The sequence below is a fragment of the Novosphingobium sediminicola genome (assembly GCF_014196525.1).
Taxonomy (GTDB): Bacteria; Pseudomonadota; Alphaproteobacteria; order Sphingomonadales; family Sphingomonadaceae; genus Novosphingobium; species Novosphingobium sediminicola.
Window position 1 is genome coordinate 1 of sequence record NZ_JACIDX010000008.1, and the last position, 57,671, is coordinate 57,671.

At 63.3% G+C, this 57,671-nt stretch carries 46 protein-coding genes (1 of these 46 running past the window's edge); 25 read left to right on the forward strand and 21 right to left on the reverse strand.

The genetic code is table 11. From position 1 onward, the window contains the following. Positions 1–405 (forward strand): IS3 family transposase (locus GGR38_RS11115; RefSeq protein WP_183625499.1); only part of this gene is annotated, 405 nt, incomplete at its 5' end. Here GGR38_RS11115 and GGR38_RS11120 read toward each other — a convergent pair. The 7 genes from GGR38_RS11120 to GGR38_RS11150 form a co-directional block, all read right to left on the reverse strand. Then, entirely contained in the window at positions 402–1,139 is a 738-nt protein-coding gene (locus GGR38_RS11120; protein ID WP_183625502.1) for an Abi family protein, read from the reverse strand. The two genes, GGR38_RS11115 and GGR38_RS11120, sit on opposite strands and share 4 nt — an antisense overlap. A 199-nt stretch (positions 1,140–1,338) precedes the next feature. Next, positions 1,339–1,800 carry a hypothetical protein gene (locus GGR38_RS11125; RefSeq protein WP_183625504.1) on the reverse strand — a complete coding sequence of 154 codons (462 nt, stop codon included), beginning with the start codon at positions 1,798–1,800 and terminating at the stop codon, positions 1,339–1,341. A 17-nt stretch (positions 1,801–1,817) separates the two neighbouring features. Then, positions 1,818–2,129: a hypothetical protein gene (locus tag GGR38_RS11130; protein WP_183625507.1), complete on the reverse strand. Its 312-nt coding sequence runs from the start codon at positions 2,127–2,129 to the stop codon at positions 1,818–1,820. A gap of 566 nt (positions 2,130–2,695) precedes the next feature. After that, positions 2,696–4,621, reverse strand: a complete 1,926-nt coding sequence (locus tag GGR38_RS11135; RefSeq protein ID WP_183625509.1) for a methyl-accepting chemotaxis protein — start codon at positions 4,619–4,621, stop codon at positions 2,696–2,698. A gap of 288 nt (positions 4,622–4,909) precedes the next feature. Continuing rightward, complete coding sequence (locus tag GGR38_RS11140; protein WP_183625512.1) at positions 4,910–5,884, reverse strand: hypothetical protein; 975 nt, start codon at positions 5,882–5,884, stop codon at positions 4,910–4,912. A 172-nt stretch (positions 5,885–6,056) separates the two neighbouring features. Next, positions 6,057–6,839, reverse strand: a complete 783-nt coding sequence (locus tag GGR38_RS11145; RefSeq protein ID WP_183625514.1) for an OmpA family protein — start codon at positions 6,837–6,839, stop codon at positions 6,057–6,059. A gap of 110 nt (positions 6,840–6,949) precedes the next feature. After that, a complete protein-coding gene (locus GGR38_RS11150; RefSeq protein ID WP_183625517.1) occupies positions 6,950–8,179 on the reverse strand; it encodes a S8 family serine peptidase in 1,230 nt (409 codons plus the stop codon). A 134-nt stretch (positions 8,180–8,313) separates the two neighbouring features. On the opposite strand from GGR38_RS11150, the gene GGR38_RS11155 reads away from it, so the two are divergent. From GGR38_RS11155 to GGR38_RS11175, 5 genes are all read left to right on the forward strand, one after another. Then, entirely contained in the window at positions 8,314–8,763 is a 450-nt protein-coding gene (locus GGR38_RS11155) for an RNA polymerase sigma factor (protein WP_246404509.1), read from the forward strand. Then, positions 8,760–9,524 carry an anti-sigma factor gene (locus GGR38_RS11160; protein WP_183625519.1) on the forward strand — a complete coding sequence of 255 codons (765 nt, stop codon included), beginning with the start codon at positions 8,760–8,762 and terminating at the stop codon, positions 9,522–9,524. Before GGR38_RS11155 ends, GGR38_RS11160 begins: the two co-directional genes overlap by 4 nt. Before the next feature lie 156 nt (positions 9,525–9,680). Next, positions 9,681–10,673 (forward strand): substrate-binding domain-containing protein, encoded by a 993-nt coding sequence (locus GGR38_RS11165; RefSeq protein ID WP_183625521.1) that lies wholly within the window; start codon positions 9,681–9,683, stop codon positions 10,671–10,673. Between the two features lie 188 nt (positions 10,674–10,861). Then, entirely contained in the window at positions 10,862–11,170 is a 309-nt protein-coding gene (locus GGR38_RS11170) for a cystatin domain-containing protein (RefSeq protein WP_183625523.1), read from the forward strand. Then, positions 11,167–11,697, forward strand: a complete 531-nt coding sequence (locus tag GGR38_RS11175) for a DUF2478 domain-containing protein (RefSeq protein WP_183625525.1) — start codon at positions 11,167–11,169, stop codon at positions 11,695–11,697. The genes GGR38_RS11170 and GGR38_RS11175 overlap by 4 nt, the downstream gene beginning before the upstream one ends. Here GGR38_RS11175 and GGR38_RS11180 read toward each other — a convergent pair. Continuing rightward, positions 11,666–12,655 carry an LLM class flavin-dependent oxidoreductase gene (locus GGR38_RS11180; protein ID WP_183625527.1) on the reverse strand — a complete coding sequence of 330 codons (990 nt, stop codon included), beginning with the start codon at positions 12,653–12,655 and terminating at the stop codon, positions 11,666–11,668. The genes GGR38_RS11175 and GGR38_RS11180 overlap by 32 nt on opposite strands. A gap of 62 nt (positions 12,656–12,717) precedes the next feature. Then, the gene (gene trhO, locus GGR38_RS11185; RefSeq protein WP_183625529.1) at positions 12,718–13,539 is read right to left on the reverse strand and encodes an oxygen-dependent tRNA uridine(34) hydroxylase TrhO; all 822 of its coding nucleotides are present in this window, start codon (positions 13,537–13,539) and stop codon (positions 12,718–12,720) included. A gap of 100 nt (positions 13,540–13,639) precedes the next feature. Here trhO and GGR38_RS11190 point away from each other — a divergent pair, with 100 nt between their 5' ends. Further along, entirely contained in the window at positions 13,640–15,508 is a 1,869-nt protein-coding gene (locus GGR38_RS11190; RefSeq protein ID WP_183625531.1) for an ABC-F family ATP-binding cassette domain-containing protein, read from the forward strand. 132 nt (positions 15,509–15,640) lie between these two features. Here the strand turns inward: GGR38_RS11190 and GGR38_RS11195 are convergent, their stop codons facing one another. The 3 genes from GGR38_RS11195 to GGR38_RS11205 all read right to left on the reverse strand — a co-directional run bounded on the left by GGR38_RS11195 (position 15,641) and on the right by GGR38_RS11205 (position 18,291). Next, a complete protein-coding gene (locus GGR38_RS11195) occupies positions 15,641–16,024 on the reverse strand; it encodes a hypothetical protein (protein ID WP_183625533.1) in 384 nt (127 codons plus the stop codon). Between the two features lie 234 nt (positions 16,025–16,258). Further along, on the reverse strand, positions 16,259–16,717 hold the full coding sequence (locus GGR38_RS11200; protein ID WP_183625535.1) for a c-type cytochrome: 459 nt from the start codon (positions 16,715–16,717) through the stop codon (positions 16,259–16,261). Between the two features lie 5 nt (positions 16,718–16,722). Then, positions 16,723–18,291 (reverse strand): flavin monoamine oxidase family protein, encoded by a 1,569-nt coding sequence (locus GGR38_RS11205; RefSeq protein ID WP_183625537.1) that lies wholly within the window; start codon positions 18,289–18,291, stop codon positions 16,723–16,725. 540 nt (positions 18,292–18,831) lie between these two features. Here GGR38_RS11205 and GGR38_RS11210 point away from each other — a divergent pair. Together GGR38_RS11210 and GGR38_RS11215 are read left to right on the forward strand one after the other, a co-directional pair. Next, positions 18,832–21,369 (forward strand): TonB-dependent receptor plug domain-containing protein, encoded by a 2,538-nt coding sequence (locus GGR38_RS11210; RefSeq protein ID WP_183625539.1) that lies wholly within the window; start codon positions 18,832–18,834, stop codon positions 21,367–21,369. 160 nt (positions 21,370–21,529) lie between these two features. After that, positions 21,530–23,479 (forward strand): tetratricopeptide repeat-containing sulfotransferase family protein, encoded by a 1,950-nt coding sequence (locus GGR38_RS11215; RefSeq protein WP_183625541.1) that lies wholly within the window; start codon positions 21,530–21,532, stop codon positions 23,477–23,479. A 233-nt stretch (positions 23,480–23,712) separates the two neighbouring features. Here GGR38_RS11215 and GGR38_RS11220 read toward each other — a convergent pair whose 3' ends face one another. From GGR38_RS11220 to GGR38_RS11230, 3 genes are all read right to left on the reverse strand, one after another. Continuing rightward, positions 23,713–24,777: a ribonucleotide-diphosphate reductase subunit beta gene (locus tag GGR38_RS11220; RefSeq protein WP_183625543.1), complete on the reverse strand. Its 1,065-nt coding sequence runs from the start codon at positions 24,775–24,777 to the stop codon at positions 23,713–23,715. A gap of 464 nt (positions 24,778–25,241) precedes the next feature. Next, positions 25,242–25,631 carry a PepSY-associated TM helix domain-containing protein gene (locus GGR38_RS11225; RefSeq protein ID WP_183625545.1) on the reverse strand — a complete coding sequence of 130 codons (390 nt, stop codon included), beginning with the start codon at positions 25,629–25,631 and terminating at the stop codon, positions 25,242–25,244. 389 nt (positions 25,632–26,020) lie between these two features. After that, a complete protein-coding gene (locus tag GGR38_RS11230; RefSeq protein WP_425497056.1) occupies positions 26,021–28,123 on the reverse strand; it encodes a ribonucleoside-diphosphate reductase subunit alpha in 2,103 nt (700 codons plus the stop codon). Between the two features lie 353 nt (positions 28,124–28,476). Here GGR38_RS11230 and GGR38_RS11235 point away from each other — a divergent pair, with 353 nt between their 5' ends. The 7 genes from GGR38_RS11235 to GGR38_RS11265 all read left to right on the forward strand — a co-directional run bounded on the left by GGR38_RS11235 (position 28,477) and on the right by GGR38_RS11265 (position 38,552). After that, the gene (locus GGR38_RS11235) at positions 28,477–28,725 is read left to right on the forward strand and encodes a GlsB/YeaQ/YmgE family stress response membrane protein (protein WP_183625547.1); all 249 of its coding nucleotides are present in this window, start codon (positions 28,477–28,479) and stop codon (positions 28,723–28,725) included. Positions 28,726–28,852: 127 nt separating this feature from the next. Beyond that, the gene (locus GGR38_RS11240; protein WP_183625549.1) at positions 28,853–31,126 is read left to right on the forward strand and encodes a TonB-dependent receptor; all 2,274 of its coding nucleotides are present in this window, start codon (positions 28,853–28,855) and stop codon (positions 31,124–31,126) included. After that, the gene (locus tag GGR38_RS11245; protein ID WP_183625551.1) at positions 31,126–32,514 is read left to right on the forward strand and encodes an alkaline phosphatase family protein; all 1,389 of its coding nucleotides are present in this window, start codon (positions 31,126–31,128) and stop codon (positions 32,512–32,514) included. The genes GGR38_RS11240 and GGR38_RS11245 overlap by 1 nt, the downstream gene beginning before the upstream one ends. A 186-nt stretch (positions 32,515–32,700) precedes the next feature. Continuing rightward, positions 32,701–33,930: a TolC family protein gene (locus tag GGR38_RS11250; protein ID WP_183625553.1), complete on the forward strand. Its 1,230-nt coding sequence runs from the start codon at positions 32,701–32,703 to the stop codon at positions 33,928–33,930. Positions 33,931–33,934: 4 nt separating this feature from the next. Continuing rightward, on the forward strand, positions 33,935–35,071 hold the full coding sequence (locus GGR38_RS11255) for an efflux RND transporter periplasmic adaptor subunit (protein WP_183625555.1): 1,137 nt from the start codon (positions 33,935–33,937) through the stop codon (positions 35,069–35,071). Next, positions 35,068–38,199, forward strand: a complete 3,132-nt coding sequence (locus GGR38_RS11260) for an efflux RND transporter permease subunit (protein WP_183625557.1) — start codon at positions 35,068–35,070, stop codon at positions 38,197–38,199. The genes GGR38_RS11255 and GGR38_RS11260 overlap by 4 nt, the downstream gene beginning before the upstream one ends. Positions 38,200–38,213: 14 nt before the next feature. Then, on the forward strand, positions 38,214–38,552 hold the full coding sequence (locus GGR38_RS11265) for a P-II family nitrogen regulator (protein ID WP_183625559.1): 339 nt from the start codon (positions 38,214–38,216) through the stop codon (positions 38,550–38,552). A gap of 36 nt (positions 38,553–38,588) precedes the next feature. Here the strand turns inward: GGR38_RS11265 and GGR38_RS11270 are convergent, their stop codons facing one another. Further along, complete coding sequence (locus GGR38_RS11270) at positions 38,589–39,572, reverse strand: MlaA family lipoprotein (RefSeq protein ID WP_183625561.1); 984 nt, start codon at positions 39,570–39,572, stop codon at positions 38,589–38,591. A gap of 130 nt (positions 39,573–39,702) precedes the next feature. Further along, a complete protein-coding gene (locus GGR38_RS11275; protein ID WP_183625894.1) occupies positions 39,703–40,587 on the reverse strand; it encodes a LysR family transcriptional regulator in 885 nt (294 codons plus the stop codon). Positions 40,588–40,734: 147 nt separating this feature from the next. Between GGR38_RS11275 and GGR38_RS11280 the strand changes: the two genes are divergently transcribed. The 4 genes from GGR38_RS11280 to GGR38_RS11295 are packed head-to-tail and all read left to right on the forward strand — an operon-like array spanning position 40,735 to position 45,228. Next, complete coding sequence (locus tag GGR38_RS11280) at positions 40,735–42,630, forward strand: FUSC family protein (RefSeq protein WP_183625563.1); 1,896 nt, start codon at positions 40,735–40,737, stop codon at positions 42,628–42,630. After that, positions 42,627–42,857: a DUF1656 domain-containing protein gene (locus GGR38_RS11285; protein ID WP_183625565.1), complete on the forward strand. Its 231-nt coding sequence runs from the start codon at positions 42,627–42,629 to the stop codon at positions 42,855–42,857. The genes GGR38_RS11280 and GGR38_RS11285 overlap by 4 nt, the downstream gene beginning before the upstream one ends. 11 nt (positions 42,858–42,868) lie before the next feature. Then, a complete protein-coding gene (locus GGR38_RS11290; RefSeq protein WP_183625567.1) occupies positions 42,869–43,840 on the forward strand; it encodes an HlyD family secretion protein in 972 nt (323 codons plus the stop codon). Between the two features lie 8 nt (positions 43,841–43,848). Then, positions 43,849–45,228 carry an efflux transporter outer membrane subunit gene (locus GGR38_RS11295; protein ID WP_183625569.1) on the forward strand — a complete coding sequence of 460 codons (1,380 nt, stop codon included), beginning with the start codon at positions 43,849–43,851 and terminating at the stop codon, positions 45,226–45,228. Positions 45,229–45,280: 52 nt separating this feature from the next. On the opposite strand, the gene GGR38_RS24430 is transcribed toward GGR38_RS11295, so the two are convergent. Then, complete coding sequence (locus GGR38_RS24430) at positions 45,281–45,415, reverse strand: hypothetical protein (protein ID WP_281379398.1); 135 nt, start codon at positions 45,413–45,415, stop codon at positions 45,281–45,283. Positions 45,416–45,473: 58 nt separating this feature from the next. Then, the gene (locus tag GGR38_RS11300) at positions 45,474–45,959 is read right to left on the reverse strand and encodes a DNA-deoxyinosine glycosylase (RefSeq protein WP_183625571.1); all 486 of its coding nucleotides are present in this window, start codon (positions 45,957–45,959) and stop codon (positions 45,474–45,476) included. A gap of 109 nt (positions 45,960–46,068) precedes the next feature. On the opposite strand from GGR38_RS11300, the gene GGR38_RS11305 reads away from it, so the two are divergent. Genes GGR38_RS11305 through GGR38_RS11325 form a run of 5 tightly spaced genes read left to right on the forward strand, consistent with a single transcriptional unit; the run spans position 46,069 to position 56,114 of the window. Further along, positions 46,069–47,325: an efflux RND transporter periplasmic adaptor subunit gene (locus GGR38_RS11305; RefSeq protein ID WP_246404512.1), complete on the forward strand. Its 1,257-nt coding sequence runs from the start codon at positions 46,069–46,071 to the stop codon at positions 47,323–47,325. Continuing rightward, positions 47,322–50,462 (forward strand): efflux RND transporter permease subunit, encoded by a 3,141-nt coding sequence (locus GGR38_RS11310; RefSeq protein ID WP_183625573.1) that lies wholly within the window; start codon positions 47,322–47,324, stop codon positions 50,460–50,462. Before GGR38_RS11305 ends, GGR38_RS11310 begins: the two co-directional genes overlap by 4 nt. Then, positions 50,459–53,662: an efflux RND transporter permease subunit gene (locus GGR38_RS11315; protein ID WP_183625575.1), complete on the forward strand. Its 3,204-nt coding sequence runs from the start codon at positions 50,459–50,461 to the stop codon at positions 53,660–53,662. The genes GGR38_RS11310 and GGR38_RS11315 overlap by 4 nt, the downstream gene beginning before the upstream one ends. 1 nt (position 53,663) lies before the next feature. Beyond that, the gene (locus GGR38_RS11320) at positions 53,664–55,112 is read left to right on the forward strand and encodes an efflux transporter outer membrane subunit (protein ID WP_246404515.1); all 1,449 of its coding nucleotides are present in this window, start codon (positions 53,664–53,666) and stop codon (positions 55,110–55,112) included. Positions 55,113–55,133: 21 nt separating this feature from the next. Beyond that, positions 55,134–56,114, forward strand: a complete 981-nt coding sequence (locus GGR38_RS11325; RefSeq protein ID WP_183625580.1) for a polysaccharide deacetylase family protein — start codon at positions 55,134–55,136, stop codon at positions 56,112–56,114. Positions 56,115–56,153: 39 nt separating this feature from the next. Here GGR38_RS11325 and GGR38_RS11330 read toward each other — a convergent pair whose 3' ends face one another. Then, positions 56,154–56,453 (reverse strand): polyhydroxyalkanoic acid system family protein, encoded by a 300-nt coding sequence (locus GGR38_RS11330; protein WP_183625582.1) that lies wholly within the window; start codon positions 56,451–56,453, stop codon positions 56,154–56,156. Continuing rightward, a protein-coding gene (locus tag GGR38_RS11335) for an acyl-CoA dehydrogenase C-terminal domain-containing protein (RefSeq protein ID WP_183625584.1) crosses the window boundary here: on the reverse strand, positions 56,453–57,671 show its 3' portion. It continues 572 nt past the right edge of the window; only the last 1,219 of its 1,791 coding nucleotides appear in the window; the start codon falls outside the window, past its right edge; it ends in the stop codon at positions 56,453–56,455. The genes GGR38_RS11330 and GGR38_RS11335 overlap by 1 nt, the downstream gene beginning before the upstream one ends.

Sequence of the window (57,671 nt, forward strand, 5' to 3'; positions counted from 1 at the left end):
TCCCGCCGCGTCGTGGGCTGGTCAATGAGTGCCACCATGACCGCCCAGTTGGTGGCAGATGCTATGATGATGGCAATCTGGCGCCGGGGCAAGCCCGATGCCCTGCTCCATCATTCGGATCAGGGCAGTCAATACACGAGCGAGCAGTTCCAGCGCTTGATGCAGGATAACGGCGTGACTTGTTCCATGAGCCGCTCGGGCAATTGCTGGGACAATGCGGCGATGGAAAGCTTCTTCTCTTCCCTCAAGATCGAACGGGTCCGCAGGAAGGTCTACCGATCACGCGACCAGGCCAGAGCCGACGTGTTCGATTATATCGAACGTTTCTACAATCCCACCCGCAGGCACTCGACGTTGGGCTATGTCAGTCCTATCGACTTCGAACGTCAGGCTGGGGTAGCCTAAGGAAGCTTATCTCGGTGTCCATCAAACCGGCAGCACCTCATTTGGGCAAGCTTAGGAGGATGCCGGAATCCTCGATTCCAAAGGCGTCCGTGATGAGCGCATATATTCCGAATGTCTGTGACGTGACGCACAAGCGGCACCAGCACGGTTTCGGGCAACCCCAGTGGTTGAGCTATCCGGTTCCGTAGGGCTCGCTCCCCAAGGTTGGAATACCATTTGGACAACTGCCCGAAGGACATCATTTCTGCGACCATCCAAACGGGGGGCAGTGCGGGGGAATCATAATTTTCGCGGTAATGCTTCACGTAAGTCTCTCGTGACCAACCAACCTCCCCCGCCAGCTTCGACAGGTTTTTGTGCAACTCTTCCCGGTCGCCATAAAGAGCAGCGTCAAGATAGGTGTGCCCGTCGCCTAATTGGCCAAGTTCGTAAGCCCAACTGCCCCGCAATGCGACCTCAACATGCTCTGTCCCGCGCATCACCACCCGGCGAAGATTGCGGTCAAAGTCATAAAGGTTGGTCACTCGCGCAAAGGTCGTGCCGGGCTTGAAGCGGTCTCCCGGATGATCCTTTGGATGCTCAAAATAAAGCCAATAGGCACTAAGTCGGTAATAGCTAACGTGGCGCAACCAGTAACGCGCAACGTCGTCATCAGGAATCGCCATGCCGTGCGATTTCAAGTGAGCAATTTGCTGTTCCAAATTCAGGGCGGGCTTGGTGTAGGTGCGAGTCATGCGGCACCATACTTGCACCTATGTGCCCCAAAATAAAAGACCCGCCCAGTGTGCATATCCTTGTGGATAGAGGCCGGGCGGGTGCGATTGCCCCGAGATACGCATCAAATACCAACAAAGCAATAACGGATTTGAACGAACGCGACGAATGGAAATCTCTGTTGCGTGTGGGTATCCATCAGGCATGGAGCGGTGGGCGCTACGCCCACCCATCACCCATCACCTCGGCTGGCCACGCAGCCATAGGGATGGAGGCAAGGTCCAGCGTGCGCTCGGAGATAACCCACCCCTCTGCAATCTCTACCAGCGTTTCACGCTCGTGCGCGTTCATAAAGCCGCCTTCCAACCATTCTTGGCAATGCCCCTCAGAAATCCGCAGGCTGCCTGTGAACCAGGAGGCGAGCACCCGGCGCCCTTGCCCCGGAAAGACGGTCCCCAGCGTCAGCTTGGGGCCGTCTGCCATCCCTGGCCGCAGGTAAACCAGAAATAGCCGCCCCTCCACCAACCGCCACGTGGCGATATAGCCACGCCAGAGGGCCGAATAACTGCAATCGAGCTCGGGCCGCGCGGGGCCTTGTTCAAAGTAGGCCTCCAGGGGCGTGGCCATTAGATCGCAGCGGCGATCCTGGTAATAGATGGTGTCGGGGATTTGGCTGGTCATTGGTCACTATCCATCGCTCAGCAAACGTGCCACTGGCTGTCGTTGCGCATGAAGGCCTTGATCCTGATCTGCTCCCACCGCGCGCCACGTTTGGTCGAGGACACTTCGTCGGCATAGCGTTTCAGGGCCTCCGTCATCGAGATACCTTCTGGTGGCGGCAGGGTCTCCCGAACGATGGCCTCTACGACGAAGCCTTCGAGTATCTTTGCTTCGGTTGAGATCGCCCAAGCTTCCGCTTGGGCCTTAGTATCGAAAGTGGCCGTTACCGTTTTTCCCTTGCGGCGGACCATGGCCCGCCATGATTTCTTTCGCTTCTGAATCGTCGCCATGACCTGACCTTTGTGCCAAATGTGTACCACGGTCACACCAGCACGAGGTCCAGTGCGGTTCGGTCCAAACCGAACGCCAGATTTGCTAGCGATGGTACAAATTGGTGCAATAGGGGGTCAGAAATGATCATTCCGAGCGAAAATCAGTAAAGAAAAATATATCTTTTACAGCATCTTATTGAAATTCCTGGACGTCAGAACGAATCTGCGGCTAAGGCTCTGGCTTAACCGCCGGTGTTTGTCCCCGTTCGGCGGTAATCGGACGATTCTGGGGGCCTGTGTGGGGGCCTATTGGTTTTGCCCAAAACAGGAGGCCCCCAAATGCCCCTTTCCGACTCTGCAATCCGCGCATTAAAGCCCCGAAAAACAGCCTATAAGGCCACGGACGAGAAAGGCCTCTACCTGTTGGTGAAGCCTACTGGCGGGCGCACCACTTTTCCAAGCGTTCCCATCTGACAACCAGCGCCCCGCCCTAAACCGGCTGACACCCTGCGCGCGCCAGGCACGGCAAACCCCCGCTCCGTATCCCGAAGCGAGGGTTTGCCTGTGAGAGAAGCGTTACAGCATCAGGCCGCGCGGCCGAAGTCGGCGTCATCCTCGTCCTCGCCGCCGCTCATCATATCCAGCGCAAAGCCTTTGACGCGCTCCTGCTGGTGCATGACGGAATTGGGCTTGGATTTCTTGACCTTGGCGCGGGGCGGCGGGGCGGCGCGGGTCTGGCGCGCGGGCGCGCTGCGCTGGACGGGCTGGGCGCTGCTCATGCTGTCCTCGGCGCTGACGCGGAAGAAGGAGACGATGTGCTGCAATTCGTCGGCCTGCGAGGCCAGTTCTTCCGATGTTGAGGAAATCTCGACCGAGGAGCTGGCGTTCTTTTGCGTCACACGGTCGAGCTGCTGGATCGCCTCGTTGATCTGGGATGCGCCAATGTCCTGCTCGCGGCAGGCGGCGCTGATTTCGGACACCAGTTCGGCGGTGCGGCGAATGTCAGGCACCAGTTTGGTCAGCATCTCGCCCGCCTCGGCCGCGGCCTTTACGGTGTCGGAGGATACGGCTACGATCTCGGCGGCGGCCACCTGGCTGCGCTCGGCCAGCTTGCGGACCTCGGAGGCCACCACGGCAAAGCCCTTGCCATGCTCGCCCGCACGGGCGGCCTCTACGGCCGCGTTCAGCGCCAACAGGTCGGTCTGGCGCGCGATTTCCTGCACAATGCCAATCTTGGCCGCGATGGTGCGCATCGCACCCACCGCCTTTTCCACCGCCGCACCCGACAATTCGGCATCGCGCGAGGATTGGCGAGCGATCTTTTCGGTCTGGGCGGCATTGTCGGCGTTCTGGCGGATATTGCCCGCCATCTGCTCCATTGACGCCGATGCCTCCTCGGTCGAGGCGGCCTGTTCATTGGCCCCCTCGGACAATTGCTCGGAACTGGCGGCCATCTGGTTGCTGCCGGCGGCGACATGATTGGCCGCGCCGCCCACATTCATCGCAAAGGCGCGCAGATTGTCGATCAGCCGGTTGACCGAATTCTTCATCTTCTGATGGTCGCCCTGGCATTCGATCTCAACACGTTCCAGCAGATCGCCCTTGCTGGCCAGATCCAGCACGCGATTACCCTCGCCAATCGGCAGCAGGATCGCATCAAGCATCCCGTTGATCCCGGCAATCAGCGCGGAAAAATCGCCAACGAAGCGGCGATCATCGCCCCGCTCGCTCAATTGCCCCGCCGTGGAGGCGTCGATCAGGCGGTGAATTTCCGTGGTGATAGCGCGCAGATTGGCGCGCAGAGCCTCGATAGTGTCATTGATAAAGGCCTTCTTGCCGGGAAATTGTTCGAGCGGCGCGTCGAAATCGCCCTCGCCGAACGCCTTGACGCAGGCCATCGCCTTTTTCTTCACCGCAATATGCCCGGCCACCATATCGTTGATGCCCTGCGCCACGGTGGCGAAATCGCCCTTGAACTTTTCGGCCCGCACCTTGACGTCAATCTCGCCCTTGTCATGCTCGGCCGACATATAGTTCAACTCGGTAATCAGCCCGCGCAGATTGGCGCGCAGGGTTTCGATCGTCTCGTTGATAAAGGCTTTCTTGCCGGGCAATTGCTCCATCGGCGCGTCGAAATTGCCGACGCTGAATTCCTTGATGCAGGCCATCGCCTTTTTCTTCACGGCGATATGCCCGGCCACCATAGTATTGATGCCTTGCGCCATTGCGGCCAGTTCGCCCCGGAATTTGTCCACCGGCACGATCACGTCAATATCGCCGCGATCATGCTCGCTCGACATGGTCTGGATGCTGCGGCCCAGCGTCTGCACCGGCTGCGCGGCGCTTTCCAGCAGCCGGTTGACGGCGGCCAGAATCACCTGCGTCTGCCCCTTGCCCACCGCAGGATCGACCCTCGCGCTCAGATCGCCGCTGGCCATGGCCGCTTCGACGCGCTCGATTTCCGCCACGATGGATTCGGGCGAAACGCTGGAGAAAATGCTAAGCGCCATGAACCAATTCCTCTTTACCGGCTCTTTATCGGAATGATTTTTCAAATTTTTTCGAAGCCGCCCTCCTTTCGCAATTTCACGAATGGAAAATCAGGCATGCTTGGGTTTTCAAGAATTACCCAATAAGTACATGGATCTTCTCGAATAACGGTAAATTGAAAGAGGGTCTTATCTAGGCAAATATCCGATGGGCGCTTTAGAACCGAATTCGCCTTAGAATTGTCCGCTGTCCCGGACATGAGAAAAGGCGGCCGCAAGGACCGCCTCCTCCCTTTATCCGCAACGGGTTCAGCGGGTCGCGCCGCTGACCTGCCCTTGTGCGGCATTCTCGATCTGCCGGCCATTCATGGTCGAGATCAGGCTCTTGCCATTGCCGCTGGCGGCCAAGTTACCGGCAGGCAACGTGATATCGCTGTTGCGGGCGCGCATCACCACGCTTTGCACCCGGCCGTTGCTGTCAGCCACCACCTGACGCACCTTGCCCAGACGCGAGCCGTCGGGGGCGGTGATCGCCATGCCGGGCTTGACGGCGGCGCTGCCCGCAACCTGCGAGGCCGCGCTGCCCGCCAGCGCCAGATTGCTGCTGCCAAGCGAACCGGCGGCGGAGAGCGAGTTTTGCGCGCTGCCCTGCGCGGCGGCGCTCAGGCCATTGGCGCGTCCGGCCACATTGGAAACGGCATTGGAGGCCGCATCCTTGCCGCGCGAGGCCACATCGGCCGCCGCCACATTAGCGCGCGAGGCCGCGCCCGATGCCGCAGAGCGCGCATCACCCACCGCCCCATTGGCCCGAGAAGCCGCCGCGCGGGCGCCATTGGCCACCTGATCGGTGCCGATCAGTTGCGCATTCGCGCTGCTGCTGCCCGTGGCCGAACCGCCGGCCGACAGCGCGCCATCAACCGCACGCGTGCCGGTCACCGGGGTGGTGGTCGTGGTCGTCTGGGTCAGATTGGCCGCGCCATTGCCGGTCACGCTGCGATTGGCGTCCACCTTGCCGTTGCGGGTGTTGACATGCTGGCTGCCGGTGGTGTTGCCGCTGGCCGTGGCGGTGCTGCGCGTGGTGGTTTCAACCTGCGAAGTGGCCGAACCGATGGTGCCCATCGATCCGAAACCGCCCATCGATCCGGCGCCACCAATCGCGCCGCCCAAACCGCCGCCGACAGCGCCCCCAAGACCGCCGCCGCCGCCCAGCAACTGGGCATGGGCAGGCACCGAGGCGAGGCTGAGAACCAGAGCGGCGAAAGTAAGGCTGGAAATGCGGGTCATGTCGTGTCTCCTTCATGATAATGTTGGGAACCACGTCTTGGGGTTCTGATGAGTAAACGAGTGTCGAAGCGGATTTCTTCCAAAGAAAATTCGAAATTTTTAAAAAGAAATCCCCGCAGAAAGGGATGAACCTCTCTGCGGGGACCTGCCGCCTGCAGTTGGTAGCCGTTAATCAGGCGGCATAGGGGGTGAGGATGATTTCGACGCGGCGATTGGCGGCGCGCCCGCTGATGGTTGCGTTCGAGGCAATCGGTTCGGTCTTGCCGAAACCCTGCACATGCATCCGCGCCCCGTTGACGCTGCGGTCGGCCAGATAATCGGCCACCGCATCGGCGCGCTGTTCCGACAGGCGTTGGTTATAGGTATAGGAGCCGATGGCATCGGTGTGGCCGTTCACATCGACATAGGTGGCCGGATATTTGCCCAGCGTGCGCGACACCGCGTTGAGCACGCCGTAAAAGCGCGGCTGGATGTCATGCTTGTCAAAGGCGAAGGTCACATCGGCGGGCATTTCCAGCACGATCTGATTGTTGCGCTTGATGACTTCGACCCCGGTGCCGCGCAGGTCATTTTGCAGCACGACATATTGGCGGTCGATATAGGCGGGCGCATCGGCATAGGTCACCGGCATGATCCCGGCGTTGACAATGGCCACCCGGCGCACCGCAACATCGGGAATGGCGGGGACAATGGCGGGAACGGCAACCACCGTGTTGACGCGGCTGACCACCGGCAAGGAGACCGCCGGGCGGGTAATGACGGGCGCGCGCACCACCGGCGCCTCAACCGCCTGCCCCACCGATCCGGCCACGCCCAGCGCCCCCGTCGCCCCGCCCAGCGCCCCGTCGATCCCCAAACCACCGCCAAGCCCGCCGCCCAGCAGCTGGGCGTGAACCGGGGCGGCCAGAGCCAGCGTCATGGTGGCGATAGCGGCGATGTTGAAAGTCTTGCTCATGATCTGTCTCCTTCATCTGTGCCAGCCCGTGGAAAGAGAGCGTTGTGACTGGCTATGATGAGGAAACGATGGGGCGGTGGGTTTTCTTCCCTGCGCGGCGCGGATTTTTTTCAAATGCCCTTGCGACAGGGATTGCACAGGATGCCCCGCCCCGCGCGCGCGCCTGCGGCCACCGCCTCTCGGTCGAGCGCCGTCAGACTCCGTCCCGGCCCCGGCCCCGCATAGGCCGCCAGACGCGCAGCCACCAGCGGCGCGGCAAAGGAGGTGCCCCGCAAAGTCACCCGCCCGGAAAGGCCAACCGCGGTCATATCCGCGCCGGGTGCGGCATAATCGAGATGGCTGGCCCGCCCCGCCTCGAACAATACGCGCCCCTTGCCGTCCACCCCGGTCACGGCCACCACATCGCGGTAAGAGGCCGGATAGGACAAAGGCGAGGCCGCACCATCATTGCCGACGGCGGCCACCACGAACATGCCCCGCGCCTGCGCCGCCGCCACGGCGCGCTCCAGCAAGGGATTGGCCGGGCCCACAAGGCTGATCGAGACGACCGGCACGCGCTGCTGCGCCATCCAGCCCAGCGCCTTGGCAATAGCCAGCGCATTGCCGCCCGCCGGATCCGCGCCATAAACATCTGCGGCAAACACATGCGCCACCCCCGCCCCGCCCAGCAGCGAGGCGATGGATTGGGCATGTTGATTGGGACGCGGCGCGCCGGTGGCGAAACCGGCCTGTGCCGACAGGCGGGCATCGGGCCGCACACCCCCGTCGATCAGGCCCACCGTGCCGCCCCGTGGCGAGGGGATGGCCGGGGCGCCAGTCGCAGGCACGGTCTGCCCCCCCATCTGGCCGCCGGGGAAATGGATCTGATCCGCCGTCACGGTCTTGGCGGGCAGCAGCTTTTGCAAGGCCCGCGTGGCATCGGGCAAGGTCACACCGGCAGGGGTTTCCAGCCGGGCAAAACCCACACCCAGCCCCTCCAGATCGCCCTGCTCCATCAGCCGATAGCCCGATTTTTCCGCCAGCATCAGCGCGGCCGGATCGGGATCGAGCAGCAGCAGTTCATGCGCGCGGGCGGGCGATCCATTGGCGTCCATCGCCACAATATTGCGATTGCGGCGCACAAAGGCATCAAGCCGCTCCAACCGCAGATCGGCCAGCGCGGCCACATCCTCAAGCGGGCGCGTCACCAGCGATGCGGCCTCGTCCAGAGTACCGCGCAGCCTGTCGGCCGCCCCGCCCAAGGTCTGACCGACAGCGGGCAGGCCAAACTGGGCCAGCGCAGGCCCCGCCCCCGCCAGCAGCGCGGCGACAATCCCCAGCCTGATGAACCGCTGTCGCACTCTCTTGCCCTTTGTTCAAAAAAATCGCACCAACGCGGAAGAAACGAGCGTGGTCGTCCGTTTCATCCATGACAAGGTGCAAATCATTGCCAACGGCTCAATTCAGCGAAGGACTGGTCAGGCTTTTGCCGCAGATGCGGCGGTTTGCCCGGGGTTTGACGCGCGATGGGGCCGATGGCGACGATCTGTGCCAGATGACGATCGAACGCGCGCTCAAGTCCTCGCATCTGTGGACCGAGGGGACGCGCCTTGATTCATGGGTGTATCGGATCATGCGCAACATATGGATCGATGAGGCCCGCGCGCGCAACCGCGCCAGCCAGACCTTCGCCCCCGAAGAGGATGGCGAGCATGTGGGCATGGCGGGCGATGTGGGGATCGAGGCCCATGTCGAACTGGGCAATGTGGACCGCGCGATGGCGCAATTGCCCGATGAACAGCGTGAGGCGGTGATGCTCGTGCTGGTCGAGGGCTTTGCCTATAAGGAGGCGGCCGAAATCATCGGGTGTCCGATAGGCACGCTCACCTCGCGTCTGGCGCGGGGGCGCGAGGCGCTGATGCGCGCTTTGGGAGAAGAATCATGAGCATCAGCCGCGAAGAAATCATGGCCTATGTCGATGGCGAAATCGACGAAGCGGCACGCGAACGCATTACGCTTGCGGCGCTGGGCGACCTTGACCTTGCCGAGGCGATTGCGCGCGAGCGGGCCTTGCGCGAACGGTTGCAGGGGCATTTTGCGGGCGTGGCGCAGGAACCCGTGCCCCCGGCGTGGGAGGCGATGATCCGCGCCGCCGCCCCAGTGGCCGAACCGGCCCCTGCGGTCATGCCTGCCCCCGTCATCGACCTTGCGCAGGTGCGCCGCCGCAAGGCCGAGGAGGCCAAGGCCGCCCAGCCCAAAATCCCCCTGTCACAGCGCAAATGGTTTGGTGGGGCGATTGCCGCCGCGCTGGTCATGGGCCTGTTCCTTGGCGGACAGATGATGGGACGCGAAGGGCCGATCACGGCCAAGGACGGCGCGCTGCTGGCCTCGGGCGATCTGGCCCATGCGCTCGACCGGCAACTGGCCGCCGACGATGGGGCAACGCGGATGATCGCCACATTCCGCCGGGGCGATGGAACGCTGTGCCGCGCCTTTTCGGGGGCCTCTGCCTCGGGCGTTGCCTGCCATGGCGGCGATGGCTGGCGGCTGGAGCATGTGATGCCCGGATCGGGCGCATCGGGCGCGCAATATCGTCAGGCTGGCTCGGCCGATGGCGCCGTCATGGCTATTGCGCAGGACATGGCCGTGGGCGAGCCGCTGGACGTGGCGCAGGAAAAAGCGGCCAAGGACAAGGGCTGGCGCTGAAATTTCCACCGTTTGTACTTGCCCGTTTGAACTCTGTGAAAAAACAGGGTTGAAATCCTCTGCCCTTGCGCTCTAGGTTCGATATGACAACGGTAACATAAGGAGCGCCGAAAGCGGGGGCAACAATCGCTTTTCCGGCGCAGGCAGAGGATAGTCGTGACCACCATCAAGGATGTGGCCGAGCGCGCGGGCGTTTCGATCAAGACCGTTTCGCGCGTGCTGAACGAAGAGCCGCATGTGCGCGCGCAGGTGAAGGAGCGCGTGCTCGAAGCCGCGCGCGAACTGGATTACAAGCCCAATCGCGCCGCCAGCCGCCTTGCGGGCGGGCGCTCTTTCCTGATCGCGCATCTCTATGACAATCCCAACCCCAGCTATATTTCGGCGCTGCACATAGGCGCGGCGCGGCGATGTCGCGAGCTGGGCTATCATCTGGTGGTCGAGCCGGTGAACAGTCAGGACAAGGATCTGCTGGGTCTGGTCCGGCGCCTGTTCGCCACAATTGCCCCCGATGGTATTTTGCTCAGCCCGCCCCTGTCGGAAAACACCGAATTTGTCGAAAGCGTGCGGCAATTGGGCGGGCGGATCGCGTTGATCTCGGCCACGCATGGCGATGAATGGACGCATATTTCCACCGATGAACGCGGGGCCAGCAAGGCGATCATGGCGCATCTGCTGGGTCTGGGCCACCGCCGTATCGGCTTTGTGCGCGGCCACCCCCAGCATTTCGGCGCCACCTTGCGCTATGACGGCTATTGCCAGTCGCTGGTCGAGGCCGGGCTGGAGCTTGAACCGGCGCTGGTGGCGCAGGGCTATTTCGACCTGCAATCGGGGCTGGAGGCGACCCGCAGCCTGCTGGCCCTGCCCGAGCGGCCCACGGCGATCTTTGCCTCGAATGACGAGATGGCGGTGGGTGTGCTGATGGCCGCGCGCGAATTTGGGCTGAATGTGCCGGAGGATCTCTCCATCATCGGCTTTGACGATACGCCGATGAGCCGCCTGATCTCGCCCGCGCTGACCACCGTGCGCCAGCCCTTGGAGGCGATGGGCGCAGCAGGGGTGGAGACCATCGTCTCGCCCGACAAGGCGCCGAGGGATTATCTGGATTTCGAGATCATCCTGCGCGATTCCTGTGCGCCGCCGAGGGGGTGAAGGGAAGTTTGCCTCCGGCGGGCAAAGGGACTCGTCCCTTTGCAATCCCGTTATTTTGGTGTGGGTTTGATGGCGGGTGGGCATTCCATGATGATGGATAGCCGCTGCGCGGCGGGGTTGCCCGGTATGAAACTTGCCTTTCGCGGCGGGGGGCGGCATCGTAGGTTTCGCGATGAAAGGATACGGGAATGAAGGCAGGATTGGCAGCGCTGATAGCCGGAATGCTGGTCGCCTCTCCCACCTCCGCGCAACCTCTGGCAGGCGGATGGAGCGCGGGCCAGACCACCAATCCCGAAGTGCGCGAAGCGGCGCGTTTTGCGGCGAGCCAATTGGGCCATCACGCACGCCTCGCCCATATTGACGCCGCCAGCCAGCAGGTCGTCGCGGGGATGAATTATCGCCTGACGCTGCGCCTGACCAATCGGCAGCGTTGGGAGGTGACGGTGTGGCGGCAGTTGGACGGCACAATGAAGCTCAATGGAAAGCAGCGGCTTTGAGCGCCCCCGTCCTTGGCGCCATCATGGCCGAGCGCTCCGCCAGCGCGCAGGCCCTGCTGGCCCAGATCGTCGCGCGCTGGGGCGGCCCCTTGCGCATCGCGGGCGTGATCGAGGAGCCACCGGCAAGCGGCGAGGATTGCTCGCCCGGCACGTTGGTCAGCATCCATGATGGCGCGCGTTTCCCGCTGGGTCAGGATCTGGGCTGCGAGGCGCAGGGATGCACGCTGGATTCGGGCGCGCTGGTTTCGGCGGCAGCTTGGGTGGAAACGCGCCTCTCCCAACCCTGCGACCTGCTCATCCTCAGCAAATTCGGCAAGATGGAGGCCGAGGCGGGCAGCGGTCTGCTCTCTTGCCTGCTGATCGCGCTCGACCGCGCGGTGCCGGTGCTGCTGACGATCTCGCCCCGCTTTGTCGAGGCATGGGCCGAATTTGCCGGACCCTATGCCCAGACCCTGCCGCCCGACATGGCGGCGGTCGAAAGCTGGCTGGAACAGATCACAGCGCCCGCATCGCTGCCGCCGCAATAGAAAAGCTGCGCCGCCGCGCTTCCTGATCGAACATCTGGCCCGCAACGATAATCTCATCCGCCCCGGTCCGCGCGATCAGACGGCGCAGCATAGCCTCGACATCGCCCCGCGTGCCAATGGCGGTGCAGGCCATGACCTGATCCAGCATGGCGCGATGGGGCGCGGGCAGGTTCTCGTAATAATTTTCGACCGGCGGCCGCACCAGCCCCCCGCCCTGCCCGGTGCGCAGCGCGACAAAGCCCTGCTGCATCGTGGTGGCAAGGAAACGCGCCTCATCCGCCGTATCGGCGGCAAACACATTGCAGGCCACCATCACATGCGGCCGGTCCAGCACCGCCGAGGGGCGGAACAGGCGGCGATAGGTGTCCACCGCCTCGTCCAGCATGGCGGGCGCGAAATGCGAGGCAAAGCCATAGGGCAGACCAAAGGCCGCCGCCAGTTGCGCGCCATAGGTGCTGGACCCCAGCACCCACATCTCCGGCTTGGCCCCCGCGCCCGGCACGGCGGGAAAGCCCGCCCGTGCATCGCCCGCGAAATAGGCCTGCAATTCCATCACCTGTTGCGGGAAAGCATCGGGATCGCCATGGCGCAGCGCCATCGCCACCCGCCCGTCCGACCCCGGCGCGCGCCCCAGCGCCAGATCGATCCGCCCCGGATAGAGCGCATCAAGCGTGCCGAATTGCTCGGCAATCTGCAAAGGCGCGTGGTTGGGCAGCATGATCCCGCCAGACCCGATACGGATCCGCGACGTATGCCCGCCCACATGCGCCAGCACCACCGAGGTGGCCGCCCCGCCGATGCCGGGCATGCCGTGATGTTCGGCCACCCAGTATCGGGCAAACCCTTCGCCCTCCGCATGGGCGGCAAGGGCGGCGGCGTGGCCATAGGCCTCATGCAGCGTGCCGCCTTCGAGAACGGGGACAAGATCGAGGACGGACAGGGGGATGGACTGGCTCATGCGCCCCTATCTGGGCATGGGGCTGGCGCGCTGCAAGGAGCGCGTTGATATGGAGCGCGATTTTAGGCGCAGGCTGGGCAGGCTTCCCCGGCAACATAGAGCGGCGAGGCCTGCTCCGCCTCGCCCACCGGCGCGCCGCAGGCCGCGCAGGACACATGGCTGCCCAGCGCAAGGCCATGGCCCAGCGTCACGCGCTCATCAAAGACGAAGCATTCGCCTTCCCACAGGCTTTGTTCCGCAGGCACCTTTTCGAGGTAATTGAGGATGCCGCCCTTGAGGTGATAGACCTGCTCCACCCCTTCGGATTTGAGGAAAGCGGTTGATTTTTCGCAGCGGATGCCGCCGGTGCAGAACATGGCGACCTTGGGCTGCTTACCCTCCCCCAGCAAAGCCTCACGCTGGCCACGAAACCAATCGGGAAATTCGCGGAAAGAGCGCGTGTTGGGGTCGATGGCGCGCTGGAATGTTCCGGCCACCACCTCATAATGGTTGCGCGTGTCGATCACGATGGTCTCAGGGTCGGCAATCAGTGCGTTCCAGTCCTTCGGCTCGACATAGGTGCCGACAATCGAGAGCGGATCGACGCCGGGCACGCCCATGGTGACGATCTCGCGCTTCATGCGCACCTTCATTCGGCCAAAGGGCATGGCGGCGGCGGTGGAATATTTGACATCCAGTCCGGCGCAGCTCGGCAAAGCGCGGATATGATCGAGCACGGCGGCGATCCCCTCGGCGCTGCCCGCGATGGTGCCGTTGATCCCCTCGCCCGCCAGCAGCAGCGTGCCCTTGATCCCCTGATCTTTGCAAAGGGCCAGCAAGGGCTCGCGCAGGGATGCAGGTTCGGCAAAGGGGGTGAAGTGATAAAGCGCGGCAACGGTGATCATGGCGCGGCCCCATAGCGCGAAAGCGCGCATGACGCAAAATCGCGATTTGGCGCATCACGCAAGACTGGCCCTCGCGCGCCTTGCCTGCTAGGCGGCGCGGATGCTGAACATTTCCGATGTCACCGTGCGCCTTGGCGGCCGCACCATTCTTGACCGCGCCAGCGCCAACCTGCCCACCGGGGCACGGGTGGGACTTGTCGGGCGCAATGGCGCGGGCAAGTCGACGCTGGTGAAGGCCATCATCGGCGAGATCGAACCCGACGAGGGCAGCATCGACATGCCCCGCCGCTCACGCCTCGGCTATATCGCACAGGAAGCGCCCGCCGGGACCGCGACCCCCTTCGAAACCGTGCTGGCCGCCGACACCGAACGCGCCGCGCTGCTGGAGGAAGCCGAAACATCGACCGATCCCCACCGTTTGGGCGATGTGCATGACCGGCTGATCGCGATCGATGCCTATACCGGACCGGCGCGCGCGGCGCGCATCCTGCTGGGTCTGGGCTTTACCGAGGAAATGCAGGCGCAGCCCCTCGATTCCTATTCGGGCGGGTGGAAGATGCGCGTGGCGCTGGCCTCGCTGCTGTTTTCACAGCCCGACGTGCTGCTGCTCGACGAACCCTCGAACCACCTTGATCTTGAAGCGACGCTGTGGCTGGAGAACTTCCTGCGCGCCTATCCCGGCACGTTGCTGATCATCAGCCATGAGCGCGATCTGCTCAACAATGTGGTCGATACGATCCTGCATCTTCAGGGCGGCAAGCTGACGATTTACGCGGGCGGATACGATTCGTTTGAGCGCCAGCGCGCCGAACGCGCCGCGCAAGCCGCCGCCGCCAAGGCCGCGCAGGACGCCCAGCGCGCCAAGCTGGAAGATTACGTCCGCCGCAATTCGGCCCGCGCCAGCACCGCCAAACAGGCCCAGTCGCGCGCCAAGATGCTGGCCCGGATGCAGCCGGTGCTGGGGATGATCGAGGATCCGTCGCTCTCGTTCAACTTCCCCGATCCGGCAGAACTGCGCCCGCCGCTCATCACGCTGGACCGCGCGGCGGTGGGCTATGGCGACACGCCGATCCTGAAGCGGCTGAACCTGCGCATCGACCCGGATGACCGCATCGCCCTGCTGGGCCGCAACGGCAACGGCAAGACCACGCTGGCGCGCCTGCTGGCCGGGCAGCTCCCCGCGATGGAGGGCGAGATGGTCACGGCGGGCAAGCTCAACATCGGCTATTTCACCCAGTATCAGGTGGAAGAACTGGCGGGCGGCGACACACCTCTGGTGCATATGGCCCGCGCGATGCAGGGCAAGGCCGAGAGCGCAGTGCGCGCCCAGCTTGGCCGCTTCGGCTTTTCCGGTCCCAAGGCGACCACCTCCGTCAGCCAGCTTTCAGGCGGCGAGCGCGCGCGTCTGGCCCTCGCGCTGGTGACGCGCGATGCGCCGCATCTGCTCATCCTCGACGAACCGACCAACCACCTTGATGTCGATGCGCGCGAGGCCTTGGTGCAGGCGCTCAATGCCTATCAGGGCGCCGTCATCCTGATCAGCCACGACCGCCACATGGTCGAAATGACCGCCGACCGCCTCGTGCTGGTCGATGGCGGGGCCGCCGAGCCTTACGATGGCAGCATCGAGGATTACATCGACTTCATCCTCGGCCGAAACCAGCCCAAGGCGGCGCCCGTCGAAGGCAACGGTAAGCCCGCGCCCTCGGCCGCCGTCAAGGCCAACAACCTTGCCTGGGCCGAGGTCAAGGAATTGCAGAAAAAGATCGCCAAGGCCGAAAAGGATCTGGCCAAATTGCAGGTCAAAATCGCCGAGGTGGATGTCGCCCTGTCCGATCCCGCCAAGGCCGCGCACGCGCTCAAGGGCATCAACATCGGCAAGTTGGGCCAAATGCGCGAAGCGCTGGAGGCCGAAGCCGAAGCCGCAGAGGCGCATTGGATGACGTTGGTGGAAAAGCTGGAGGGGTGATTGGGTTGGAGGCGTTAAAGATGCCTCCGGCGGGCAAAGGGCGAAGGCCCTTTGCAATCCCGTTAATGGGCGGTGGCTGGCTTACGGCATAGTGGATGCGGAAATGAAGTGAAAGCCTGCGGCGCGGCGGGGTCAATTCTTATTTGCGGCGCAAGTTTCCGGTTTGCGCGTGATACGTTCTACATCACGGCAGCGCAATATTTCAACGCCGAGGAATTTTTTGCTTTCCCGGACGCAATCCCTGCGAGCTTCCGCCTTGGACAGAGGACAATCTATACTCTTTTCAGACCCCCAATATTTATAACTTACAAATGCGTTACCCGAGAAATAACTGCAAATCTGGCCACGATCAGCCCAGTCATTACGCGTACCATCCGCGCAAATCTGCGAACCCCGGTGAAATCGAATCGTTTCGCCTTGATGGATGAGCACTCCCGCGTCAGCAAAAAACAACCCTGCAGCAGCACCCACTAGCAAGCATATAAAAATCAGAATGCCCTTGCCCCAGCTTTTCACGGTCTGCTCCTAAATCCCTTCTTCCCGCAAAGCGGAAAAAAGCAACAGACCATAGCCCAAAAAATCCCGTCAACCATTTACACAACAAAGACAGTATCGGGATTGCAAAGGGCCCCCGCCCTTTGCCCGCCGGAGGCATAAAACCCCCAAACAAAACAGGGCGAGGAAAGCCGCAACCTCCCCCGCCCCGCCTCGCACTTCATACCGGGCGAAGCGTAAGCCCCGCGCCTTAACTCACCGCGTCGCCTTGGCGTCCGCAGCGGTTACCTTGTCCTTGTACTTGTTGCCGAAATTGGTGCGGACATAGTTGACCACATCGGCCACCTGCTGGTCGGTCATCATCTTGCCGACGGGGGGCATGCCGTTCTTGCCGTGGAGGACGATGTAGAGCGGGTAGCCGGCCGTGGCGAGGTTCTTGTTCGCGGCCAGCGCGGGATACATGCCCGCCGCCTTGGCGCCCTTGGCATCGGGCATGTGGCAACCGGCGCAGACGCGCTTGTACATGGCCTCGCCGGTGGGCTCGTTGAATTTGAACAGGCTGGTGAAGGCGCCATCGGCATCGCCAACGGTCTTTTCGCCGGGCTTGGCGATCAGCGTGGTGGGCGTTGCATCCCCGCGCTGGGCATGGGCAGGAGCCGAAAGCCCAAGGGCGCCAAGGCTAAGGGCGACGAGAGGAAAGAGGATCTTCTTCATGGATTTCACCCTGCCACAACACGTTGATGCAGACGCCCGATAGCGTCGAGCGAGGAGGTCAGCGCGCCTTCCTGCCATGCCGGAATGAACGAGGCATGCTCGCCCGCCAGCAGGATGCGGCCATCGATCTGGCACAGGTTGTCGTAATGCTCCTTGCGCGCCTCGGGGCTCCAGTTGCCGAAACAGCCCTGCGTCCACGGCACCCGGTGCCAGCCCACGGCCACGCCGTTGAGGAACTCGTCCTTGTACTGCGGGTGGATTTTCGATCCCCATTCCACCGCGCGGGCCACACGCTCGGCGGGCGGCAACGAGGTGAATTCATAGGCATAGGCGCCAAAGGTGTAGCCGCCCAGCAGGGTGGCCGGACCCGTCGAACCATAGCGCGACGAGGGATACGAGATCTGGGTAATCGGCAGATCGGTATAGGAAATGCCGCCGAAGATATGGTCGTCCTGCTCCCAGAAGCGGCGCTTGAATTCAAGGCCCACCTTGAAGCCAGCCTCATAGGGCACGGCGCGGATGGCATTGGCCATCTTGTCGCCCACATTCATGTCGATCTGCGAAAGGACCGAAAGCGGGATGGTGCAGAGGCAATAGTCGGCGCTGGCCGTGCCGCGCTGGCCGGTCTTGGTGTCCTCGAACGTGGCGGTCACGCCCTTGGCGTCCTGCTTGATAGAGACGACCTTGCTGTTGAAGCGCACGAACTGACCAACATGCTTTTCAAAGCCCTTGGCCACATTGTCCATGCCGCCCACCGGCTGGAAGATCGAGCTTTGGCGCTCAATGCCAAAGCCCGCCGACAGGCCGGTCCACAGATGCGATTGCAGGACGGTCGAAAACTTCATCGGCTCGGAAGGCTCGGGATAGGCCGAAAGGCCGCCGCCCGGATTCTTGGCCCAGCCGCGACGATCCGAGCTTTCCGGCCCCTTCACATAGCGCAGATCCTTGTCCAGCGAGCCCCAGTCGCGCAGCGCTTCGAGCAGGATCTCGGCGTCTTCCTTGGTCACTTCGTCCGACAGCGCCTGCTTGTTGACCGCCTTGGCCAGCAATTCGCTGGTGTGGCCCATGAAATCGGCCTGAATCTCGCGATAGCGGATCGGCTTGCCGCCAAAGGCCTGCGTGTTGTGCAGCAGGGCATTGGTGTTGACCTGCATGAACGGTTCAAGCGCAACGCCCAGTTCGTTGCAGTAAGAGATCATGCCCTTGTGGTCATAGGGCAGGCGCCACGGGCCGGGGTTGATGTAATTGCCCGGCGCGAAACCAACATTCTGCGTCGCGCCGCCCAGTTCGGTAAAGCTGTCGCCGCCGCGCAGCGTCCACGAACGGCCGCCCACGCGATTATTATATTCCAGCACCTGCACCTTGTAGCCCGCGCGGCTCAGCTCCAGCGCCGCCACCAGCCCAGCCACGCCCGCGCCCAGAATAAGCACCGAGGCGCCCTTGACGTCGCCTTCCAGCTTGGGCTTACCCTTGAACGTGGTCGCATGGGCCTGATTGAGGCTGGACATGGCCATATACATGGCCGAAGCGCCCGCGGTCTTGCCAATCATGGACAGCAGGTCGCGCTTGGTCATCTTTGGAAGGAGCCCATTCGCGGCTGAATTGTCGGTCATTCTCAGGTTCCTGTTCGCATGTGCAACGAGGGGGGCAACATAAGGGGGCAACAAAGGCGGCTCTGCGACCTCTTCTGTCATACCATAGGGATTGTCAGGCTCTCAGGACAATTGAGGATTCCTAACAAAGCTTGGGGGCTGGATTGGGAAATCGGCGCAAATTTCGCATTTGTTGATACGCCAATGTGCTTATTCCGCATGACCCTGCCCAAAAGAACCGCAAGGCCGATTTTCGGCAGAATGGGCGGGATGCCGCATTTTATGACCGATCAATGCCCCCTTTCCGGCATAAAATGCCGCAGCGCGGCATCCGCATGACATAAAGCAATAAAAGCGACATAAAACCCCGGTCTATACGCCGAAGCCAGTATATGCCCGCCTGCTCCCCAAGGCGTAGCCATTCCTCATCGGGACCCCGCCCCCGGTTTCACAGCCCCCGTGAATCCGGTCGCGACCATGCCCCGACCCAGGGATCAAGGTTTAACCATGAGGGAAATTTGCATGAAGAAACTGCTGTTCACCACCACGGCGCTTGCCCTCTTCGCGCCGATGGCGGCACAGGCGGCCGATCAGACCGAGCCTTCGAGCGAGATTATCGTCACCGGCACGCGCCAGACCGGCATGAAGGCCGCCGACAGCGCCGCCCCGATCCAGCTCATCGGCACGCAGGCATTCCAAAGCGTGGGCCAGCAGGATCTGACGCAGGTTCTGGCCCAGACGCTGCCCTCGCTGAACTTCCAGGGCTTTGGTGGCGATACGGCCAACCTGACGCTTTCGGCCGCGCTGCGCGGCATCAACCCCAATGACACGCTGGTGCTGATCAACGGCAAGCGCCGCCACACCACCGCCAACCTGGCCGTGCTGGGCGGCAGCCCCTATTCGGGCAGCGCCACCACCGACCTCTCCTTTGTGCCCACCAACGCCATCGGCCGCATCGAAGTGCTGCAGGACGGCGCGGCGGCCCAGTATGGTTCGGACGCGATTGCGGGCGTGGTCAACATCATGCTGAAAAGCGCCGACCACGGCGGCAGCTTCACCGCGACCGGCGGCAGCAATTATGAAAACGGCGGCAAGACGGCGGCCACCGCGCTCAACCTCGGTTTTAAGCTGGGCGACAAGGGCTTCGTCAATGTCACCGGCGAGTATAAGTTCCACGACTATACCTCGCATGGCAATTATGACCGCCGCTTCTTCTATTCGGACGGCTCGCTCAAGACCTCGATCCTGAACTCGACCCAGATCAACGGCCTCAAGAGCTTTGCCGGTTATCCCAACGTCAATAACATCAATGGCGATGCGCGCTATTCGATTTACAACCTGTCGTTCAACGCAGGCTATGACGTGGGCTCGGACGCGCAGGTCTATGCCTTCGGCACCTATGGCAACCGCAACGCCAAGGCCTATGAAAACTATCGTTCGCCCGACCGCGTTTCGGGCACGACCAGCACCGGCACGACCGTCTATCCGCTCTCCTCGGGCTTCCAGCCGCAGGAAAACATCCGCGAAGAAGATTTCTCGCTGACCACCGGGATCAAGGGCAAGGCCGCGCAGTGGAATTATGACCTCTCGCTGACCTATGGCAAGGATGCGGTGGCGCTCTATACCATCAATTCGGCCAACCCCACGCTGTACTCCATGGCCCAGTCGGCCAGCGCGACGGCCCTGACCGGCCTCCAGCGCAATTTCTATGACGGCCAGCTTTCGAACAGCGAATGGGTCGGCAATATCGACATCAGCCGCGATTTCGATCTGGGCATGTCCAAGCCGCTGACGCTGGCTTTCGGCGGTGAATATCGCCAGGGCAATTACTCGATCAGCCAGGGCGAATATGCCTCCTACATCTATGGCGGCGCCCAGTCCTATCCGGGCTTTGCCCCCACCGATGCCGGTTCCTATGGCCGCACCTCCTATGCCGGCTATGTCGATGTGGCGGCGGATCCCATCGAACATCTGCATGTCGATGTGGCGGGCCGCTATGAACATTATTCCGACTTCGGCTCGACCGTGGCGGGCAAGTTCAACGCCCGTTATGACTTCAGCGAAAAGCTGGGCATTCGCGGCACCGTGTCGAACGGTTTCCGCGCCCCCACGCTGGCCGAAGCCTATTATTCGTCGGTCAACGTCGGCCCCGGCTCGACCTTTGGCCAGCTGCCCCCCAACTCGGCGGCTGCCCAAACGCTGGGCTTTGCCAAGCTGAAGGCGGAAAAGTCGACCAACTTCTCGGTCGGTTTCGTCGCCCACCCGCTGCCCAAGCTGCAGATCACGGTTGATGCCTATCAGATCAAGATCCGCGACCGTATCGTTCCCTCGGGCGATATCTTCGGCACGCTGGGCACCACCGTTGTGTCGCAGGCCGTGGTCGACGCGCTGACCTCGCGCGGTGTGTCGCTGGCCGATGCCTCGTCCTATGCCGGTATCGACATCTTCACCAACGGCGTCGACACCCGCACCCGCGGCGTCGAAGCCACCGCCAGCTACAGCAGCGATTTCGGCGAAATGGGCAAGGTCGACTGGTCGCTGGGCGCCAACTATAACAAGACCGAGATCACCAAGGTCAACCCCCTGCCCGCCGCGGTTTACAACGCCGCCGCCGGCCAGACCGACCTGCTGACCCAGACCGCCAAGGATGCGCTGACCACGGCCACGCCGCGCGTCAAGCTGATCGCGGGCGCGCTGTGGAACATCGGCAAGTTCTCGGTCAACCTGCGCGAAACGCTGTATGGCACGACCAGCCAGCATATCAGCACCGATGGCACCGGCAATTGCGCCGGGGGCGACACCAACACCTGCCGTCTGATGAAGATCGGCACGACCTTCATCACCGACCTCAACGTGGGCTATAAGTTCACCCCCAAGATCCGCTTCGACCTTGGCGCGAACAACCTGTTCGACAAGCAGGCGCCCACCATGCCCACCATCAACAAGGGCACGACCAGCGAACGTCCGCTGGCCAACAATGTGTACAATGCCCCGCTTTCCTTCACGCCTTGGGGCATCAACGGCGGCTATTACTATGCCCGCGTGACCGTAAACTTCTGATCTAGCCTGACACCTGCGGCCCGGCCTGCCGTCCCCTATGGGGCCGCGCAGGCCGGGCTTTTATTTGCCTGAAATTGGGCCTGCCGCTCCCTTTAACGGAGCATGCAGGCCGGGCTTTTTCTTTGCCCATTGCGGCCCTTTGGCCCTATGCGGATGATGTATGAGCGATCCTTTTGCCCAAGCCGCAGCGGCGCTGGCCGATGCCCCCACCCGTGCGGAAAAGCTGGCGCGCGCGCTGGCCGCCCGTGCGCCGCAAGACCCCCGCCCGCGCCTCATTCTGGCCTCTGCGCTGCGGCGACAGGGGCGCTGCGTCGAAGCGCTGGGCCTGCTGGCACCCTTAGCCCAAGCCTTTCCCCGCGCGGCGCGCACGCGCTATGAACTGGGCCTGTGCCTGCGCGCGACCGGGCGGGCGGGCGACGGGCTGGCGCAGCTTGAGGCGGCGGTCCAGCTTGACCCTGCGCTGGGCGAAGCATGGCAGGCGCTGGCCGATGCGGCTTTCGCCACGGGCGACGGCGCGCGCGAGATGCGGGCCAAGGCGGCATTGGCGCGTCTGTCGGCGGATCATCCCGATGTGGGCCGGGCGGCCGAAATGGTCGCGCTTGGCCGCTTTGATCAGGCCGAGGCGATCCTGCGCGCCTTCCTGCTGGCCCAACCCAACCATGCCGAGGCCTCGCGCCTGCTGGCCGCCTGCTATGTGGCAGTGCGGGCGTTTGACAATGCCGAAACTTTGCTGCGCCATGCGTTGGCGCTTGATCCGGGCTTTACGCTGGCGCGCTTCGATCTGGCCCGCGCGCTGTTTGTCCGGCAAGAGGCCGAGGCGGCGATGCGCGAACTGGCGCCCTTGCTGGCCGCTGACCCTGCCAATCCGGCCTATCGCAACCTTCAGGCCGGCTGCCTTGCGCTGCTGGGCGATGAGGCAGGGGCAGAGGCTTTGCATGCCGGTTTGGCGCGCGAATTTCCCGGCAATCCGCGCGTGGCGATCAACCATGGCCACGCGCTGCGTACCAAGGGCGAGCGCGACGCCGCCATTGCCGCCTATCGCCGCGCGGCCTCGCTGACGCCGCATGTGGGCGAGGCGTGGTGGTCGCTGGCCAATCTGAAGGTCGCGGCGTTGAGCGAGGGCGATCTGGCGGCGATGCGCGGATTGCTGGCGCGGGGCGATCTGGCCGAGGTGGACCGGCTGCATCTGGAATTTGCCGTGGGCCGCGCCGCCGAGGATGCGGGCCGGGCGGGCGATGCCTTTGCCCATTATGCGCGGGGCAATGCGCTGGTGCGCCGCCATTTCGCCATGGTGGCCGAGGATTATCAGGCGCAGGCGGCACAGGTTTCGGCGCTGTTTACGCCCGAGTTTTTTACCGCCCGCAAAGGCTGGGGCGCCGACAGCGATGCGCCGATCTTCGTCGTCGGCCTGCCGCGCTCCGGCTCCACGCTGGTCGAACAGATTCTGGCCAGCCACCCGGATATCGAGGGCACAATGGAGCTGCCCTATATAGGGGCGCTGGCGGCGCGGATTGCGGCGGGCGGGGATGATGCGCTGGCCACGGCGGATGCGGCGCAGGTGCGCGCATGGGGTCAAGAATATCTGGACCGGGCGGCGGTGCATCGAAGGCTGGGGCGGGCGCGTTTTATCGACAAGATGCCGAACAATTTCCGGCATATCGGCCTGATTCGGCTGATCCTGCCCCATGCGCGGATCGTCGATGTGCGCCGCGCGCCGATGGCCGCGTGCTTTTCGGGATATAAGCAACTCTTTGCCGAGGGGCAGGAGTTTTCCTATGATCTGACGGAATTGGGGCGGTACTATCGCCACTATCTCGCGCTGGTCCGCCACTTTGCGGAAACCGCTCCGGGGGCCGTCCACACGCTGGTCTATGAGGATCTGGTCGAGGATACCGAGGGGCAGGTGCGCCGCTTGCTGGACGCGGTAGGGGTTGGCTTCGATCCGGCCTGTCTGCGGTTTTTCGAGAATGATCGCGCGGTGCGGACCGTTTCCAGCGAGCAGGTGCGGCAGCCGATCTATCGCTCCGGGCTGGATCACTGGCGCGCGTTTGAGGCGGATCTTGGGGCTTTGAAGGAAGCCTTGGGGGATGCGTTGGAGGAGTGGAGGTAAGAGTTTGCCTCCGGCGGGCAAAGGGCGGGGGCCCTTTGCAATCCCATTATGGGGTGGCGTTTGGTTTGCGGCGGAGGCGCTATGCTTGAATATTGAAAGCCTGCGGCGCTTTTGAACAGCACCGCAGGCTTTCAAATTTCTACGTTGCGTCTGACACTTAAGGTCAGACCTGCGCGCAACGCAGACAGTACCTCGTATATTAAAAATCGCGCAGCGAATAAGCGACCAAACGCTTACTCCGCCGCGATCCCCGCCGCCTTGAACATATCCTCGGTCCCCGCACCCTCGTCGAAGATCAGCGCGGCAGGGTCGATGGCCTTGGCCTTGCGGCGCGAATCGAAGCTGGTCCACACGGTGTTCCAGTCGCCGCGCGTCGCGCCCTTGGAATATTCGGTGGCGCGGGTTTCGAAGAAATTGGCGTGTTCGACGCCGTTGAGCAGCGGCTGGAGCCAGGGCAGCGGGTGGTCCTCGATCATATAGATCGGCTGGAAGCCCAGCTGGCCCAGACGCCAGTCGGCGATATAGCGGATGTAGCGCTTGATATCCTTGGCGCTCATGCCCGGCACGGGGCCTTGTTCGAAGGCGAGGTCAATGAAGGCGTCTTCGAGGCGCACCGTCTTCTGGCAGCAGTCGATGATGTCTTCCTTGACCGCCTTGGTCAGGCAGCCGCGTTCCTGCACGAAGGTGTGGAACAGCTTGATGATGCCTTCGCAGTGAAGCGATTCGTCGCGGATCGACCAGGTGACGATCTGGCCCATGCCCTTCATCTTGTTAAAGCGGGGGAAGTTCATCAGCATGGCGAAGGAGGCGAAGAGCTGGAGCCCTTCGGTAAAGCCGCCGAACATGGCCAGCGTGCGGGCGATATCCTCGTCCGAATCGACGCCGAACGTGGCCATGTAATCGTGCTTGGCCTTCATTTCCTCATATTCGAGGAACATGCCATATTCGGTTTCGGGCATGCCGATCGTGTCGAGCAGATGCGAATAGGCCGCGATATGAATCGTTTCCATGTTCGAAAACGCCGCCAGCATCATCTTGATTTCGGTCGGCTTGAACACGCGGCCATATTTTTCGTGATAGCAATCCTGCACTTCCACGTCGGCCTGCGTGAAAAAGCGGAAGATCTGGGTGAGCAGGTTGCGCTCATGCTCGGAAATCTTCTGCGCCCAGTCGCGGCAATCCTCGCCCAGCGGCACTTCTTCAGGCAGCCAGTGGACCTGCTGTTGACGCTTCCAGAAGTCGTAAGCCCACGGATATTCGAAGGGTTTGTAGGTCTTACTGGCTTCGAGAAGGGACATGCGACTACTCCAGAATCGGCGGTTTTCAAGGCCCGCGACGGGCGGGAGCGCCGATAGAAGCGCGATCCGGCCCATCAACAGATAGATGGTATTGCGAGCAGGCAACCACAAGGTCTTGTGGATATGCGTTACATCGACTGCGCGCGCTTCATAACAGTTTCAGCGCCGGGATGCATCGGCCCTGGATGCTTTCCCACAGATTCGGCGGAGGATTTTTTTGCGGGAGAAGAAGGCGGAGAAAATGCGAGGGACTCGTCTCTCGCGCTCCCGTTACTGTCTGCGCCGCGCCACGGGTTCGGCCAATGGGTGTCGGACGCGACGCAGAAACAGGAAAGCCTGCGGCGCCGGTAAAAAGCGCCGCAGGCTTTCAATTCATCGCCCAATCCGCATCATCGCAAACCAGGCGCGCCCCCCTTATCGGGATTGCAAAGGGCCCCCGCCCTTTGCCCGCCGGAGGCAAAACCTTATTTCCAGAACCAACGCGGCGACAGCCCGCGCCCCTTACGAAAGCCCCACATCTGAACATAGAGCCAGATGCCCGAGATCGAGAAGAACAGCAGCGCAAAGCCGGTGAGCGTCGAGATCACCACGCCGACCGGGCCAAACGTCTCGCCCGAATGCAGATGGTGAAGCAGGCCGACAAGGCTCTGGCCACCCTTTTGCTTGGGCCGGCACATCACATCCTCGGGGCAGACGAAATCGGGCTGGAGCTTGGAAATCGAGGCCGGAGCGCCCTGCTCCTGCTGCGGCTTGGCCTGAGTCAACGGCACGATCTGGCTGAGCACGCCGGTAACGGCCATCCACAACATGAAAACGCCGAAAAACAGGCTGAGCCAGCGGTGCCACTTACGCATGAAATTCCCTTCCTAGAATCGGGCCTTGAACAAGCGCGGTCCCGTTGCGCACCAAGGTTACGCGCTGATAAAAAGCAGGCAATGCGACATATTGGCAAGCCGCGAAGGGTGAGAAAATGTCGCAAGGCGTGTCAGGGGCAGGAAGCAAGGGATAGATGCGAGGGTCTAGACCCTCGCGCTCCCGTTACTGTCTGCGTTGCGCGACGGGTTAGGCCTATGGGTGTCGGACGCAAGGTTCAAATGATAAAGCCTGCGGCGCCGTTAAATAGCGCCGCAGGCTTTCAATTCATCGCCCAATCCGCATCACTGCAAACCAGGCGCCACCCAGTAACGGGATTGCAAAGGGCCCCCGGCCCTTTGCCCGCCGGAGGCATCAACCTCACGAAAAATCACTGACAGGCCAGACATTCCTCATAGTCCGTCTGCTCGCCCGCGCTCAATTCGATCTTGGGCGCCTCGGACGTGTTGTCCGCCTCGACCCCGCCGGCGAAACCAGCGCGCTGCACAGACTTGGAACGCAGATAGTAGAGCGACTTGATGCCCTTTTCCCACGCCTGATAGTGCAGCATCATCAGGTCCCACTTGTCCACGTCGGCCGGGATATAGAGGTTCAGCGACTGGGCCTGATCGATATAGGGCGTGCGGTCGGCGGCGAATTCGAGCAGCCAGCGCTGGTCGATTTCGAAGCTGGTCTTGTAGGTCGCCTTTTCGTCGGGCGACAGGAAATCGAGGTGCTGGACCGAGCCGCCCTGTTCAAGGATCGAGTTCCACACATTGGTGGAATCCTTGCTCTTTTCGGCCAGCAGCTTTTGCAGATAGGGGTTCTTCACGACGAACGAACCCGACAGCGTCTTGTGCGTATAGATGTTCGCCGGGATCGGCTCGATGCAGGCGCTGGTGCCGCCGCAGATGATCGAGATCGAGGCGGTCGGCGCAATCGCCATCTTGCACGAAAAACGCTGCATCACGCCCATGTCGGCCGCATCCGGGCATGCGCCGCGTTCCTGCGCCAACAGGATGCTCGCCTCGTCCGCCTTGGCCGAGACATGCTTGAACATCTTGAGATTCCACGCCTTTGCCATCGCGCTTTCAAAGGCGATGCCCTTCTTTTGCAGGAAGGAGTGGTAGCCCATCACGCCCATGCCGACGCTGCGTTCGCGGCTGGCCGAATATTTGGCGCGGGCCATTTCGGACGGCGCACGGTCGATATAATCCTGCAGCACATTGTCGAGGAAACGCAAAACGTCCTCGATAAAGCGCTTGTCGCCGTTCCACTCGTCCCAGGTTTCCAGGTTGAGCGAGGACAGGCAGCACACGGCGGTGCGATCATTGCCAAGGTGGTCCTTGCCGGTGGGCAGGGTGATTTCGCTGCACAGGTTCGAGGTATAGACCTTGAGCCCCAGATCGCGGTGATGCTTGGGCATCATGCGGTTCACCGTGTCGGAGAACACGAGATAAGGCTCACCGGTGGCCAGACGCACTTCGACCAGCTTCTGGAACAGGCTGCGCGCATCGACCTTGCCGCGCACGCTGCCATCCTTGGGCGATTTCAGCTCAAATTCGCGCCCGTCGCGCACCGCCTGCATGAAGTCATCGGTCAGCAGCACACCATGGTGCAGGTTCAAGGCCTTGCGGTTGAAGTCGCCGCTGGTCTTGCGGATTTCGAGGAATTCCTCAATTTCCGGATGCGAAACATCAAGATAGGCCGCCGCCGAACCACGACGCAGCGACCCCTGCGAAATCGCCAGCGTCAGGCTGTCCATCACGCGCACGAAGGGGATGATGCCGCTGGTCTTGCCGTTCAGGCCCACCTGCTCGCCAATCCCGCGCACCTTGCCCCAATAGGTGCCGATGCCGCCGCCGCGCGAGGCAAGCCAGACGTTTTCGGTCCAGGTCGAGACGATGCCGTCCAGGCTGTCCTCAACCGTGTTGAGATAGCACGAGATCGGCAGGCCGCGCCCGGTCCCGCCGTTCGAGAGCACCGGCGTTGCGGGCATGAACCAGAGCTTGGAAATATAGTCATAGATCCGCTGGGCATGATCGGCATCGTCGGCATAGGCGTCGGCCACGCGGGCGAACAGGTCCTGATACTTTTCGCCGGGCAGCAGATAGCGGTCATCGAGCGTCTCGCGCCCGAAATCGGTCAGCAAAGCATCGCGCGAAGGATCGGTCACGATGTTGAACCGGCGCGCATCAACGCGCTTGGTGTCCTCGGGCTGCTTGGGCGAAGAAGCGGCAGCGGCCGCCACGCTGAGCAGATCGCCCATCGCGCGTTCGGCGGTCAACAAATCGGCGGCCATATCGGTCTTATCATTCATCGGCATAGCCGGGCTTGCGCCCGCCTCCTTCTTTTCGGACAGAACGGCGGCGCCATCGGCACTCGTCTGCGGCTCCGTCAGCGGCAAAGTCGAAAGATCGCTGTTGCGTTCGGCTCGCTCATCCCCGCTGCTGAAATCCACGTTCTGCCCCTCCATGGTGTTGAAATCGGTCATTCCGGCGCTTGCAGGGGCTGCTCTTTTCCACAGAATCGTCTCGCATCGAGACATTCCTGCCTCAAGCAACCGAAACTAGGGATAGAGGTCGACGCCCTTCACCGGCCACAAGTTGTTGTGCCTCAAAGGCGGAAACATGCGCAAGAGGAAAGCGCCCCGTCGCGCATTTTAACCGCGCCCATCCACCGGCGCGGCGACGCGGCGGAAATCGGGCATTGGCCTGTCATGCAAGCGTCAAATTGGGCAAAAAGCAAAAAAGTTCTCCACATCTGCATGTGCCTTGCGGATCTGCTTTGCGCTTCGATCATGCTGTACTAATCTGCTAGAACACCCCACAGTTTGGGAGAAAACCGATGTTCCGCCTGATCGCCGCGCTGTTTTCCGGGCTTGTTGTCGGGCTGGTCGCCCGCTTTGTTTATCTGGGCACGGTGCCGATGGGGTGGTGGATGACGATTCTGCTGGGCGTCGGGGGCTCGCTGCTGGCCGATCTGGTGGTCAATCGCGGCGATGTGGGGCGCCCTGCCCGCCCGGCCGGTTTCCTCGCCTCGGTGGTGGGGGCGATGGCGCTGATTTTCATCGGGCGGCATATGGGCTGGCATTGATGTAAATAAGCAACGTCTTGTAATCTTCACACAAACGTCACCAAAGCGCCTCTGTTCCGCCACTTGTCCGTAACAGGCCAGTCTTAGGCCGCGCCCCATCACTGCATTCACGCACATGGGGGTCGTCATGTCCAAACTTTGCCATCTTCTGCTTGCCGCCAGCGCGCTTTGCCCGCTTGGCATCGCCCATGCGGCCGAAGCGCCTGCCTCCGATGCCCCTGCCGCCGCCGATGCGGGCGAATCGGACACCATCGTCGTGGTGGGGCAAGGCATCGTGCGTCAGGCGCAAACGCTGACCACCAAGGATCTGGCCGTGCTGGTGCCCGGCACCAGCCCGTTCAAGGCCATCGAGAACCTGCCCAGCGTCAATTTCCAGAGCGCCGATCCGTTCGGTTCGTATGAATGGGCCACGCGCGTTTCGATTCGCGGCTTTAATCAGAACCAGATCGGCTTCACCCTCGACGGCGTGCCGCTGGGCGATGCCACCTATGGCAACCTCAACGGGTTGCATGTCAGCCGCGCGATCATCACCGACAATATCGGCGCCACCCGCGTGACACAGGGCGCAGGCGCTCTGGGCACGCAGGCGACCAACAATCTTGGCGGCGCGGTCGAGTTTTCCAGCATGGACCCGCTGGATCATTTCGCGCTGGATGCTGCTGCCACCTATGGCAGCTTCAACAGCTGGCGCACCTTTGGCCGGGTCAATGCGGCCGATGCCAATGGCAATCTGCGCGGCTTCATTTCGGTTGATCACCACGAAACCGCGAAGTGGAAGGGCTATGGCCAGCAGCGCCAGACGCTGGTGAACGCCAAGATCGTGGGCAAGGTGGGCGCAACCGAACTCTCGGCCTATGGCTCCTATTCCGACCGCGCCGAGGTCGATTATCAGGATCTCAGCCTCGAAATGCTGGGTCGCCTCGGTTATAACTGGGACAATATCTCGAACAATTACGCGCTGGCCGTAAAGGTCGCCGATGTGGCGGCCAACAATGGCTATTCGGGCGCCGTGCCCACCAATCCTTCGGCCGGCACCGCATGGCCCGCCCCCTTCGCCAATGCCGACGATGCCTATTATTCGGGCGGCGGTCTGCGCAAGGACTTCCTCGGCTGGGTGGGCGCCAAGACCCAGTTGAGCGAGAAGTTCTCCGGCGAGATCAAGGGCTATTATCATGACAACAAGGGCCGCGGCCTTTGGTGGACGCCCTATGTCAACAGCCCGAACGGCATCCCCCTCTCGCTGCGCACCACCGAATATGCGATCAAGCGCGGCGGCATCTTTGGCCATATCGACGGCGAGATCGGCGCCCACAAGCTGACCGTCGGCGGCTGGTGGGAACACAATGCCTTCAACCAGGCCCGCCGCTATTACGCCGTGCTCAGCCGCACCGATCCGGGTCAGGGCCTGCTCGACTGGCCGTCCAACCCTTTTGCCACGCAATGGGAGCTGAATTTCGCCACCGAGACGCTGCAATATCATGTCGCCGATACGGTGAAATATGGCGATCTGACCATCAATCTGGGCTGGAAGGGCTTTGCCGTCATCAACAAGGCCAGCCCGGTGATCGCGGGCGGCCGCGCCTCGGGCCGGATCACGGCCAAGGACTGGTTCCAGCCCACCATCGGGGCGGCCTATAAGATCGGCGGCAACAGCGAAATCTACGCCGGTTTCGCCCAGTCCACCCGCGCCTATCAGTCCGCCACCACCAGCGGCCCCTTCTCGGCCACGCAGGCCGGGTTCGACGCGGTGAAGGGCAGCCTGAAGCCCGAAAGCTCGGACACGTATGAGGCCGGCTATCGCTATTCCGACGCGCGCATCAACGCCACGCTGGGCGCCTATCTGACCAACTTCCACAACCGCCTGCTGGTGATCCCCACCGCGGCGGGAATCGTGGGTTCGGCCAATCTGCTCTCCAACGTGGGCGGCGTGCGCTCGGCGGGGATCGAGGCGCTGGTCAACGCCCGGCTGGGCCATGGCTTCTCGACCACCCTGTCCTATGCCTATAATGACAGCACCTATCGCGACGACATCGGCAGCTACAGGCTGGTCGGCAAGACCACGGTGGATGCGCCCAAGCATCTGGCCCGCGCCGAGCTGGCCTATGACAACAAGGTGATCTTTGGGCGGGTTGCGGTCAATTACATGTCGAAGCGCTATTTCACCTATACGAACGATCAGTTCGTGGGTGGGCGCACACTGGTCGATGCCAGCATCGGCTATCGCGTCAAGACTCCCTTCTCGGACCGCCCCATCGAGCTTCAGGTCAATGCGACCAACCTGTTCGATGTGAAATATGTCTCGACCATCGGCACCAATGGCTTCGGCTTCAGCGGCGACAACCAGACCTTGATGGTTGGCGCACCGCGCGCGGTGTTCGGCACGGTCAAGGCGGGCTTCTGATGGGCGTGAAATCCGCGCTTCTGGGTCTGTTGCTGGCGGCAGGGTGCATCCCTGCCGCCTCGGCGCCTGCCGCAGGGGCAAAACCTGCCGCCAAACCGGCGCATCACCCGGTGCTGCTGATCTCCATCGACGGGTTGCGTCCCGGCGATGTGATCGAGGCCGACAGGCGCGGATTGAAAATCCCGGCCCTGCGCGCCCTGCTGGCCGAAGGAGCGCATGCAGGCGGCGTGGTGGGTGTGCTGCCCACGCTGACCTATCCCAGCCATACGACGCTGATCACCGGGGTCGATCCGGCGCATCACGGCGTCGTCAATAATCTCACTTTCGATCCCACCGCGATGAATCAGGACGGCTGGTACTGGTATGCCGCCGATCTGAAAGCGCCGACCCTGTGGGATGCGGCCCGCGCGCGTGGGCTGACCACCGGCAATGTCCACTGGCCGGTCAGCGTGGGGGCAAAGATCGGCTGGAACCTGCCCCAGATCTGGCGCACGGGCCACGAGGATGACGCCAAACTGCTGGCCGCGCTTGCCACCCCGGGCCTGTTGCCGGAACTGGAGGCCAAGGAAGGCCCCTATGCGCCGGGCAAGGCCGAGGATCTGCCCGCCGATCAAACGCGCGGACGGTTTGCCGCAAGGATGATCGCCGCGCATCATCCCGATTTCCTGACCGTCTATCTGGCCGCTCTGGACCATACCGAGCATGAGACCGGCCCCGACAGCGCAGCCAGCCATGCCGTGCTGGAAGGGCTCGACGCCATCGTCGGCCAATTGATTGCCGCCGAGCGCAAGGCGCATCCCGATGCGGTGATCGCGGTGGTGTCGGACCATGGCTTTGCACCGGTGGACAATGCCTTCAACCTCAGCCGCGCGCTGATTGATGCGGGCCTTATCCGCCTGTCCGCGCCCGATCCGCTGGGGCGGCAAAAGATCGAGAGCTGGGACGCGGTGGCTTGGGCCTCGGGCGGATCGGTGGCGGTGGTGCTGGCGCGGCCCGATGATGCGGCGCTGGTGGCGCGGGTGCGCGACCTGCTGCTGGGCCTGAAAGGTGATCCGGCCAATCGTATCACCGATATGCTGGAGGGCGAGGCCATCGCCAAGGCGGGCGGCAATCCGCAGGCCAGCTTCTATCTGAACCTTGCCCCGCCGATGCTGGCGACCGGCTTTATCGCGCCTGGCCTGCCGCTGCGCTTTGTGCCGCCGACCAAGGGGATGCATGGCTTCTTCCCCGGCGATCCGCGTATGCGCTCGACTTTTGTGATCGCGGGGCCGGGCGTGCCCAAGGGCCGCGATCTGGGCGAGATCGACATGCGCGTGATTGCGCCCACGCTGGCCCGGATCATGGGCGCGCGGCTGGATCAGGCCGAGGCACCCGCCATCACCTTCTGAAACCTCTGACGCGCAGGGCCTTGCACCTGCGCGTCAATTGCAAATTGTTTATTGGATTTTTATTTGCCGCTCCGCCGGCTTTCCCATACCCCACAATCCGACAACGATAGAACATAACCATAGTCAGTCGTCCGTCGGGAGGGTTCTGGAAATACGGGATTAAGCCCTCGCGGAGTTCGATTACTGATGCGATTACACCATATTCTGGTGCTTTTTCTGCTGAGCGGCGGAAACGCCATAGCGCAGGAAAACTATACTCTCGATCATCTTGAGCAATTGGCTCAGGACACCAATCCTGCTCTTCAGGCTGCCCAGCGCGATGTCGCCATCGCCCGCAGCGAGGTGAGCACCGCGCGCGCCCTGCCCAACCCCACGGTCGAATTCATGACCGGCCCTATGCGGTATAAGCCTGTGGCCAGCGGGATTTCAGGCACGGCCACCAGCTACAGCCTGTCGCAGCCGCTCGACCTGCCCTTTTCGCGCACGCCGCGCATCGAGGCCGCTCGTGCAGGCCTTGCCGCCAGCGAGGCGGGCTTTGCCGGACAGGTGACCAACTGGCTGGCCAATCTGCGCATGGCCTATTACGACCTGCTGCGCCGCAGCGCCGAACAGGTGGTGGCCGAGGAAGATGTCGGCATCGTCCGCTCGGTCCAGCAAAAGGTGTCCTTCAGCGTCAAACAGGGCGAAACGGCCAAATTCGAGGCGATCCGCACCGAGGCCGAATTGCTCAACGTACAAAAGACCGCCGCCGCCGCCGCCTTGCGGGTGCAGCAGGCGCGCAGCCAGTTGCGGATGCTGGTCGGCCCCGCCCTGCCGGAAAATTTCACGGTGACGGGGCGTTTGCAGGCCTTGCCCAAATTGCCGCCGTTTGACGAGTTGGTCGAACAGGTGGCGCGCACCAACCCCGATCTGGTTCAGGCCCGCGCCCAGCAGGATCAGGCGCGCTATCGCCTGCGCACCGAGGAAGCGCTGCGGCTGCCGCAGATCGCGCTGCGCGCCGAACGCAGCGGCGATGCTGAACAGGACCAGACCCGCTTTGGCGTCAGCCTGACCGTGCCCATCTGGGACCGGCGCAAGGGGCCGGTGGCGGCGGCCGAGGCGCAATTGTCGAAATCCACATTGGGGCTTGAGGCGCGCGAATATGCGGTGCGTCAGGAACTGGTGATCGCCTACAAGCAATATGAGATCGCCCAGAACACCGTGGCAGCCCTTGAAGGCGGCGTGGTGTCGCAGGCGCAATCGGCGCTCAAAGTGGCCGAGGCCGCCTATCGCTTTGGCGAACGCGGGCTGATCGACGTGCTGGACGCCCAGCGCGTGTTCCGCGCGGCGCGCGCCGATCTCATCAACAGCCGTTTCGATCTGGCCGTGGCGCTGGTCGAAATCCAGCGGCTCAACTCCAATCTTGCGCAGAGATAGACCCATGAAAAAACTTCCCTTTGTGGCGCTGGCTCTGGGCCTCGCGCTGGCTTCTTGCGGCGATGAGAAAAAAGCCGCCAAGCCCAGGATCGATCCTGAAAGTGTGGTGGCAGGCGCCAATATGCAGGGCCGCGTCAAGGTGGCCCCGGTGGGCGTCGAGGCGGTGTCGGATACTTTGCGGGTGGCGGGCCAGATCACCTTTGACGAAAACCGCGTGGCGCGCATCGGCGCGACCGTGACGGGCCGCGTGACGGATATGGCAGCCAACATCGGCCAGAGCGTCGGGCGCGGCACGGTGCTGGGCCGGATCAACAGCTCGGACCTTTCAACGCAGCAACTCGCCTATCTGCGGGCACGCTCACAATATGAACTGAACCGCCGCGCCGCCGAGCGTGCGCAGCAATTGTACGCCGCCGATGTGATCGCCGCCGCCGAACTCCAGCGCCGCCAGAGCGAAGCCAATATTTCGCACGCCGAAATGCGCGCCGCCGCCGATCAGTTGCGCCTGCTGGGCGTGTCCGCCGCCGCGCTGGGGCAATTGGGGGGGCAAGGGGTGATTTCCTCCTCCACCCCGATCCTCTCGACGATGAACGGCGTGGTGGTCGAACGCAATCTGGCGCTGGGGCAAGTGGTGCAGCCTGCCGACGCGCTGTTTGTGGTGGCCGATCTGTCGAAACTCTGGGCCACCGCTCTGGTGCCCGAGCAGCAGGTGCGCTTCGTTCAGCAGGGCCAGACCGTCGCGCTGGAAATCCCGGCGCTGGGCGGGGCCAAGCGCGAGGGGAAACTGGTCTATGTGGGCCAGGTGGTCGATCCCAAGACGCGCACTGTGGTGGTGCGCACCGAACTGGACAATCGCGGCGGGGAATTGAAGCCCCAGATGCTGGCCACGATGCTGGTGACGGCCACGCCCGAAAAGCAGCCCGTGGTGCCCAATGCCGCCATCGTGCGTGAGAACAACAAGGACTATGTCTTTGTCGAAACCGCGCCTTCCAAATTCCGCATCCGCGCGGTGTCGCTGGGCGAGGAGGTCGCGGGCAAGAGGGTGGTGATTTCAGGCGTCAAGCCGGGTGAGCGCATCGCCATCGAAGGCGCCTTCCACCTCAACAACGAACGCAACCGGCAGGCATTGGAAGGCCAATGATCCAGTCCCTGATACGCGCGGCGCTGCAGCAGCGCCTGATCGTGATCGTGGTGGCGGCGGTACTTTTGGGCTTTGGCCTGAATGCGGCGTCGAAACTCTCGGTCGATGCCTTTCCCGATGTGACCAATGTTCAGGTGCAGATTGCCACCGAAGCGCCGGGCCGCAGCCCCGAAGAGGTCGAGCGCATGGCCACCGTGCCCATCGAGGTGGCGATGACCGGCCTGCCCGGCCTTGAGGAGATGCGCTCGCTCAACAAGCCCAACCTCTCGCTGATCACGCTGGTCTTCACCGACAAGACCAATGTCTATTTCGCGCGCCAGTTGGTGATGGAGCGCCTGATCGAGGTCGGCTCGAAGATGCAGCCGGGGATCGCCCCGGTGCTGGGGCCGGTCTCGACGGGTCTGGGCGAGGTCTATCAATATACGCTGGACAAGCCGGGCGACGGCAATTCCGTGCTGTCTCAAGAGGAATTGACCCGCCGCCGCACGGTGCAGGACTGGGTGGTGCGCCCGCTGCTGCGCTCGATTCCCGGCGTAGCCGAGATCAACTCGCAGGGCGGCTTTGCCAAGCAATATCAGGTTCTGGTCAACCCCGATCAGCTGCGCCACTACAGCGTCAGCGTGGCCGAGGTCTATCAGGCGGTGGCCCGCAACAATGCCAATGCGGGCGGCGGGGTGCTGCCCCAATATGCCGAACAATATCTGATCCGGGGCGTAGGTCTGGTCAAAAGCGAGGATGACCTGCGCAGCATCGTCATCCGCGAAAGCGCGGCAACGCCGGTCTATCTGCGCGATGTGGCCGAGGTGAAGATCGGGCCGGGCGTGCGCGATGGCGCGCTGATCAAGAATGGCGTGACCGAAAGCGTGGGCGGGATCGCGCTGATGATGGCGGGCGGCAATGCCAAGGCCATCGTCACCAAGATCAAGGAGCGCGTCGAACAGATCAACAGCAAGGGCATGTTGCCCGAAGGGTTGAAGATCGCGCCCTATTACGACCGCTCCGAACTGGTCGATGCGGCCATCCACACCGTGGTCAAGGTGCTGATGGAAGGCATCGTGCTGGTGGTGATCGTGCTCTTCGTCTTCCTTGGCGATGTGCGATCCTCGGTGATCGTGGTCTCGACCTTGGTGCTGACACCGTTGCTGACCTTCATCTGCATGAATTATCTGGGCATCTCGGCCAATCTCATGTCGCTGGGGGGGCTTGCCATCGCCATTGGCCTTATGGTCGATGGGTCGGTGGTGGTGGTGGAAAACGCCTTCCTGCTGCTGGGCCAGACACGCGACAGCGGTGAGAGCAAGGTGCGCATCATCCTGCGCGCCGTGGTCGAGGTGGCCACGCCCGTGATCTTTGGCGTGGGCATCATCATCCTCGTCTTCCTGCCGCTGATGACGTTGCAGGGGATGGAGGGCAAGATGTTCTCGCCGCTGGCCTACACCATCGCCATCGCGCTGGCCATTTCGCTGGTGCTGTCGCTGACGGTGACGCCGGTGCTGTCCTCCTATCTGCTCAAGGCGCCTAAGGCCCATGAGGGCAGCCACGGGGGCGAGGAAGACCACGACACCCGCGTTATCAAGGTGATGAAGAAATACTATCTACGGATGCTGCATTGGGCGCTGGGCAATGAAAAGCGCACCATCAGCCTTGCCGTGGGCGGCTTTCTGGCCACGCTGGCGATCCTGCCTTTCCTTGGCACGGCCTTCATTCCCGAAATGAAGGAAGGGTCGGTGGTGCCCGGCATCAACCGCGTACCCAACATCGCGCTGGATGAATCGATCAAGATCGAGATGGAGGGCATGCGCCTCATCATGCAGGTGCCCGGCGTCAAATCGGCAGTGTCGGGCGTGGGTCGCGGCGAAAGCCCGGCCGACCCGCAAGGCCCCAACGAATCCACCCCCATCGTCAGCCTGAAACCGCGCGACGAATGGCCCAAGGGCTGGAATCAGGACGACATTGCCGATGCCATGCGCGAAAAGCTTAAAGCCCTGCCCGGCGTCCAGATCGTCATGGCCCAGCCCATTTCCGACCGCGTGGACGAAATGGTGACCGGCGTGCGTTCGGACATCGCGGTCAAGGTGTTTGGCGATGACATGGACGAATTGAAGCGCGTTGCCGAGGAAATCGCCCGCGTGGGTCAATCCCTGCAGGGCGCCGAAGATCTGCGCATCGAAAAGGTCAGCGGCCAGCAATATCTCTCGATCGAGATCGACCGGGCGGCGCTGGCGCGCTTTGGCCTCAATGTGGCCGACGTCAACGATCTGCTGGAAACGGCGGTGGGCGGCAAACAGGCAACCGAGATCTTTGAAGGCGAGCGTCGCTTCCCCGGCGTGGTCCGCCTGCCCGAGGCCTATCGCAACAATATCGAGGCGATCTCGAACCTGCTGATCACCTCGCCCGGCGGCGCGCAGGCGCGTCTGGCCGACGTTGCCAAGGTGGTGGTGTCGGACGGCCCGGCCCAGATCAGCCGCGAAATGGGCAAGCGCCGCATCGTCATCGGCATGAACGTCAAGGGCCGCGACCTTGGCGGTTTCGTGGCCGAGCTTCAGCAGAAGGTCGATAAGCAGATCAAGCTGCCCGACGGCTATTACCTAGAATGGGGCGGCCAGTTTCAGAATATGGAGCGCGCGCTGGGCCATCTGATGATCATCGTGCCGATCACGGTGGCGGCGATCTTCTTCCTGCTGTTCGTGCTGTTCAACTCGCTGCGTCTGGCCTCGCTCATCATTCTGGTGCTGCCTTTCGCGTCCATCGGCGGGATCGTGGGCCTTGCGGTGACGGGGGAATATCTCTCGGTGCCGGCCTCGGTGGGCTTTATCGCGCTTTGGGGCATTGCAGTGCTCAATGGCGTGGTGCTGGTCTCCTATATCCGCAATCTGCGTGACGAGGGCAAATCGGTGCGCGAGGCGGTGGTTCAGGGGGCAACCTTGCGTTTCCGCCCGGTGATGATGACGGCGACCGTGGCTCTGCTGGGCCTCATCCCGTTCCTCTTTGCCACAGGGCCGGGGTCGGAGGTGCAAAAGCCGCTGGCTATCGTGGTGATCGGGGGTCTGATCACCTCCACCGTACTGACGCTGGTGGTGCTGCCCACGATCTATCGCTTCTTTGATGATGAACGCGTCGAGGCCTGAGGGGAGAAAACACCATGGCCATGATTGAAATCCGCGCCGTTGTTCGGCCAAGCCGTCTTGAAATGCTGCGCGTGGCGCTGCGGCAATTGCCGGAATTTCCCGGCATGACCGTGGCCAGCGTCGAAGGGTGCAGCGGCACGGGAAAGCTGGGCAACAATCCATGGACGATCAAGCAGGATCTGGTCGATTTCACGCCCAAATCCATGATCCACATCGTCGTGGACGAAGCCAATGCCAAGCCGATCTATGACACGATCCGCCAGATCACCCGCACCGCCCGTCAGGGCGACGGGCTGATCTGGACCATGCGGGTCGAACAATGCCTGTTCATCGCCGCAGAGGCAGAGGACTAAGGCAGAGGATTAAGCATGGACGAAGAGGGCTGGCGATCAGCCCTCTTTTTCTTTTTCCGCCTTTTTGTCGGCTTCGCCCTCGCCATGGGGATGGCGCAGACCCTCGATCTGATCGGCCCGACGGCGCAGATAATTGTCGCGGGTGGTCGTATAGGGATCGGCTGCTTCCTTTTCCTGCCGCAGCCGCTCCTTGTTGACCACGCGGCGATCAACAATCCCCAGCACGATCATCGGCACGACGGCCGCCGTCGGCAGGACATTGCGGCCGATTGCCAGAGGCAAGGCCGCACGATCCACAATGCGTCCGGTCAAATCGCGCAGGGTTGTCGATCCGAACAAGGGCATGTAAATATACGGCCCGTTGGGCACACCATAAAAACCCATCGTATCGGCAAAACCGTTTTCACGGAAAGGCAGTCTGAACGGCTTGCGCTTGGCCATATCAAAGATGCCGGCCAGACCGATCGTCGAATTGAGGACGAAACGGGCCACGGTCTCGGCCGTTTTGCCGATCTTGTGCTGCATCAGGAAATTGGCCGCGATCACCGGTTCGCGCAGGTTATAAAGCGCATTGTGAATGCCGTCGCGCACCGGCGAAGGCACGACCGCCTCATACCCTTTGGAAAAGGGTTCAAGCACCGCATTGTCAATCGCCTGTGTCACGGCAAAGGAGGCCTGATTGATGGCCCGGCCGGGATCGGGCGCCAGCGGGCGCGAGGAAACCACGATGCCGGGTTCTTCCTCGGCGCCATGATGGCCGGTGTGACGCGACGGCTCGGCAGGCTGGGTTTCGGCGGAAGCGGGGGGGGAGACCACAGGTTGGGCCGATGTCGGAGCGGCGTCCTGAACCGGCGGAACATTGGGCGTTGTTGCCGCATCCTGCGCCACGCTTTGCTGCGCAGCAAAGCCCGGTGCGGCATCAGGCGAAACCGATTGCGCCCAACAGGGCGATGCGGCCAGCATCCATGCCAGCGCCAGCCCGCCCTTCAACAGGCTGTCCTTTCCCCCACGACCTGACACGGCCCGTCCCCACATTACACAGTTCCCCAACTCAGGCCCCCGCCATCGCACATTCCTTGTAGAGAACTCGTGCCGACTGCCTAGTGGTAACTACGACAAATTGCGACAAACCGGTGGGAAAATGTCCCTTTTAGGGAAAGCTGCCCGCCATTAACGCATTACGAGCAAAGGCAACGCGCGGATGACGCAGGGCGGCGGGCGACCAGACCAGCGAATAAGTGTGAACAGGCCGCTCAACCGGGGCGATGATTTCGGCCAATTGCCCCTGCGCAATCAAATCGCCGCACAGGTAGCCGGGCAGCGCAGTCCAGCCGAATTCCTGCATCAACAGGCTGCGCAGACAGCGCAGATCCTGCCCCACCACAGCCGGGCTGACAGGCGGGCCCGGCAGACGGTTTTCCACCAGCCAATCCTCGACCAGCGGACGTTCGAGATGATAGGCCAGCACCGGTTCGGCCATTAACGCTCTGCGCAGATCGGGGGCGGCCATGATGCGCGCGGCAACGCGCGGCGCGGCCACGGCATAGACCCGCTCTTCATGAATGCGCGCGCTGCGCAGCCGGCGGTCGGCCAGCATATAGGCCGAGAGGCCAAGGTCATAATTGCCCTCGATCAGCCCCTGCCGGATCGCCTCGCGGTCGCCGGTGTGCAGGCTGATGCGCAGGCCCGAATGGAGCAGCGGCAAGAGGCGCGGCGCCACCACCTCGGCCAGAAAATCGCCATGACCGATCAGCCGCACCGACCCCGTCATATCCGAGGACCGCGCCCGCGCCGCCGCCAATGCAGCCTCGGCAATATCGAGCCGGTCGCCAAGGCTGGCGGCCAGTTCCTCGCCCGCCAGCGTGGGGATAACGCCCTTGGGTTGGCGGGTGAACAGATCGCGCTCGATGGCGGCCTCAAGCGCGGCAATATGCTGGGAAACCGCCGGTTGCGTCAGGCCAAGGCTGCGTGCGGCCCCGCTGATCGAACGCTGGCGATAGACTTCGACAAAGGTGCGCAGATGCTGGAGCGACATAAGCCATGCCATAAATATATTTATAGCTAAACGCCAGACTGCTGTGTGGTATGACGGCATAAGGAGGCCTAAGGCACAGATGTCCCCCCTTTCGAGTCGCCCCTTCGTGATCGATCTGTTGCCCCATTCCGCCTGCGGTCGTTGCGCATGACATTGCCCAACTGGTCCGCATGGGCCTATTCCGCCAAGACCGCCTTTGCCGCGCTGCTCGCTTTGTGGATCAGCCTGTTCGTCGGCCTGCCCATGCCCTTTTGGGCGATGAGCACGGCCTATATCGTGTCCAGCCCGCTCTCGGGCGCAACCCGGTCCAAGGCGATCTATCGCGTGATCGGCACGGGTGGCGGCGCCACGGTGGCGGTCGCGCTGGTGCCGATGCTGGTGGAATGGCCCGAATTGCTCAGCCTGGCGCTGGCGCTGTGGGTGGGGATCACGCTGGCCATCTCGCTGCTCGACCGTTCGCCGCGCGCCTATATGCTGATGCTGGCGGGCTATACGGCGGCCATCATCGCCTTTCCGGCCGTCGACCGGCCCGAGGCGGTGTTTGACATTGCCGCCGCGCGCGTGACCGAAATCGTGCTGGGCATCACCTGCGCCACGCTGGCGCACAGCCTGCTGTGGCCCAAATCGGTGGCCACCGCGCTGGAGCCGCGCCTCAAGCGCTGGCTGGCCGATGCGCGCGGATGGTATGAGGATATTCTGGGCGGGGCGGCCCCCACCACCTCGCTGCGCGACCGCCAGCAACTGGCCGTCGATGCGGTGGAATGCACGCTGCTGGCCACGCATATCCCCTTTGACACATCCCATTGGCGCGAGGCGACCGCCAGCGTGCAGGCGCTGCTGCGCCGCGTGCTGCTGCTGCTGCCGGTGCTGTCGGGCATGGCGGACCGGCGGCGCGCGATTGGCGATGGCGAGGATGAATGGAGCGAATTGCTGCGCGAAAGCTATGAATTGCGGCGGCGGCAGGCGGGCGTGCTGCTGGATGAATGCGATGCGCTGCTCCATCATCTGGGCCATCCGCAAAGCCCCTCGCCGCTCTCGGTTCAGGAGCAGAAGGGCACGATCGAACTGCATGCCGATCCGATGTCGGCGCTGATCGCGGGGGTGGCTGCCACGCTGACCATTCTGGTGGTCTGCGCGATCTGGATCCTGTCGGGCTGGCACGACGGCGCCTCGGCCGCCGCGCTGGCGGGGGTGTTCTGCTGTCTGTTTGCGGCGATGGACAATCCGGTGCCGGCCATCCTCAATTTCGGCGTGGCCACGCTCTCGGCCATGCCGCTGGCGGGGCTGTACCTGTTCTATATCCTGCCCCAGATCGACGGTTTCCTGCCCTTGGTGCTGGTGCTTTTGCCCGCCCTGCTGCTCTTTGGCAGCCTGCTGTCCAATCCGCGCTACGGCCTGTTTTCGCTCGCGCTGATGATGGGTTTTTGCAGCACGCTGGCCTTGCAGGAAACCTATACCGCCGATTTCGCGCATTTCCTCAACACCAATCTGGCCCAGTTCGTGGCGATGATCGTGGCCGCCGGGATGACGGCGGGCCTGACCACGATCAGCAAGGATGTGGCGATTGCCCGGCTGAACGGGCGGATGCGGCGCGATCTGGTGGCGCTGGCGCGCTCCTCCTCGCCGCCCGATGCGCTGGCGGCGTTGGGGCGCAGCACCGACCAGCTCGCGCTTATCACCCAGCGTCTGGGCGCGGATACCGATATGGCGACGGCGGGCCTGCGCGACATTCGCATCGCGATGAACATCGTCCAGATCCAGCATCTGCGCAGCCACGCCACGCCCGCCCTTGCCGCCGCGCTCGAACATATGCTGCGCCTTGGCACCGCGCATTGGTCCGACAAGCGCGCCACGGCGGCGCCTGAGGAGATGCTCGACGCCATCGACATCGCGCTGCGCCTGACGCAAAGCCAGCCCTTGCCGCAAATGACGACATCGGCCACGTTGATCACCGAGCCGGAACAGGGCCGCGCCGCGCTGGTGGCGCTGCGCCGCAACCTGTTTCCCCATGCACCCGCCTTTCGCGCCGGAGGTTACGCATGAGCGCCGAATATATCCTTGGCGGCATCTATATTGACGCAGCCCCCGTGCATGGCAGCATCGCGCTGTTGATCGCGCTGCTGCTGCACCGCCTGTTGATCGCCATCCGTTTTTATCGTTTCGTGTGGCATCCGGTGCTGTTCGATACCGCGATGTTCATTCTCGTCTGGGCGCTGGTCACGCTGTGGCTGCCGCCGCTTGTGCCGTCCCTGCTGCATTCCCCGCTATAAGGCCCCCTGCCATGACTCTCTCGCTTTCTCCTGCTGGCTCCAAAGTCGTCCGCTATGCTGTGACCGGCGTGCTGGTGGCGGCCGCGCTTGTGGCGGGGCGCGCGCTGATTACCTATTATCAGGCCGACCCATGGACGCGCGACGGGCGCGTGCGGGCCGATGTGGTACAGGTGGCGCCCGATGTGGCCGGATTGGTGACGCAGGTTTTCGTCACCCACGATCAGGCCGTGCGCAAGGGCGACCTCTTGTTCCAGATCGACCCGGCGCGCTTTGATCTGGCCATCCGTCAGGCCGACAGCCAGTTGCAGAGCGCGCAGGCCGATGTGACGCGCGCGCGCGCTGCGATCCAGAGCGCCAATGTGGTGCTGACGCAGGCGCGGCGCGATGCCACCCGCAACCAGAAGCTGGGCGATCTGGTCGCCGCCGAGGCCACCGAGCAGAGCCAGTCCAAGGCCGCCGAGGCGCAGGCCAAGACCGCCGAGGCGACCGCGATGCTGGCCGAGGCCGAGGCGCGCGTAACCACCGCGCGCGATGCCCGCGATCTGGCGCTGCTCAACCGGGCGCGGACGCGGGTGGTCGCCCCCACCGACGGGCGCATGTCCGACCTCAACCTGCGCGTGGGCAATTATGTCAGCGCGGGCGCGCCGGTGATGGCGCTGATCGATACGGCATCTTTGCGCGTCGAGGGCTATTTCGAGGAAACCAAGCTGCCCCATGTCCATGTGGGCCAGGCCGCCACGATCCGCATGATGGGCGAGAGCAAGGTGCTGACCGGCCATGTCGTCTCGCTGGCCGCCGCGATCGAGGATCATGACCGGTTGGCCAGCGCCAAGATGCTGCCCGCGATCAACCCTTCGTTCAGCTGGGTGCGTCTGGCCCAGCGCGTGCCGGTGCGCATCAAGCTGGACAATCCGCCCGCCGATATTGCGCTGATCGCGGGGCGGACGGCTTCGGTCACGCTGGCGCGGGACGGCGCGAAGTGAGGCCCCCCTTGAACAAGGGCTTACTGACGGCCTGCACGGCGCTGGCGTTAAGCGGATGCGTGATGGGGCCGAATTATCAGGCGCCAAAACCCGTCTCGGCCAAGCTGTCGCAGGCCGATGGCATGACCGCGCAGGCCCCCCTGCCCCCGCGCTGGTGGCATCTTTATGACGATCCGGTGCTTGATCGGCTCGAAGAGCAGGCGTTGAGCGCCAACACCGAATTGCGCGTGGCGGCGGCCTCTTTGGGCCGCGCGCGGGCGATGACCGAGGCAGCCGAGGGCGCCAATGAGCCGGAATTTTCCGTCGAGGCCGCCGCCCAGCGCGCAAGGCTTTCGGGCGAATCCTATCTGCTCACCGAACCTTTGCCGGTGATGAATCTCGGCTCGGTCGGCGGCGGGGTCAGCTATCAGTTCGACCTGTTCGGCCGGTTGCGCCGAGGGGCCGAGGCCGCGCGGGCCGAGGAAGGGGCCGTTGGCGCACTGGCCGATGCGGTCAAGGTGACGCTGGCCGCCGAAGTCGCCAAGTCCTATGTCGAGGTCTGCGGCGCGCAGGAGATGGAAGCCATCGTCGAGCATTCGGTGGAAGTGCAGGAGCGGCTGGTCGAATTTGCCGAGCGCCTGCAGGCCGAGGGCCGGGGCAGCGCGATCGAGGTTTCCGCCGCCAAGGCGCGTCTGGCCGATGCGCGCGCCGCCTTGCCGCTCGACAAGATCAAGTCGCGCGCGGCGCTCTATCGGCTTGCTTTCCTGATGGGCCGCACGCCCGATGACTATCCGCGTGAGGCCGAGGCCTGCCACCACCTGCCCAAATTGTCGCAGCCGCTGCCCACCGGCGATGGCGCGGCGATGATCGCGCGCCGCCCCGACATCCGCGCCGCCGAGCGCCAATTGGCCGCCGCGACCGCCCGCATCGGCGTGGCCACCGCCGAGCTTTATCCGCAAATCGGCATCGGTCTGACCGGCGGCACCACCGGCATTCTGGAAGATCTGGGCAAAGCCGCGACCAACCGCTGGAGCATCGCCGGGCTGATCCGCTGGAACTTCCCCAGCGCAGGCCCGCGCGCCAAAGTCCGTGCCGCCAAGGCCGATACCGCCCGCGCGCTGGCCCAATTTGACGGCAAAGTGCTGAACGCGCTGCGCGAGGTTCAGACCGCAATCTCCACCTATGGCGAAAACCACAACCGCCTCCTCTCCCTGAGCGAAGCGCGCGAGGCCGCCGATCAAACCGCCGACCAGCTTCGCCGGTTGCGCGAGGGCGGCAAGGCAGCGGCGCAGGTAGACATCGGCGGGCGGAACACAGCGTTGATCGCAGCGCAGCGGGAGCAAGCCGCCAAGGAAGCGCTGGTGCTGGATCAGATCAATCTGTTCCTGGCGCTTGGGGGCGGGTGGTAGGTTTTGTAAGGGGCCTCCGGCGGGCAAAGGGACTGGTCCCTTTGCAATCCCGTTACTGTCGATGTTGCGCTTCGGGTTCGGCCAAGGTTGATGGGCGCGGTGTTAAAATATTAAAGCCTGCGGCGCTCATTGGCTGCACCGCAGGCTTTAAAATGACATCAAAAACACAGCGCAGCCATTCAGCCACACCCCCATTATCGGGATTGCAAAGGGCCCCCGCCCTTTGCCCGCCGGAGGCATCTTTCCTATAACCACACCCCCAACGCCGCCCACGCCGGCTGCTTCGCCTCAATCCCCACCGCATGGGCTGGACTGCTGGACGGCAAGGCGATCAGCGGCAACGGAAAATCATCACCCAACTGCGCCCGCCCAATGGCAAAGGCCTTGGCCCCGTTAAACCCCATCGCGCGCAGAGCGGGCAGGCGGGCCGCCGCGCCGCGCAGGTCCCGCGCCTCCACCTCGCGCAGGTCGGCGTCAAGGCTGCCGCGCCGCCTGGCGCTTTCCACCACATCCCACAGGCCGATCCCCGCGCCCAGCAGCGTCGCAAGCCGCGCCTGATACTCCATCGCCATCAGATCCGCCCCGACCACCGGTGAGAGCAGGCGCCAGAACTGATTGCGCGGATGGGCATAGTATCGCCCCGCCGCCAGCGATGCCTGCCCCGGCAGGCTGCCCAGCACCAGCAGGCGGGTCCGGTCATCGGCCACCATCGTAAATGCCGCAGCGCGCATCTGGCCTGTTACGTTCTGTTGCAATTGACGATACTTTCTTCGTTGTCAGCTTGTGGCAATCTGCCAAATGTAACCGATGGGCAAGCTGTGGATCGCTTGCCGCGTTCTGATGTCCTTTGAAACACCGGTCTTGCCGCCGATGGAGTATGCCACCATGTCCGACACCGCGCCCTATTATGAAGATGATCGGCCCCGCCGCAAACCCTGGCTGGCCTATGCGCTGGTGGTGATCGGGCTGGTGGCGGTGGCGCTGATCGGCAAATGGTTTGCAGGCGCCGGGGCGCAAAAGAATGCGCGCTCCGGGCGGCCTGCGGCGGCGGTTTCGGCGGTGCCGGTGGGTCTTGGCGATATGCCGGTCGAGGTTAACGCGATCGGCACGGTGACGCCCATTGATTCGGCCGCCGTGCGCAGCCAGCTTTCGGGCACGGTTTTCGCCATCCTGTTCAAGGAAGGCCAGCAGGTGCATGAAGGACAGGTCATCGCCCAGATCGACCCGCGCCCCTATCGCCTCAGCCTCGCGCAGGCCGAGGGCACGATGGCCAAGGATATGGCGCAGTTGAACGCGGCCAAGCTTGATCTCAAGCGCTATGAGACGCTGGCCTCGCAGGATTCGGTGGCGCGGCAAACGCTTGACACCCAGCGCGCCACGGTGGGCCAGTTGGAAGGCACGGTGGCCGCCGACCGCGCCTCGGTGGGCACGGCCAAGCTCAATCTGCAATATACCGCGGTCAAGGCGCCTTTCTCGGGCCGCATCGGCCTGCGTCAGGTCAGTGTTGGCGCCTATGTCACGCCTTCGGACACGGCGGGCATTGCCACGATCACGCGCACCGATCCCATCGATGTCGCCTTTACCGTGCCGCAGGGGCAATTGAACGCGATTGCCGCCAAGGGATCCGGCCTGCCTGTCATCGCCTATGATCAGGACGGCAAGAGCGAGCTGGCCAAGGGCACATTCTCGACCTTTGACAATCAGATCGACACCACCACCGGCACGGTCAAGGCCAAGGCGCGCTTTGCCAATCCGGCGGCGGCGCGTGCCTTGTTCCCCAATCAGTTTGTGAACGTAAAGATGCTGGTCGATACGCTGCATCAGATGCCGGTGGTGCCGGTTTCGGCGCTGCGTCACGGCGCGCCGGGCGATTTCGTCTTCGTGGTGCAGCCTGACAAGAAGGTGAAGCTGACCGTGGTCAAGGTTGGCCCCAGCGATGGCAGGAACACCGCCGTCCTGTCGGGCCTGAACAAGGGTCAGATGGTTGTGGCCGAGGGCGCGGACGGGCTTGATGATGGCTCGACGGTCCGTCTGGCCGGATCGGGCGGCCCCGGCGGCGCGGGCGAACACAAGGGCAAGCGCAAGGCAGCCCAATGAGCGCGCCCGTGGAAACAGGCCCGGACGCGGTTCCGGGCGAGAAGGTGACAGGCGGCCCCTCGCGGCCCTTCATCCTGCGCCCTGTGGCCACCACGCTGATGATGATCGCGCTCTTGCTGGCCGGTTTCATCGCGTGGAAGCAATTGCCGCTCTCGGCGCTGCCGCAGGTGGATTATCCCACAATTCAGGTGCGCACACTCTATCCCGGCGCCAGCCCCGATGTCATGGCGCTGACCGTCACCAGCCCGCTTGAGCGCCAGTTCGGCCAGATGCCGGGCCTGACGCGCATGACCTCGAATTCATCGGGCGGGGCCTCGGTCATCACGCTGCAATTTGATCTGGGCATGGCGCTCGATGTGGCCGAGCAACAGGTACAAGCCGCGATCAATGCCGCCAACAGCCTGCTGCCGTCCGACCTGCCCGCGCCGCCGGTCTATGCCAAGGTGAACCCTGCCGACGCGCCGGTCATCACGCTGGGCGTATCGTCGAAAACCCGTCCGCTGGGCGAGGTGCAAGGGATTGTCGAGCGGCAGTTTTCGAACAAGATCGCGCAGGTTTCGGGCGTTGGTCTGGTCAGCCTGTCGGGCGGACAGCGCCCCGCCGTGCGCATCATCGCCAATGTTCAGGCGCTGGCCACGCGAGGGCTGAGCCTCGAAAGCATCCGCAGCGCGATTTCCAATGCCAATGTCAACATGGCCAAGGGCAGCTTTGACGGGATCACCAAGAGCTGGACCATCGACGCCAATGACCAGTTGGGCAGCGCCAAGGATTACACCAATCTGGTCATCACCTATGCCAATGGCGCGCCGATCCGCCTGTCCGATGTGGCCAGCGTGGAATCCGGCGTCGAAAACACCCGCACCGCCAGTTGGATGAACAAGCAGAGCGCGGTCATCATCGACGTTCAGCGCCAGCCCGGCGCCAATGTCATCGCCACGGTCGATGCCATCAAGGCCGCCCTGCCCGACCTCACCGCGCAATTGCCCGGAGACGTCAAGGTCAACATCCTGACCGACCGCACCGAGGGCATCCGCGCCAGCGTCGAGGATGTGCAGTTCGAACTGGTGCTGGCCGTGGGCCTCGTTGTGCTGGTGATCTTCCTGTTTCTGGGCAGCATCCGCGCGACGATGGTGGCGGCGATTTCGGTGCCTCTGTCGCTGGTCGGGGCCTTTGCCGCCATGTGGGCGCTGGGCTTTTCGATCAACAATCTGACGCTGATGGCGTTGACCATCGCCAGCGGTTTTGTGGTCGATGATGCCATCGTGGTGATCGAGAACATCGCCCGATACGTCGAGGAGGGGATGAAGCCGTTTGACGCCGCGCTCAAAGGCGCCAGCGAGATCGGTTTCACCATCATCAGCCTGACCGTCAGCCTGATTGCCGTGTTGATCCCGCTGCTCTTCATGGGCGATGTGGTGGGGCGGCTGTTCCGCGAATTTGCCATCAGCCTTGCCGTCACTATCGCGCTTTCGGCCCTTGTGGCGCTGACCGCCGTGCCGATGCTGGCCGCGCGCTGGTTGAGGCCGGAGCATGAGGAGCGGCGCTTTGCCATCGTGGACAAGGCGATGCATCAGTTTGATCGCCTCGCCGCCGCTTATGCAAGCGCTTTGGGCTGGGTGATGAAGCGGTCAGGCCTGACCATGCTGGTCTTTGCCGGTTCGCTGGTGGTGACGGCGGCGCTGTTCTGGGCGATCCCGAAAAACCTGTTTCCCACGCAAGACACCGGGCAAATCCGCGCCACGCTGGTGGCCGCACAGGACATCAGCTTCACCCGCATGGCTCATCTGCAACAGCAGGTGGCGGCCAAAATGCTGGAAGATCCGGGCGTGGAATCGCTTTCCTCCAGCGTGGGCGTGGATGGGACGAACACCACCGTCAATCAGGGGCGGATGGTCATCAACCTCAAACCCATCAACGCGCGCGAGGATCAGGAGGCGATCATGACCCGCCTGCGTGAGAGCGCGGCGGGCGTGCCGGGGGTCCAGCTTTATTTCCAGCCGGTGCAGGATCTGACCATCGACACCGAAACGGGCCTGACGCCGTATCGCTTCGCCCTGCATGGCGCGGATCAGGATACGGTCAACACATGGGGGCAAAAGCTGGCGAAGGCGCTTAAGTCCGAGTCCTCGCTGCGCGATGTCAACGCCCCCGCGCTGGGGCAGGGGCGCAGCGTGATCGTGGATGTGAACCGCGATGCGGCGGCGCGTCTGGGCCTCTCGGTGCTCAGCGTCGACAATGCGCTCTATGATGCCTTTGGCCAGCGGATCATCTCGACCATCTATACCCAATCGAGCCAGAACCGCGTGATCCTCTCGGCCAGCCCGCAGATGCTGTCCGATCCGCAAAGCCTGCAACAGCTCTATATCCCGCTGTCCTCTGGCACGCAGGTGCCGCTGGGCACCATCGCCACGATCCGCGAGGGCACCAGCCCGCTGGTTCTGGCGCGCGAGGGGCAATTCCCCTCGGCCACCATCGGTTTCGATGTGACGCCGGGCGTGTCGCTGGGCCATGCCGTCAGCAGCATCGAACAGGCGGCCAAGGATCTGGGCATGCCCTCATCCCTGACGATGGATTTCTCCGGCTCGGCCTCGGCATTTCGTTCGGCTTTGTCGAACGAGCTGGTGCTGGTGCTGGCCGCGATCATCACGGTGTATATCGTGCTGGGCGTGCTGTATGAAAGCTTCATCCATCCCGTCACGATCCTTTCCACCCTGCCCTCGGCGGGGGTGGGGGCGCTGATCGCGCTGGCGCTGACGTCTTATGGGTTGGGGGTGATCGGGATCATCGGCATCGTGCTGCTGATCGGCATTGTGAAGAAAAACGCGATCATGATGATCGACTTTGCCATTGCCGCCATGCGCGAGGAAGGGATGGAGGCAGGCGAAGCGATCCGCCGCGCCGCCCATCTGCGCTTCCGCCCGATCATGATGACCACCTTTGCCGCGCTGTTTGCCGCGATCCCGATGATCTTTGGTTCGGGCATGGGGCATGAATTGCGGCAACCGCTGGGCCTGTCCATCGCGGGGGGCCTGATCCTGTCTCAGGTGCTCACGCTGTTCACCACGCCGGTGATCTTCCTCGCCTTTGAAAACTGGCGCGCGCGCCGTCAGGCCCGCCATGTGGAGCAGGCGGCGTGAATATCTCCGCCCCCTTCATCCGCCGTCCGGTCGGCACGATATTGCTCACCATCGGGGTGGCGCTGGCGGGCATTGCGGCGTTTTTTCAGCTTCCCGTGGCGCCCCTGCCCCGCGTCGATATTCCCACCGTCATGGTGCAGGCCAGCCTGCCCGGCGCCAGCCCCTCGACCATGGCCAGCACCGTGGCCAGCCCGCTGGAGCGCCGCCTCGGCACGATTGCGGGTGTGACCGAGATGACCTCGCGCTCCTCGCTCGGCTCGTCTCAGGTGGTGCTGCAATTCGATCTGTCGCGCAATATTGATGGCGCGGCCCGCGATGTTCAGGCCGCGATTGCCGCCGCCCGCGCCGATCTGCCCAGCACGCTCAAAACCAACCCGACCTATCGCAAGATGAACCCGGCCGATGCGCCGATCCTGATCCTTGCCCTGACCAGCCCGACCCGCACGCCCGAACAGATCTATGATGCGGTGTCGAACATCGTGCAGCAAAAGCTGTTGCAGGTGGACGGGGTGGGCAATGTCGAACTGGGCGGCGCGGCCCTGCCCGGCGTGCGGATCGAGATCAACCCGATGCAATTGGCCCGCGCCGGGATCGCGCTGGAGGATGTGCGCACCGCGCTGCAATCGGCCAGTGCCAATCGGCCCAGAGGCGTGCTGGAGGGGATCGATATTTCCAAGGGCGGATTGTCCTGGCAGATTTTCTCCAATGCCGCCGCGCTGAAGGCCGCCGATTTCGCCCCGATGGTGATCGCATGGCGCAACAATGCGCCGGTGCGCCTGTCCGACATTGCCCGCGTGGTCGATGGGCCGGAAGAATTGCACACGATGGGCCTGTTTAACGGCAAGAAGTCGGTGCCGATCATCATCACCCGCCAGCCTGACGCCAATATCGTCCAGACGGTCGACGCGCTGCGCGCGCAGGTGCCGGGGCTGCAAGCCTTGCTGCCCGCCGACATCAAGCTCAACATCGCCACCGACCGCACGATCACCATCCGCTCATCGCTGCATGAGGTGGAGATTGCGCTGCTCGTCTCCACGCTGCTGGTGGTGATCGTGGTCAGCGTGTTTCTGCAAAGCTGGCGCGCGACGCTGATCCCGGCGGCGGCGGTGATCGTCTCGCTGCTGGGCACGCTGGGGGTGATGTATATGTCGGGCTTTCTGCTCGACAATCTTTCTCTGATGGCGCTGACTGTGGCGACCGGCTTTGTGGTCGATGACGCGATTGTGGTGGTCGAAAACATCGCCCGCCATGTCGAGGAAGGGATGCCCCCCTTTCCCGCAGCCCTGCGCGGCGCGCGCGAGGTGGGCTTCACCGTGCTGTCCATTTCGCTGTCCCTTGTCGCGGTCTTTGTGCCGCTGATCTTCATGGGCGGGGTGATGGGGCGACTGATGCGCGAATTTGCGCTGACCATGACGGCGGCGGTGGGCATCAGCCTGATCGCCAGCCTGACGGTCACACCGATGCTGGCCAGCCGAGCGCTGGTCGCGCCGGGGGTGGAAAAGGACAATGCCCTGTTCCGCACCTCGCGCCGGTTTTTCGATGGGCTCCATGCGCGTTATGCGCGGCGGCTGGATTGGGCGCTGAACCATCGCGGGCCGGTGCTGCTGCTGCTGCTGGGCGCGGTGATTTTGAACGTGTTTCTGATCGTGGTCGCGCCCAAGGGATTGCTGCCGCAACAGGATACGGGCGCAATGACGGGCGGCCTGCGCGTTGACCAGTCCATGTCCTTTACCGCCACCGCCGACAAGCTGACTCAGGCGGCCAATATCATCCGCGCCGATCCGGCGGTCGCCACGCTGGTGGCCTTTACCGGGGGCGGGCGCGCGGGTTCGGGCTTTATGTTCGTCAACCTGAAACCGCGCGGAGAGCGCCCGCCGATCAATGACGTGATCGCCCGCCTGCGCCCCAAACTGGCGCGGGTGCGCGGGGTCAGCGTGTTTCTCAACCCGGTGCAGGATCTGCAGGCGGGCGGGCGACAGACCAGTGCGACCTATCAATATGTCCTCCACGCCGAAAGCGCGCAGATGCTGCGCGAGGCGGGCGAGAAACTGGTCAAAGCCCTCAAGGCCCAGCCGCAGGCGATCACCGATGTGGATATTGACCAACAGGACGCGGGCGCAAGCGCCTTTGTCACCGTCGATCGCAACCGCGCCGCCAGCCTTGGCATCACGATGAACACCATCGACCAGACGCTCTATGACGCCTTTGGCCAGCGGCAGGTCGCCTCGATCTATCAAGGGCTGAACCAGTATCATGTGGTGATGGAGGCCGATCCGACCTATTCCGGCAAGCCGGAAGCGCTGGGCAACCTCTATCTGCCGGTAGGGGGCACCCTGTCCTCGTCCACCACGGCCACCAACGCCAATGCCTCGCTGGGCAACAATGCGGCCAAGGGCAGCGCGGTGAGCGCGACTGCCACCACCCAGATCCCGCTCTCCACCGTGGCAGCATGGTCCAACGCATCGACCGCAGCCAGCGTCAGCCATACCGATGGCGAGCCTTCGGCAACGATCTCGTTCAACCTGCCGCCGGGCCTCTCGCTGGGCCAGGCCGCGCAGACCATCGCCAAGACGCAGGCCGATCTGGCGCTGCCCGCCGGCGTCCATGGCGATTTCGGCGGCACGGCCAAAGTGTTTCAGCAATCGACCAGTTCGATGCCGATGCTGATCGTGGCCGCGATCGTCACGATCTATATCGTGCTGGGCATTCTGTATGAAAGTGCGATCCACCCGCTCACGGTGCTCTCCACCCTGCCCTCGGCGGGCGTGGGCGCGATCTTTGCGCTGATTGTGACGGGGGGGCAGTTCGACATTATCGCGCTGATCGGGGTCGTGCTGCTGATCGGCATTGTGAAGAAGAACGCGATTCTGATCATCGACTTTGCCATCGAATCGGAACGCTCACGCGGGCTCTCCTCGTTTGAGGCGATCCGCGAGGCCAGCCTGCTGCGTTTCCGCCCGATCCTGATGACCACGCTGGCCGCCGCGCTGGGGGCCTTGCCGCTGGCCATCGGTTTTGGCGACGGCGCCGAACTGCGCCGCCCGCTGGGCATTGCCATCGTGGGCGGGCTGATCGTCAGCCAGATGCTGACGCTGCTGACGACGCCTGTGGTCTATCTGGCGGTGGACAAATGGCGCCGCCGCTCTCCCCATGAACATCTGCTGGCCCGTCATGGTGACGCAGAACCTCTGGAAGCCTGATATGATGAAGCGCACCCTTTTTGCCCTTACCACAGCGCTGGCCCTGTCGGGATGCAGCATGGCCCCCAAGTATCATGTACCCGCCAGCGTGGCGCCCGCCGCCGCGTTTAAGGGCGATGCCGGATGGACGCCCGCCATGCCCGCCGACGATGTGGCCAAGGGGCAATGGTGGAAGCTGTTTGGCGATCCCGTGCTGGACGCGCTGGAGGAAAAGGTGGAGGTGACCAACCAGAACGTCGCCTATTACCGCGCCGCCTATGCGCAGGCCGAGGCGGTGGTGCGGGCAAACCGCGCCGCGCTCTTCCCCACCATCAGCGCCAGCGCCAGCGACACGCGCAGCGGCACATTCGCCGCCAACAGCACCGGCACCACCACAGGGTCCGGCGGCAGCGTGACGCGCACCGGCACCACCATTTCGGCCACCGGCAGCGCCAGCTGGACCCCCGACATCTGGGGCAAGCTGGCCGATACCACGCGCCAGTCCAAGGCGCAGGCGCAAGCCTCGGCCGCCACGCTGGCCAATGCCACGCTCTCGGCGCGCGGCACGCTGGCCACCAATTATTTCCAGTTGCGCGGGATCGACGCGCAAAAGGCGATGCTGACCGACAGTGTGGCCGCCTATCGCCGCTCGCTGGAGGTGACGCGCAATAAGCTGAGCGCAGGCACGATCAGCGAGGCCGACGTGCAAAGCGCACAGGCCACGCTGTCCAATGCCGAGGCGAATTTGCGCGATCTGGAGCGGCAGCGCGCATCCTATGAAAATGCCATCGCAGTGCTGGTGGGCGAAAATCCTTCGACTTTCCGTCTGGCCCCGGCAGCGTGGAACCCGGCGCTGCCATCGGTGCCGGGCGTGATGCCGGGCGACATTCTGCAACGCCGCCCCGATATCGCCAATGCCGAAAGATCGGTGGCCGCCGCCAATTCGGCCATCGGCATTCAGCGCTCGGCCTTCTTCCCCTCGATCACGCTGTCCGGATCGGTCGGGTCCAATTCCACCACGATGACCAACCTGTTCAGCGCGGCCACCTCGCTCTGGTCTTTGGGGGCGAGCGCGGCCGAAACGCTGATCGATTTTGGCGCGCGTTCGGCCAAGGTGGCGCAGGCCCGCGCGGCCTATAATGCGGCCGTGGCCACCTATCGCCAAAGCGTGCTGAATGCATTTCAGGAGGTGGAAACCAACCTGTCCTCCGTCTCGGCCTATCGCGCCGAGGCGCCCCATTATGCCGCCGCCAATGCCGCCGCAGCGCGGGCCGAAACCATCATCCGCAACCAGTATCAGGCCGGCACCGTCGATTTCACCAGCGTGTCATCCGCACAATCCACAGCCTATTCGGCGCGTGTTAATCTGATACAGAATACCGTCAATCAGCAGACCGCCGCCGTAGCCCTGATACAGGCCATCGGCGGCGAATGGCGGGACGGTGTGGAGTTGCACCCTGCCGTCAAATGATGGAACGGGGGAATATTGGACATGCGTGGAGTTTGGGGCGCGGTGGCAGCACTGGCGCTGATGGCGGGCGGCACGCCGGTTTTGGCGCAACCTTTGGCCCCGCCGCCTGCGCAAATGGGCAAGGTTGCGCTGACCTTTGACGATTTGCCCGGATTGAGCCTGTTCAACGATCAGGCATGGCTGGATTACATCAACCGAACCTTGCTGCGCGGGCTGCGGCGCAACCATATGCCCGCCATCGGCTTCGTCAACGAATCGAAGCTGGACGAGGCCGTGCGCGCGCGCCAGATCACCAATCTGAAACTGTGGCTGGATGCGGGCAAGGATCTGGGCAACCACACGTTCAGCCATGAATCGCCCAATGATCTGGGCGCGGCGGGCTATATCGCCGATATTGCCAAGGGCGAGCCGGTGACGCGCGAATTGCTGGCCGCGCGGGGCAAGAAGCTGGACTGGTTCCGCCATCCCTATCTGGAAACCGGCGCGCCCGAGGCGGTCAAGCATGCGATCAACGCATGGCTGGGCCAGCATGGCTATCGCATCGCGCCGGTCACGATCGACGCCGATGACTGGATGTTTGCCGAACCCTATGAGGATGCGCTGGCCCGCCATGACGAGGCGCGGCGGCTGCGGGTGCGCAAACAGTATCTCGATTATACCGAGCGCGCGATCAGTTGGTATCAAAAGGCCTCGGACGCGCTGTTCGGGCGTCAGATCGCCTTTGTCATGCTGCTCCACGATACGCGGCTCAATGCCGACAGCATCGACGAACTTTCCGCGATCCTGAAGCGGCGGCGGCTCAAACCCGTCACGATTGAGGCGGCGATGAGCGATCCGGCCTATAAGACCCGCGATCCCTATGTCGGCAAAGACGGGATCGAGTGGATGGAGCGCTGGTCCTATACGCTGAAAAAGGGCCTGCCATGGACGAGCTGGCAGGATGCGCCCAAGCAGATCGAGGACGAATACGAGCGCCTCGAAAACGACCAGCACAAGAATTGAGAAAAAGGGCGGCGGCGCGAAAACCGCCGCCCTTTTTCATCAGGGTTTATCGAGCATCTTGCCCGCGCTGAGTTTCACGAATTCGGCCACCTGACCCTGCATCATCCGCATCAGGGCGGGCACCTCAAGGCTGCCGCTCAACCGGTCCTCCTCGATGGTCAGCGACACCGGAATGCGCGAGCCGAGCGCGGTGATCGTCATGTTCAGCACATAATCGCCCGCCCATTCCGAGGCGAGGCTGCCCCCGCCCGGAATATGCGCCGCCAATTTGGGCAGGCCCACCTCGATGCGGCGCTTGGCCTCGACCCGGCCAAGGCTGTGGGGAATCGCAATGTCCATCAGAATTCATCCTCACCAAAGGCCATCAGCGCGCCCTTGCCCGCCTTGATCGCCAGGAAATGGGTGGTTGCCTGCGGCAGGATCTTTTCAAAGAAGAAGGTCGCGGTCTTGATCTTGGTTTCGTAAAACGCCTTATCCTCGGTTCCGAAGAAAAGCTGCAAACCGGCGATCTTGGTGGATTTGGCAAAGCAATAGGCCATGCCGACAAGGCCTAGCAAGCGCAGATAATCGCTGGCCGCAGCCCCTGCTTCCTCGGCGTCCTTCATGCCCTTTTCGGCAATCGTCGCGGTGGAAAGCTGCAAAGCGCCAAAGGCCTTTTCCAGCCCCTCGATCATCTTGAGCATCGGGCCTTCACCCTTGTTCTCCTCGATAAAGGCCGAGACGGGGTGGAAGAAGCTGCGCAGATAGCGGCCCATATGCGCGCCCAGCTTGCGCCCGACCAGATCGAGCGCCTGAATGCCGTTGGTGCCTTCATAGATCATGGCGATACGCGCATCGCGCTGATACTGCTCGACCCCGCTTTCATGGATATAGCCATGACCGCCATAGACCTGCACCGCCAGACTGGCGCTGTCATGGCCCAGATCGGTGAACAGCGCCTTGACCACCGGCGTCATCAGCGCGACGAAATCCTCGGCCCGCTGGCGAACCTCGGGATCGGCGGCATGGCGTTCGGCATCCAGCCCCCGCGCCACCCAAGCACCAAGCGCCCGGCAACCCTCATTATAGGCCCGCATGGTCAGCAGATTCTTGCGCACATCGGGGTGAACGATGATCGGGTCCGCCGCCTTATCGGGATATTTCGCGCCCGAGAGCGAGCGCCCCTGCAGGCGATCCTTGGCATACCACACCGCCGACTGATAGGCCGCCTCGCCAATGCCCAGCCCCTGAATGCCCACGCCCACGCGCTCGGCATTCATCATCGTGAACATCGCCTCAAGGCCCCGATGCGGCTCGCCCACCAGCCAGCCGATCGCATCGTCAAACTGCATCTGGCATGTGGCGGACGCCTTGATGCCCATCTTGTGCTCGATCCCGCTGGCGCGCACGCCATTGCGCGCGCCCGGATTGCCGTCGGCGTCCGGCAGGAACTTGGGCACGAGGAACAGGCTGATCCCCTTCACCCCCTTGGGCGCATCGGGCAAACGCGCCAGCACCAGATGGATGATGTTGCTGGTCAGATCCTGCTCGCCCGCCGAGATGAAGATTTTCGAGCCG

Bases quoted from the DNA above. Each gene is read 5' to 3' on its own strand.
- GGR38_RS11210 (WP_183625539.1), top strand. From the start codon at position 18,832: ATGAAGAAACTGCTGTTCACCACCACGGCGCTTGCCCTCTTCGCGCCG.
- GGR38_RS11275 (WP_183625894.1), bottom strand. From the start codon at position 40,587: ATGTCGCTCCAGCATCTGCGCACCTTTGTCGAAGTCTATCGCCAGCGT.
- GGR38_RS11240 (WP_183625549.1), top strand. From the start codon at position 28,853: ATGTCCAAACTTTGCCATCTTCTGCTTGCCGCCAGCGCGCTTTGCCCG.
- GGR38_RS11155 (WP_246404509.1), top strand. From the start codon at position 8,314: ATGCGGCGGTTTGCCCGGGGTTTGACGCGCGATGGGGCCGATGGCGAC.
- GGR38_RS11200 (WP_183625535.1), bottom strand. From the start codon at position 16,717: ATGAAGAAGATCCTCTTTCCTCTCGTCGCCCTTAGCCTTGGCGCCCTT.
- GGR38_RS11260 (WP_183625557.1), top strand. From the start codon at position 35,068: ATGATCCAGTCCCTGATACGCGCGGCGCTGCAGCAGCGCCTGATCGTG.
- GGR38_RS11290 (WP_183625567.1), top strand. From the start codon at position 42,869: ATGACTCTCTCGCTTTCTCCTGCTGGCTCCAAAGTCGTCCGCTATGCT.
- GGR38_RS11235 (WP_183625547.1), top strand. From the start codon at position 28,477: ATGTTCCGCCTGATCGCCGCGCTGTTTTCCGGGCTTGTTGTCGGGCTG.
- GGR38_RS11140 (WP_183625512.1), bottom strand. From the start codon at position 5,884: ATGACCCGCATTTCCAGCCTTACTTTCGCCGCTCTGGTTCTCAGCCTC.
- GGR38_RS11120 (WP_183625502.1), bottom strand. From the start codon at position 1,139: ATGACTCGCACCTACACCAAGCCCGCCCTGAATTTGGAACAGCAAATT.
- GGR38_RS11265 (WP_183625559.1), top strand. From the start codon at position 38,214: ATGGCCATGATTGAAATCCGCGCCGTTGTTCGGCCAAGCCGTCTTGAA.
- GGR38_RS11250 (WP_183625553.1), top strand. From the start codon at position 32,701: ATGCGATTACACCATATTCTGGTGCTTTTTCTGCTGAGCGGCGGAAAC.
- GGR38_RS11320 (WP_246404515.1), top strand. From the start codon at position 53,664: ATGATGAAGCGCACCCTTTTTGCCCTTACCACAGCGCTGGCCCTGTCG.
- GGR38_RS11230 (WP_425497056.1), bottom strand. From the start codon at position 28,123: ATGACCGATTTCAACACCATGGAGGGGCAGAACGTGGATTTCAGCAGC.
- GGR38_RS11220 (WP_183625543.1), bottom strand. From the start codon at position 24,777: ATGTCCCTTCTCGAAGCCAGTAAGACCTACAAACCCTTCGAATATCCG.
- trhO (WP_183625529.1), bottom strand. From the start codon at position 13,539: ATGATCACCGTTGCCGCGCTTTATCACTTCACCCCCTTTGCCGAACCT.
- GGR38_RS11190 (WP_183625531.1), top strand. From the start codon at position 13,640: ATGCTGAACATTTCCGATGTCACCGTGCGCCTTGGCGGCCGCACCATT.
- GGR38_RS11130 (WP_183625507.1), bottom strand. From the start codon at position 2,129: ATGGCGACGATTCAGAAGCGAAAGAAATCATGGCGGGCCATGGTCCGC.
- GGR38_RS11245 (WP_183625551.1), top strand. From the start codon at position 31,126: ATGGGCGTGAAATCCGCGCTTCTGGGTCTGTTGCTGGCGGCAGGGTGC.
- GGR38_RS11300 (WP_183625571.1), bottom strand. From the start codon at position 45,959: ATGCGCGCTGCGGCATTTACGATGGTGGCCGATGACCGGACCCGCCTG.
- GGR38_RS11125 (WP_183625504.1), bottom strand. From the start codon at position 1,800: ATGACCAGCCAAATCCCCGACACCATCTATTACCAGGATCGCCGCTGC.
- GGR38_RS11255 (WP_183625555.1), top strand. From the start codon at position 33,935: ATGAAAAAACTTCCCTTTGTGGCGCTGGCTCTGGGCCTCGCGCTGGCT.
- GGR38_RS11205 (WP_183625537.1), bottom strand. From the start codon at position 18,291: ATGACCAAGCGCGACCTGCTGTCCATGATTGGCAAGACCGCGGGCGCT.
- GGR38_RS11285 (WP_183625565.1), top strand. From the start codon at position 42,627: ATGAGCGCCGAATATATCCTTGGCGGCATCTATATTGACGCAGCCCCC.
- GGR38_RS11135 (WP_183625509.1), bottom strand. From the start codon at position 4,621: ATGGCGCTTAGCATTTTCTCCAGCGTTTCGCCCGAATCCATCGTGGCG.
- GGR38_RS11170 (WP_183625523.1), top strand. From the start codon at position 10,862: ATGAAGGCAGGATTGGCAGCGCTGATAGCCGGAATGCTGGTCGCCTCT.
- GGR38_RS11160 (WP_183625519.1), top strand. From the start codon at position 8,760: ATGAGCATCAGCCGCGAAGAAATCATGGCCTATGTCGATGGCGAAATC.
- GGR38_RS11325 (WP_183625580.1), top strand. From the start codon at position 55,134: ATGCGTGGAGTTTGGGGCGCGGTGGCAGCACTGGCGCTGATGGCGGGC.
- GGR38_RS11305 (WP_246404512.1), top strand. From the start codon at position 46,069: ATGTCCTTTGAAACACCGGTCTTGCCGCCGATGGAGTATGCCACCATG.
- GGR38_RS11215 (WP_183625541.1), top strand. From the start codon at position 21,530: ATGAGCGATCCTTTTGCCCAAGCCGCAGCGGCGCTGGCCGATGCCCCC.
- GGR38_RS11145 (WP_183625514.1), bottom strand. From the start codon at position 6,839: ATGAGCAAGACTTTCAACATCGCCGCTATCGCCACCATGACGCTGGCT.
- GGR38_RS11310 (WP_183625573.1), top strand. From the start codon at position 47,322: ATGAGCGCGCCCGTGGAAACAGGCCCGGACGCGGTTCCGGGCGAGAAG.
- GGR38_RS11180 (WP_183625527.1), bottom strand. From the start codon at position 12,655: ATGAGCCAGTCCATCCCCCTGTCCGTCCTCGATCTTGTCCCCGTTCTC.
- GGR38_RS11225 (WP_183625545.1), bottom strand. From the start codon at position 25,631: ATGCGTAAGTGGCACCGCTGGCTCAGCCTGTTTTTCGGCGTTTTCATG.
- GGR38_RS11330 (WP_183625582.1), bottom strand. From the start codon at position 56,453: ATGGACATTGCGATTCCCCACAGCCTTGGCCGGGTCGAGGCCAAGCGC.
- GGR38_RS11280 (WP_183625563.1), top strand. From the start codon at position 40,735: ATGACATTGCCCAACTGGTCCGCATGGGCCTATTCCGCCAAGACCGCC.